This is a genomic window from Bacillus sp. FSL E2-8900, from assembly GCF_037966225.1.
GTDB classification, from domain to species: domain Bacteria; phylum Bacillota; class Bacilli; order Bacillales; family Bacillaceae_G; genus Bacillus_A; species Bacillus_A cereus.
The window spans coordinates 4,066,334-4,124,004 of record NZ_CP150193.1 but is presented as its reverse complement, the minus strand read 5'-3'; the positions used below and the strand labels follow the sequence as shown (position 1 = coordinate 4,124,004).

Genomic DNA, 57,671 nt, shown 5'->3' with positions numbered 1-57,671 from the left:
ACAAGAAGAAGAGTACTCACAGCGAGATGAAAATGCGCTTTATTTAACAAAACTATTTACGAAAGAACCGGAAGAAGAATTTACAAAGTTAAGAATGTATTTCGTGCAAGAAGGGGATACAATTGAATCTATTGCAGACCGTTATGAAACGTCTGTACAAAATTTATACCGTGTCAATCAAACAGAAGATATATTTTTAAATACGGGGCAAATTATTTATATTCCCGTTTCAAGGGTAAAGGCGAAATAAGGAAGTGAGTGTTTTCACTCACTTCCTTTCTTAGAGGCTATGTTTTGAATAGAAAGGGTTATTCGTATGGATATTGAGTTGCGAAATCACTATGAACCTATCGTGAGGCAATATAGATTGGATACGCAGCATATGGAAGAGCACGGAAATGTAATGAAAATTTATACGAATCAAGGTCCATATGCACTCAAGAAAATAGAAGGTAGAAAGTTAGAGCGGAATAACTTTCTGCATCATATTCAATATTTGAAGGAGAAAGGTTTTTCAAATTATGTACCTATATATCATGCGACGGATGGAAGTTATATTTTAAGTGACGGGACGTATAATTATTATTTAATGCCTTGGTTAGAACGTGCAGAAGGAAACGGTGAGGACAATGATCAATACCATAAAATGTTTCAGACACTTGGAACGTTGCATCAAAAAACTGTGAAGGAAGAAACGTATACGGAAGAAGATTTAGAAAAACATTATACAAGTATATCCGATCGTTGGGAAAATGATGGTGAGATGTTAGAAGAGTTTCTCGTAGAATCTGAATCAAAATGGTATATGTCCCCGTTTGAATTGCAATATTGTACGTACTATCATCATGTAATGAGAGCGCGTGAATTTGCAACGAAGCAATTAAATGAGTGGAACGATGCGATGAAAGAAAAAGAGAAAACGCGTATTACTTTTGTGCATGGTAATGTGTCACTGAATCATTTTTTATTTGACTATGAGCGGAATGGCTATTTTATTAGTTTAGAAAAATCGAAGTTTGCAACGCCTGTGCAAGATATAGTAGGTTTTTATTCACGGTCTTTAAACACATATCCAATCGCAAGAAGTGATCGGTTTGAATGGTTTCAAATGTATCAAAAAAATTTCCCTTTTACGAAAGAAGAGCAACTACTTATGTTTGCGTATATGACGTATCCATCACAATTTATTCGGCAAATCCAGTCTTATAAGAAAAGAAGAGATAATCGCAACGAGGAAAATGAACTGCGCGGAGTAAAGAGTTTGCAACAATCGCATTGGCTCGTTAGCAATATAGAATATTTTCTGTCACAATTACAAGCTGCCCAGCAAGGGAACGGATAAAGTAAACATTCCCCGCTGATGATTAGCCTTCACCAATTGGGCGTTTACGGGCAGCAGGGCTCCCATCTAACTTCTTTGCTTCAGCTGAGTTTTGAGGTGGAGGTCTTACTGCCCACAAATAGCGTGGTAAAGAAGATAAGTAGAGGATTCTACTTATCTTCTTTTTGGCACGAAAAGCTGTAGTTTTAAATTTATCTTGACGAATAAGGTTTCGTTTTTTACACTATTGTATATAATAATTAACAATCATATAAATGCCTTGAAGGGGAAGAGTATAACATGAAACGTCTTCAGAGAGGAGAATCATTAGCTGGGAGATTCTCTAGATAGTTATGTTAGAAGGTAGCCCTGGAGCATCTTTTCTGAACAGAATAGTTCTTATTAGGAAAAGACGGATTTGTCCGTTATCAAATTAAGAGTATAAGCAAATTATGAATTTGTTTGTAAATAAAGGTGGTACCGCGATGTCCCTCGTCCTTTTTGGATGAGGGACATTTTTTATTTTAAGGAGGGAAAATAATGTCAAACACGGAAAAGAATTTACCAACTAAATATGATCATATGTCCGTTGAAGAAGGCCTTTATCAATGGTGGCTTGAAGGCAAATATTTTGAAGCAACAGGAGACGAGAAGAAACAACCGTATACAATTGTAATTCCACCTCCGAACGTAACTGGTAAGTTACACTTAGGTCATGCTTGGGATACAACTCTTCAAGATATTTTAACTCGTACGAAGCGTATGCAAGGATACGATGTACTATGGCTTCCAGGAATGGACCATGCTGGTATCGCAACACAAGCGAAAGTAGAAGGAAAACTTCGTGAAGAAGGTATTTCACGTTACGATCTTGGCCGTGAAAAATTCCTTGAAAAAGCTTGGGAGTGGAAAGAAGAGTACGCTTCTCACATTCGTCAACAATGGGGGAAAGTTGGTTTAGGACTAGACTATTCTCGTGAACGTTTCACATTAGACAAAGGTTTATCAGATGCGGTTAATAAAGTATTCGTTCAATTATACGAAAAAGGCTTAATTTACCGTGGTGAATATATCATCAACTGGGATCCAGCTACACGTACAGCTCTTTCTGATATTGAAGTAATTCATAAAGAAGTTCAAGGTGCATTCTACCATATGAACTATCCGTTAACAGATGGTTCTGGTCATATTCGTCTTGCGACAACTCGTCCAGAAACGATGCTTGGTGATACAGCAGTAGCAGTTCATCCAGAAGACGATCGTTACAAACATTTAATCGGAAAAACAGTTACACTTCCAATCGTAGGCCGTGAGATTCCGATTATTGCTGATGAGTACGTAGAAAAAGATTTCGGAACGGGCGTTGTAAAAATTACACCAGCTCATGACCCGAATGACTTTGAAGTAGGTAACCGTCATGACTTACCACGCATTTTAGTAATGAACGAAGATGGAACAATGAATGAAAAAGCTGGTAAGTATAACGGTATGGATCGTTTCGAATGCCGTAAAGAATTAGTAAAAGACTTACAAGAAGCTGGCGTATTAGTAGAAATCGAGCCACATATGCATTCAGTAGGTCATAGTGAGCGTAGCGGTGCAGTTGTTGAGCCTTATTTATCAACGCAGTGGTTCGTAAAAATGGCTCCACTTGCTGAAAAAGCAGTAGCGCTTCAACAAAAAGAAGAAGAAAAAGTAACGTTCGTACCAGAGCGTTTTGAAAACACATATTTACGTTGGATGGAAAATATTCATGACTGGTGTATTTCTCGTCAATTATGGTGGGGACACCGTATTCCAGCTTGGTACCATAAAGAAACTGGTGAAGTATACGTAGGTACAGAAGCACCAGCAGATATTGAAAACTGGAATCAAGATAACGATGTACTTGATACATGGTTCAGTTCAGCGTTATGGCCATTCTCAACACTTGGTTGGCCAAATGAAGATTCAGCAGACTTCAAACGTTACTATTCAACAGATGCACTAGTAACGGGTTATGATATCATCTTCTTCTGGGTATCTCGTATGATTTTCCAAGGTTTAGAGTTTACAGGCGAGCGTCCATTTAAAGATGTATTAATTCACGGTTTAGTTCGTGACGAGCAAGGTCGTAAAATGAGTAAATCTCTTGGTAACGGTATTGACCCAATGGATGTTATCGAGAAGTACGGTGCAGATGCAATGCGTTTCTTCTTATCAACAGGAAGTGCACCAGGTCAAGATTTACGTTTCAGCATGGAAAAAGTAGAATCTACTTGGAACTTCATTAATAAAATTTGGAACGCATCACGTTTCGTATTAATGAACATGGATGATATGAAGTATGAAGAAATCGATTTAACTGGTGAAAAATCAGTTGCGGATAAGTGGATCTTAACTCGCTTAAACGAAACAATCGAAAGCGTAACACGTAACATGGATAAATATGAGTTCGGTGAAGCTGGTCGTTCATTATACAACTTCATTTGGGACGATTTCTGTGATTGGTATATTGAAATGGCGAAACTTCCACTATACGGTGAAGATGAAGCAGCTAAGAAAACAACTCGTTCTATTTTAGCTTACGTATTAGATCAAACAATGCGTCTATTACACCCATTCATGCCATTCGTAACAGAGAAAATTTGGCAACATTTACCGCATGAAGGAGAGTCTATTACAGTAGCTGCTTGGCCAACAGTTCGCGAAGATTTACAAGATACGGAGGCTGCGGCAGAAATGCACCTTCTAGTTGATATCATTCGCTCTGTTCGTAACATCCGTGCAGAAGTAAATACGCCAATGAGCAAAAAAGTTCAAATGCAAATTAAAGCAAAAGATGAGGCTGTACTTGCTCAACTTACGAAAAATAGCTCTTACATTGAGCGTTTCTGTAACCCAAGCGAATTAACAATTCAAACAGACTTACAAGCGCCAGAAAAGGCAATGACTGCAATCGTATCAGGTGCAGAGTTATTCTTACCGTTAGCTGATCTTATCAATCTTGATGAAGAGAGAGCTCGTCTTGAGAAAGAACTTGAGAAGTTCGATAAAGAAGTAGAACGTGTACAGAAGAAACTTTCTAACCAAGGTTTCGTAGCGAAAGCTCCTGCAGCGGTTATTGAAGGAGAGCGTGCGAAAGAGCAAGATTACCTAGAAAAACGCGAAGCAGTTCGTCAACGTCTAGCAGATCTTGAAAAGTAAAAATGTTTTTAGAGACTCACTATATTGGTGAGTCTCTTTTCTTTGCGTATAATAGAACTATGAAAGTTGTCTTTTGAAAGGGGAAAAACATACGTGATACATACATACGAAGAAGCGATAGGGTGGATCCATAGCCGATTGAAATTTGGAATTAAGCCAGGATTAGAAAGAATGAGATGGATGTTAGAAGAACTTGGAAATCCAGAGCGTCATATAAAATGTGTTCATCTTGCTGGTACAAATGGAAAAGGTTCAACGTTAACATATATGCGTTACATGTTAGAAGGCGCGAAATATAAGGTAGGAACGTTTACCTCTCCTTACATCGAATCATTTAATGAACGCATTAGTGTGAATGGAACACCAATTGCAGACGAAGAGATTACTGAACTTGTAAAGCTGGTAAAACCAGTCGTGGAAAAACTAGATGAAACGGATTTAGGGGAAGCGACAGAGTTTGAAATTATTACTGTTATGGCGATTTGCTATTTCGGCAAATTCAATTTCTGTGATGTTGTTTTATTTGAAACAGGGCTTGGTGGACGTTTTGATTCTACCAATGTTATACACCCTGTTCTCACGATTATTACGAATATCGGTCACGATCATATGCATATTTTAGGAAATACACTAGGAGAAATTGCATATGAAAAGGCGGGGATTATTAAGTCTGGCGTGCCGGTAATTACTGGTGTACAAGATGAAGAAGCTGTGCAAGTCATTCAAAATGTTGCAAAGGAAAATCATGCAAACTTATACGAGATGGGCAACCATTTTACAGCATTACATAAACAGTCTAGTGAAGATGGAGAACAGTTCGATTTCACTTGTCCTTTCGCCTCTTTTGAAGATGTGCGAATCACAATGAAAGGCAGCCACCAAGTAGGAAACGCAGCACTTGCGCTTATGGCAGTCATGTATGTAAAAACATACTTATCATTTTTAATTGAGGAAGAAGAAATAAGAACTGGATTACAGGAAGCGTATTGGGTGGGGCGCTTTGAAAAACTGCAAAGTAATCCAGATATTATTATAGATGGTGCTCATAATCCAGAAGGTATCGAAAGCCTTGTGAAAACAGTAGAAGCGCATTACAAAGATAAAAATGTAATAGTGTTATTTACTGCCCTTGGTGATAAACAATTACATAACATGGTAGGCCAATTAGAAACCATTGCAGATGAAATTATTTTTACAACATTCGCCTTTGATCGTGCTATTTCTGCTGATAAGCTTGCATCATATTCACAGAAAGAATCAAAATTAGTTTTTGAAAATTGGAAAGAGGCAATTGATACAAAAGTTGAAATGATAGCAGAAAATGATGTTTTTATCATAACAGGTTCTCTTTATTTCATTTCTGAAGTACGAAAATATATTCGCGAGAAAAACTAGATAGTCTTTGCTATCTAGTTTTTTTGTTCTACAAATGAAGTCAAATGCATACATATAAGATAAATATATAGGGTTATTTGGCGAATTCCTCTGACAAATATCTCGTTTTTTTATGAAATGAATATGATATGATGCGGACAACGATAAGAGGTGAGGTGTGAGTGTATGGACAAGCAATCACGAACGATCTCAGTGAAAGTGAATGGAACAGAAGCGAAGTATGAGGAAAAAAAGAAAGATGAATTTGAATGGATGGTAGTAGAAAGTGAACGACCGAAAAATGTTGTTCCGTTTCAAAAAGCGAAATCAATGTCTGTGGAAAAATACCGAAAGAAGTGGAGTAATACATTAATTGTAATCGTTGCAACTGCAATCATTATCGGTACGGCGTTTGGAATGGGGATGCTTCATTTACTTACTGGACAAGGAACGACAGGAGGAAGTGAAGTGACAGCTTCAAGGCCGACTGGAAATGGAGAATCAAAGGTGGGTGGAACGGCAGAACAAACACCAGCACCGAAAGAAGAAAAACAAAAAGCACAGGCAGGAACGTCATTGGATCCGATGAAATTATTTTTTGTTCAAGGGGGGCTTTATTCTTCTGAAGAAAAGGGACAGGCAGCTCTTGAAGAATGGAAAGGCAATGGGGGCATTGGTGCTTTGAGACCAAGCGGTGATAAGTATGCAATAGTTGTTGGTATTGCTAGCGATGAACAGTCTATAAATCAATTAATGACTAAGTATAAAAATGATGGTGTCCCCGTTTTAAAAAAGAACTGGGATATAACAGATAAAGCATTGCTGAAAGATGATAAAGAAGTAGGAACATTTTTAACAAAAGTGCAGCCATTATACACTCATTTAGCAAAATATGCTTCTAGCGTACAAGTTGGTGGAAAAAGCAGCGCAAAAGATATAGAAGCAATTGAAAAAGAATGGAAAAAGGTTGAAAAAGAAGGGAAAAGTATGAAACAAGAAGAAGCAAAGAAACTGTATATGTATACGTCGGTAGCTGTACAAACAGTAAAAGATGGGAAGATGGATAAGGAATCTTTGGCGAAATTAAATCAAGTTATTATTGATGGTTTACTCTCGTATGAAAAAATTGTTTCGTAGAAAGTGAAATGATAGGATAATAAAATGAGTAAGAAAGAAGTACATGTACTTCTTTCTTTTCTTTTGAATTTAGAGCAAAGTGCTTTCTCTATGACAGGAATATAATCGTATGCAATAAAGAAGTGTTATTTTAGTTAGAGAAATTAATATTTCTTTCATTTGTGGGCAAACTATTCCTTTGATACGATTAATATAAATTGTTCTGCTTCATGTGAGAAAGGAAGGAGAAAATATGAGAAAAATAATTTTAGCTTCAGGGTCACCTCGGAGGAAGGAATTGCTTGAGTTAGCTAGTGTGCCATTTGAAATCGTTGTAAGTGAAGTAGAGGAAACAATTGGTGCATATTCATCGCCTTCTGATATTGTAATGTCGCTTGCCTTGCAAAAAGCATCAGCGGTGGCAGAAAATAATAGTGATCACATTGTGTTAGGTGCAGATACAATTGTTACATATGAGTCGCGTATTCTTGGTAAGCCTTCTAATGAGGATGAGGCGAAAGAAATGTTACAATTACTATCAGGGAAAACACATGAAGTGTATACAGGTGTTGCGATTATAGCAAAAGAAAAAACGGTTACTTTTTATGAGCGTACAGAAGTTACATTTTGGGAGTTAACAGAAGAGGAAATTGATACATACGTCGCGTCGAAAGAACCTCTTGATAAAGCCGGTAGTTATGGGATTCAAGGTAAAGGATCTATTTTCGTTCAAAATATTCAAGGGGACTACTATAGTGTAGTTGGCTTACCAATTGCACGTCTCGTTCGGGAATTAAAACAATTTGATATTGATGTAACCCATGCGTAAAATTGCATGGGGTTTTCTTTGAGAGAACAAATAAAGGGGTGGAGAGATGAACGGTATTCGTGATGTTGTAAGAGAAGAACAGCCACGGGAGCGTTTATTGTTAGAAGGTGCTGGAAGTTTATCAAATCGAGAGCTTCTCGCAGTGTTACTCAGAACAGGTTCTAAAGAAGAAACAGTTTTAAAGTTGTCAGATAAAATTTTACATCAATTTGATGGCTTACGTATGTTGAAAGATGCAACATTAGAAGAGCTAATTAGTATACATGGTATTGGGATTTCAAAGGCATCGCAACTTATGGCAGCCTTTGAACTAGGCAGAAGAATGGTACGTTTAGAATATCAAAATAGATATAGTATTCGAAGTCCAGAAGATTGTGCGAAATACATGATGGAAGAAATGCGTTTTTTACAACAAGAGCATTTTGTTTGTTTATATTTAAATACAAAAAATCAAGTTATACATAGGCAAACGATCTTTATTGGAAGTTTAAACACGTCAATTGTACACCCGAGGGAAGTTTTTAAAGAAGCCTTCCGTCGTGCAGCAGCCTCTATCATATGTCTTCATAACCATCCCTCAGGAGATCCCACGCCGAGCCGTGAAGATATTGCAGTAACAAAACGCTTAGTAGAATGCGGCCAGATTATCGGAATTGAAGTGCTTGATCATATTATAATAGGTGACCATAAATTCGTGAGTTTAAAGGAAAAAGGTCATATTTAAGACTATGCTTTTTACTTATTTTGTTTTATAATGTGATTTATGAGTTTTTTGTAGAAATTTATCTACAAAAAGGATAAAGATATAAAAAACGTACTGTTTTTATAATATAAAGTAAGAAAAAATGAGTCCGTGAAAACAAGAAAGGAAGATAAATAATATGTTTGGATTTGGTGGATTTACTCGCGATCTTGGAATAGACTTAGGAACTGCGAACACGCTTGTATATGTAAAAGGAAAAGGTGTAGTTTTACGTGAACCTTCAGTAGTTGCGTTACAAACTGATACGAAACAAATCGTTGCTGTAGGTAGCGATGCAAAACAAATGATTGGTCGTACACCAGGGAACGTTGTGGCACTTCGCCCGATGAAAGACGGTGTAATTGCTGATTATGAAACAACTGCAACAATGATGAAATATTACATTCAACAAGCTCAAAAATCAAACGGTTTCTTCTCACGTAAGCCGTATGTAATGGTATGTGTACCATCTGGTATTACAGCTGTAGAAAGACGTGCAGTAATCGATGCGACTCGTCAAGCGGGTGCTCGTGATGCTTATCCTATCGAAGAGCCATTTGCAGCAGCAATTGGTGCAAACTTACCTGTTTGGGAACCAACTGGTAGTATGGTTGTTGATATCGGTGGCGGTACAACAGAAGTTGCAATTATTTCTCTAGGTGGTATTGTAACAAGCCAGTCAGTCCGTGTTGCTGGTGATGATATGGACGATTCAATCATTCAGTACATTAAGAAAAGCTATAACTTAATGATCGGTGAAAGAACAGCTGAAGCATTAAAATTAGAAATTGGTTCTGCAGGCGAGCCAGAAGGTATCGAGCCTATGGAAATTCGCGGTCGTGATTTAGTAAGTGGTTTACCAAAAACAGTACTAATTCAGCCAGAAGAAATTGCAGATGCATTAAAAGATACAGTAGATGCGATTGTAGAATCAGTTAAAAATACGTTAGAAAAAACTCCACCTGAATTAGCGGCTGATATTATGGACCGCGGTATCGTATTAACAGGTGGCGGGGCATTACTACGTAATTTAGATAAAGTAATTAGTGAAGAAACGAAAATGCCAGTTCTTGTTGCAGAAGATCCATTAGATTGCGTAGCAATTGGAACAGGTAAAGCATTAGACAATATCGATCTTTTCAAAACTGCTGCTCGATAATATTGCAAAATAAAAATCAGTGAAATTAAGAGGGTGTGAACGTGCCACAGTTTTTCTTAAACAAAAGATTAATTGTTTTGTTGGTTAGTATTATTCTTCTCGTGGCATTGATTGGAATCTCATTGAAAGAACGGAACAGTTTAACATGGCCAGAGCAGTTTGTTAAAGATACTGTCGGTGTTGTAGAACGTGTATTCCAAAAGCCAGCGAAATACGTAGCTGGATTCTTCGAAAATGTAGAGGATGTAAAGCGCACGTATGAAGAGAATAAAGAATTAAAAGCAAAATTAGATAATTATGCAGGTCTATCAGGGAAAGTAAAACAATTAGAAGATGATAACAAGAAGTTACAAGAGCTAACTGGTAAAAAAGAGTTAAATAGCGGGTATACTGAAATTCCAGCTACTGTTGTTTCTCGTAATCCAGATAAATGGTACGATTTAATTGGAATTGATAAAGGGGCACAGCAAGGAATTAAAAAAGATATGGCTGTAGTAACTTCACAAGGGTTAGTTGGAAGAGTGAAAAGTGTATCTCAATTTACATCATCAGTAGAATTACTAAGTTCTATGAGCCGAACAAATCGCGTTTCTGCTATTGTACAAGGGCAAGAGAAAATCTTTGGATTGATTGAAGGTTATGACAAAGAAAAGCAATTACTTCTTTTCACAAAGATTGGCTCTGATGCACCGGTAGAGAAAGATCAACTAGTTGTAACATCTGGACTGGGTGATATTTTCCCGAAAGGTCTTGTAATTGGAAAAATCGTTGAAGTTCAGCCGGATGCATATGGCTTAACAAAAACAGCTTATGTAAAACCTGCCGCTGATTTAAATGACGTAGAGCATATTACGGTTGCTAAACGTGCAACACCTTCAGCGCCATTAGAATAGGAGGAGAAGAAGAGATGATGAAGATATTAAAAAGAGCAGCTCTTCCTCTTTTGCTCCTTTTTGTGTTTCTATTTGAAAATATGTTTGCTACTGTTGTTCCAACGGATGTGTTTTGGAAAGACAGCATAGCAGCACCGCATTTCTTTATAATCGTCTTATGTTTTATTACAGTGTATTATAGTCCGGTCCAAGGGATTTATTACGGACTATTATTTGGCTTCTTATTTGATACCGTATACACAGAACTTGTCGGGATATATATTTTTGCTTATCCGATTTTAGCTTATTTAGTATATAGTGTGATGAAAGTACTACAATTGAATTTATTTATTGTTGTTTCTATCATATTAGCTAGCGTTGTAGCACTAGAGTATTATGTGTATGGATTCTTAACTTTATTAGGACGTACTCATATGCCAGCGTATGTCTTTTTCACAGATCGTCTCCTTTCTACTTTATTGTTAAATGCTATTTTCTTATTGATAGTTTGTTTCCCACTGAGACGATATATAGTGCGTCTTTCAAAAGCGATGGAAGAAAAAGAAAAAAGGATTTTCTAATTTTATGTCGAATTGAATCGGTGGGGTGAACTTTAGTGGAAGAAAAAAAGCAACAAAATGTAACGATAAAAGGGACAAAAGATGGGATAACGCTTCATTTAGATGATTGTTGTTCATTCTCAGAATTATTGATGGAATTAGACGAAAAACTTTCTACACATTACTACGATGGTGATGGGCGCTCTTTAATTGAAGTGCATGTGAAAGTAGGAAATCGTTATTTAACAGAAGTCCAACAAGAAGAGATTCGTACGTTAATTCGTAATAAAAAGAATCTTGTTGTGGATTCAATTGAAAGTGATGTTATCACTAAAGCAGAAGCAATAGCTTGGAAAGAAGAAACAGAAATTGTCCCGATTTCCAAAATTGTTCGCTCTGGACAAGTTTTACATGTAAAAGGAAATTTGTTGTTAATTGGAGATGTTAATCCAGGCGGAACGGTTATCGCTGGGGGGAATATTTTTGTCGTAGGATCATTAAGAGGAATTGCACATGCTGGGTATTATGGGGATTCGGATGCTGTAATCGCTGCATCTGTTATGAACCCGATGCAACTTCGAATTAGTGATGTGGCAATGCGGGCTCCGGAAGAGAAAGAAGACGGAGCGGAGGCGGCAGAATGTGCGTATATTAATGAGAACAATCACATTGTTGTCGATCGCCTGCAACTTCTCACTCATCTTAGACCTAATTTAACAAAGTTAGAAAGGGGAATTGTATAGCTGTGGGAGAGGCAATAGTAATTACATCTGGAAAAGGCGGAGTAGGTAAAACTACTACATCTGCGAACATTGGTACGGCCCTAGCGTTATCTGGAAAGAAAGTGTGCTTAATTGACACAGATATCGGTCTTCGAAATTTAGACGTAGTAATGGGGCTGGAAAATCGTATTGTATTTGATCTTGTTGATGTCGTTGAAGGGCGTTGCCGTTTACCTCAGGCTCTTATTAAAGACAAACGTTTTGATGATCTTTATTTATTACCTGCAGCACAAACGAGTGATAAATCAGCGGTAACACCTGAACAAATGGATGAATTAATACAAGTATTACGTCAAGATTATGATTACATATTAATTGATTGTCCTGCGGGGATTGAGCAGGGATTTAAAAATGCGGTAGCTGGTGCGGATAAAGCAATCGTTGTTACGACTCCAGAAGTATCCTCAATGCGCGATGCGGATCGTATTATTGGGCTTTTAGAAAAAGAGGATATTGAACCACCCAAACTTGTTATTAACCGTGTACGTAGTCATATGCTTCATGAACAGGATATGTTAGATGTTGATGAAATTGTACGTACATTGTCAATCGAGCTTCTTGGTGTTGTCGAAGATGACGATGAAGTTATTCGAGCTACAAATACAGGTGAACCTGTGGCGTTGCAACCAAGCGGAAAAGCAGCGTTGGCTTATCGTAATATTGCAAGACGCTTGTTAGGTGAGAATGTACCATTACAAGCATTTGAACAAGAAAAGGTATCGGTATTTGCAAAGGTGAAAAACTTCTTTGGAATCCGTTAAGAGCACTTCGCACATATGCGAGGTGCTTTCTTTTTTCTTCATACGAATATCTTTCTTTCTTAGCTCATACATATGTACAAACTGTATACAACTGTTTCTAAATGAAATTAGCTTAACGAAAGAAAGGAGACAGTATGAAGAATAGACGCGTAGAAGAAATTAAAAAGCGGATTGCAAAAAGGAAGGCCGAGCAAGAAAGGATGGAGGAAGAGCAGTATTTTAACGGAGGGAATTTTGATAGTGAAGCAGTATTTATTGAAGATGGAGAAAAGGAAATGCATCCCTTATTTCGAAAGGAAGTCTTTTTCTTCAAAGTTTTATTATCAGCAATATTAGTTCTTTCGGTTGCTATTTTATATAAGAATGCTCCTTCTTCATTCAATGGAGCTAAAGCTGTTACAGAAAAAGTGATGAAAGAGGAATTTCAGTTTGCTACTGTAGCGAAATGGTACGAAAAGCAATTTGGAAAACCGCTTGTATTCTATTCGCCGAACGAGAAAAAAGAAGGAAGTATTCAGCAAAAAGATTATGCAATTCCTGCTTCTGGAAAGGTAATGCAAGGGTTTCAAAAAAATGGCCAAGGTGTATTTGTCCAAACAGCTACAAATGCAAAAGTGGAGTCAGTAAATGAAGGGTTAGTTGTTTTTGCAGGCAAGAAAGAGGAACTTGGAAATACAGTTCAAATTCAACATGCAGATGGTACGGAGTCATGGTATGCAAACTTAAACGATATGTCAGTGAAATTATATGATTACGTTTCAAAGAAACAAAAAATTGGAACGGTGAGTAATGATACAAATGATAAAAATGGAAAGTTTTATTTCGCGATAAAAAAGAATGAGAAATTTATTGATCCGATCCAGGTGATATCATTTGATTAAATATAGGGACGTTTTAACGAAAATTTCCGTGCATCCATTATTTTGGGTTATTATTGTCATTGGTATTTTTACTGCGCGTTTTAAAGAGTTACTACTGTTATTTTGTATTGTTCTTATTCATGAACTTGGGCATGCTTTTGCAGCAGCACACTATAATTGGCGTATAAAAAGAATTCAGCTTTTGCCGTTTGGTGGCGTTGCCGAGCTTGAGGAACATGGTAATAAGTCATTGAAAGAGGAACTTGTTGTCGTAATTGCAGGACCGATTCAACATGTTTGGATGATGCTGGTAGGTTATATGTTGTTCAAAGCTGGTTGGCTGAATGCAGATTTATATTATTTCTTCATGTGGAATAATATAATTATTTTAGCATTCAATTTACTTCCTATTTGGCCGTTAGATGGCGGGAAAGTATTGTTTAATGTATTATCATATCGTTTCCCTTATTTACAAGCACATGAAAAGATGATGCAATTGTCATGTGTTTTTTTTAGTGTAATATTAGGATGGCAGTTACTTTGGAATAGTAACAATATTATGATGTGGGTACTACTCATATTTTTAGCAGTGTCATTATATCAAGAGTGGAAACAAAGACGGTATGCATTTATGCGTTTTTTATTAGAACGTTATTATGGAAACAAAAGAGGAATCGAAAAGATTGCACCTATTGAAGTGCAAACGGAAGATCGTTTATATACGATCTTCACAAAATTTCGTAGAGGATATAAGCATTCTATTATCGTCCGTGGAAAATATAAAGAGCATTACACATTGGATGAAAATGAATTGCTCTATGCATATTTTACTGAAAAACGAACAACTTCATCAGTTGAAGAATTAATCGGTTAGTGTTGACGATAGCACTAACCTTTTATTATTGTAAAAGCAAAGAAGATTATAAAGTGAGGAAATAATTTTGAAAACGTTATATGTGAATTACGCTGGTTCGGAAAAGCGCGTTGCAATTGAAGAGAAGAAAAAGATTGTTGAGTTTTTATGGAAACGTAATGAAGAGCAAGAGATTGTTGGGCATATTTATGTTGGACGTATCGTAAGAACAATTGCTGGAATGAACGCAGCTTTTGTAAATATAGGTTTAGAAAAACATGCGTATCTTTCATACGATGATGTACCACCTTCTTATCGTATACATGAAGGGCAAGCGATACTCGTACAGGTTGTGAAAGAGGCAATTGATACGAAAGGGCCTAAATTGACAGCGAATATAGAATTTACCGGGAAATATGTCGTTTATATGCCGTTTGATGAGATGCGAGCTGTTTCTCGGAAAATAAAAAATAATAAAAGAAGACAACAGCTACTTGAAATTGAAGTAGAAGGAACGGGAGGTTACATTTTCCGCTCTGCTTCTGAAAAAGGGGGAATTGAAGAAATACAAGCTGAAATGCAAGGGTTACAACAGTTGTATGAAGAGTTAAAAAGAAAAGAGGATCAAGGAAAGGCGCCGTTATTACTTCATCGACCGGCGACCTTTTTAGATCGTGTATTTCAAGAGAACCCAATTGAAACAATTGAAAAAGTAGTTGTAGATACAAGAAGTATAGTAAAAGAGTTAGAAGACAAAGTTGGAAAAGAAAAAGTATCTTTTTATAATGAAAAGTCTTCGATGTTTAACCATTTTGGAATAGAGCGTGAAATTGAGAAAGCACTCCAAAAAATTGTGTGGCTTCCAAATGGTGCTTATTTAATTGTAGAGCAAATGGAGACGATGACTGTAATTGATGTGAATACGGGCAAGTTTACTGGAAAACAAAATTTACAAGATACAGTACTTCGCACAAATGAGATGGCAGCTGAAGAAATTGCACGCCAATTAAGACTTCGTGATATTGGTGGTATGATATTAATTGATTTTATTAATATGAAAAAAAGAGAAGATAAAGAAAAGGTAAGAGAATGTCTCATAGCTGCTATGAAAGATGATCGTACTTATACAAGAATACTTGGATTTACTGAGTTAGGAATTTTGGAGATGACACGAAAACGTAAAAAACATTCTTTACGTGACGTATTACTAGAAGAGTGTGTATCTTGCAAAGCGACGGGTTATGTGATGTCGCATGAAACAATTGCGTATGAGTTAGAGAGAGAACTAATCACATATGGCAATATAGAAGATGAAGCGGTATTAATCGCTGCGCCTAAAGAACTGCAAAAACAATTTTTGCAAAAAGAATTACAAAAAAATATTCCATTTGAAATTTATTTCAAAGATGATATTATCGAAAAGTACGCTATTATCCGTTTTGGAAGTAAAAAAGAAATTGTAGAACGGAAAAAATAGTTAGTAGAAGATTCATTGACAATACTCAATGAATTATGGTAACATCTTTATGTTATAGTTTATAGCACCTAAACGGCTATATGCTACAACCGCACAAGACAGGTTCCCTAAAGGCATTTATGTCTACCTCGTTTTTGGCGAGTCTTAGTAATTAAGAGGAGGTGCAAGTATGTACGCAATTATCGAAACAGGTGGAAAACAAATTAAAGTTGAAGCTGGTCAAGCAATCTACATTGAAAAATTAGATGTTGAAGCTGGTGAAACTGTTACTTTTGACAAAGTTCTTTTCGTTGGTGGCGAAAACGTTAAAGTTGGTAGCCCAGTTGTAGAAGGTGCAACAGTTACTGCGAAAGTTGAAAAACAAGGTCGCGCTAAGAAAATTATCGTTTTCAAATACAAAGCGAAAAAGAACAATCGTAAGAAACAAGGTCATCGTCAACCTTACACTAAGCTAGTTGTTGAAGCTATCAACGCTTAATTCTGGTTAACATGATTAAAATTACGATAAGTCGCACGAAATTAGGAAGTATCCAATCATTTAAAATGACTGGACATGCCGATTATGCGCCACATGGACAAGACCTTGTCTGTGCTGGAACTACAGCGGTTGTGTTTGGTTCTATAAATGCAGTGGAAGAACTTTGTAATGTGCAAGCAACTATTGAACTCGGAAGTGATGGCGGATTCTTAACGTATGAATTGCCTAATGATTTAGACGTTCATGCAGCAGAAAAAGCACAAACCCTTTTAGAAGGATTAGTTGTTTCGCTTAAGACGATCGAACTTGATTACGGAAAGTATATCCGTTTAATAGAAAAAGTGCAGGAGGTGTAACGTATGTTAAGATTAGATCTTCAGTTTTTCGCATCTAAGAAAGGTGTAGGTAGTACAAAGAACGGTCGTGACTCTCAGTCAAAACGTCTTGGTGCTAAACGCGCAGATGGTCAAACGGTTTCAGGTGGTTCAATTCTTTACCGTCAACGCGGTACAAAAATTTATCCAGGTGTTAACGTTGGTCGTGGTGGCGATGACACTTTATACGCGAAAGTTGACGGCGTAGTACGCTTTGAGCGTCTTGGCCGTGACCGCAAACAAGTGAGCGTATATCCTGTTGCTCAAGAAGCATAAGAACTCACGGAAAACTCTAACCTGAGTGCAGGTTAGAGTTTTTCTATATTAAGGGGTATCTAAATGAATGAAAAATGGACAATTATAGATGCATTGCGCCATTCAAGACATGATTGGCTCAATCGTATGCAGATGGTGAAAGGAAACCTTTCACTTGGAAAAGTGGAAGAAATTCATAGTCTCATCGATCGTTTTGTCCAAGAAGCGAGACAAGAATCCAATCTGATGGGGCTATCAATGCCTTTATTTTCAGAGTGGATTTTAACATATAATTGGAAACAGCAGCCGTGCTTATTGGAGTACGAAGTATTAGGGAAATTACATAACTTATCTCACTTGGATGAGACTGTATGTACATGGACGAATCAATTTTTCTCAATGCTTCAGCATAGTTTAGACGTATATGTTGAAAATTATGTTTGTATCACAATTGAATGTGACGCGGAGAATGCTCGTTTCTTTTTTGATTTTCGTGGTAAGCTAACGAGTGTAGAAGAACTACAGAATTGGCTTGCGACCCAAAACAATAAATGGTATTCCATTTCTTATACAGTGCGAGACGAAGAAGTCTCAGTTATATTACAACCAATTGAAAAAAGTGTGGTGAAATAATGTTTGTAGATCAGGTCAAGATATATGTAAAAGGCGGCGACGGTGGTAACGGTATGGTTGCGTATCGTCGTGAGAAGTATGTTCCTAAAGGTGGCCCAGCAGGTGGCGACGGCGGTAAAGGTGCAGATGTTGTTTTCGTAGTTGAGGAAGGCTTACGTACATTAATGGACTTCCGCTACCAACGTCATTTCAAAGCTGATCGCGGTCAGCACGGAATGAGTAAAGGTCAGCACGGACGTAAATCTGAAGATTTACTTGTAAAGGTTCCGCCAGGAACAGTAGTAAAAGATGAAAAAACTGGTCAAATTCTTGCCGATTTAGTAACGCATGGACAAACTGCTGTAATTGCAAAAGGTGGCCGTGGTGGCCGTGGTAACTCACGTTTCGCAACAGCTACGAACCCAGCGCCAGAAATCGCTGAGAACGGGGAACCAGGTCAAGAGCGTGATGTCATTCTAGAACTTAAAGTACTAGCAGACGTTGGACTTGTTGGATTCCCAAGTGTAGGTAAATCTACATTATTATCTGTTGTATCATCAGCGCGTCCGAAAATTGCAGAGTATCACTTCACAACAATCGTTCCGAATCTTGGTGTTGTTGAAACTGGTGATAACCGCAGCTTCGTTATGGCTGACCTTCCAGGACTAATTGAAGGCGCACATGCTGGCGTTGGACTTGGACACCAATTCTTACGTCATATTGAGCGTACACGTGTAATCGTGCATGTTATTGATATGTCTGGTTTAGAAGGCCGTGATCCATATGAAGATTACGTAACGATCAATAATGAATTGAAAGAATACAATCTTCGCTTAACTGAGCGTCCACAAGTTGTTGTTGCAAACAAAATGGATATGCCAGATGCAGAAGAAAACTTACAAGCATTTAAAGAGAAAGTGGGAGACGAAGTAAAAATCTTCCCAATCTCAGCTGTAACAAGACAAGGTGTTCGTGACTTACTGTTTGAAGTAGCAAACTTAATAGAAACAACACCAGAATTCCCAATACATGAAGTTGCGGATGAGTCTGATACAAGTGTAATGTACAAATTTGATACTGAAGGTGTTAAATTTGAAATTACACGTGAAAGTGATGGCACGTTTGTTATCTCTGGTTACGATATCGAGAAAACATTCAAGATGACAGACTTCTCACGTGATGAATCTATACGTCGTTTCGCTCGTCAAATGCGCGGAATGGGTATTGATGAAGCGCTTCGTGCACGTGGTGCAAAAGACGGAGATATTGTAAAAATTCTTGAATATGAATTTGAATTTATCGATTAAGACTGCCGAAATACGGCAGTCTTTTTTTATATCGTAAAAATCGGATTTATATAGGAAAAAATCCCCACTAATTAAATTTTCAATTTATAATGGAAAAAGGAGTAAATGTAGAAGAATTCTTTTATGGGGAGAAAAAGAACATGTATAAAATATTAATTGTAGAAGACGATGAGAAAATTGCGGGAATATTAGAGGAGCATTTAGAAAGGTATGGCTATCAATCATTTAGAGCAAGTGATTTACGTCATATAAAAGATGAGTTTGTAAAAATAAATCCTCATCTTGTGTTACTTGATATTAATTTACCGTACTTTGATGGTTTTTATTGGTGTCGTCAAATTCGTACTGTATCGAATGCGCCGATTATTTTTGTTTCTGCAAGAACAGGGGAAATGGATCAAGTAATGGCGATTGAAAATGGCGGCGATGATTATATTACGAAGCCATTCCATTTAGATATCGTAATGGCAAAGGTGAAGAGTGCGCTTCGCCGTGGCTATGGAGAGTATGCCTCTGCTGCTGAGAGTGATTGTTTAGGTGTAAATGGACTGTTGTTATTCCCGTCCCAGCATATCGTTGAGTGGCAGGGACAACAAACTGAACTGACAAAAAATGAGTTTTACTTATTAGAGTGTTTAATGAAACAGGTGAATCAATATGTAACGCGTGAAGAACTGTTAGAAGCTCTATGGGATGAAGTAGCATTTGTGGATGATAATACATTAACCGTAAATGTAAAACGTGTAAGGAAGAAACTAGAAGAGCTAGGCATTAAAAATGCAATTGTAACGAAACGTGGATATGGTTATGCGCTTCTTACAGAGTGGGGCGAAGGGCATGAAGGTTAAAAATTACCTCATGGACCGCTTTTCTTTAATACTTTCTTATATTGTTAGCCTTTGTTTATTTGGGCTTGTTTTGCAGTTGCAAAGTCTTTTAGAAAAGAAATCCATTGATTGGAGTACGTGGTTATATGGACTTTTATTAGGAACAGTTGTGTTTACTGTATACCTCATTTACGATTACCGAAAACGGAGTGTGTTTTTAAAGAGGATCGAAAAGTATGTTACTGGTGGAAATACATTACATGACTCTTTACTTATTGATGAATCTTATACATCAGAGCAAGAAATGGTCGTTGAATCTTTTACGTTATTAAGACAGCAATATATGAATGAAGTTCATAAACAGCATGCGAAAGAGCAACAGCAAATGATATTTATGAACCAATGGATTCACCAAATGAAAACACCAGTATCTGTTATTGAATTATTGCTGCAAAAGTTTGGCAAAGAGCATCGTGAGGCAAGAGCAACAGTTGAAAGTATTCGTGAAGAAAATAACCGTATACTAAATGGTTTAGATTTAGCGTTACATATGGCAAGACTAGAGCAGTTTGCGAAAGATTATAAGGTAGAAGTAGTAAATGTTATAGATGTCGTGCGAGGTATTATTAATGAAAATCGAAAATCCTTCATTCAATCGTCTGTATTTCCGAAAGTGATGTTTGAAGAAGATACTTGTATGGTTGCCTCTGATAGAAAATGGCTAAGTATTGCTATAGGTCAAATTGTTGTAAACGCAATTAAGTATACAAAAATTTCAGCGGCAGAGAAAAAAGAAATTCAATTTCAAATTGAAGAGAAAGACCAAAAGGTGTTATTACATATTAAGGACAATGGAATCGGTATTCCAGAGCAAGATGTAAAGCGCATATTTGATCCATTCTTTACGGGGGTAAATGGCCGTAAAACGAGAGAAGCGACTGGAATGGGTTTATATATTACGAAGGAAATTTGCGATAATTTACATCATGGAATGTATGTCCAATCGGCTGGAGGAGAAGGGACAACATTCACGTTCCAATTTGCAAAAGATGAAGAATATCATACATTGATGAGAAAAATGACAAAACTGTAAGATAACAAAACGTTTTGTAAGGGAAATCACTCGTTTCTTTTTCTTATTTTTCTTATAGTAAATGTAAGAAGAAAACACGTAGGGGGATTAGAAATGAGTGTTCTTGAAGTAAAAGGATTAACGAAGGTGTACCAATCAAAAGGTTCAGTAGCGACGACTGCTTTAAACGATATAAATTTTAAAATAGAAGAAGGCGAATTTGTAGGGATTATGGGTCCTTCAGGAAGCGGGAAAACGACGCTTTTAAATTTATTAGCAACAATTGATAAGCAAACTTCAGGTCATGTGCTTGTAAATGGTGAAGAAATTAATCAAATGCGTGCTGCAAAATTAGCGGAGTTTCGCCGTACACATTTAGGGTTCATCTTTCAAGATTTTAATTTACTTGATACGTTATCCATTAAAGAAAATATTATTTTACCACTTGTAATGGCGAAGAAATCTGTAAATGAAATCGATGCGAAAGTACTGGAAATTGCGAAGTTTTTAAACATCGAAGAAATTTTAAATAAAAAAGTATACGAAGTATCTGGGGGACAACAACAACGTGCAGCAGCAGCGAGAGCAATCATTCATGAACCGACGTTAATTTTAGCAGATGAGCCAACTGGAAACTTAGACTCGAAGTCAGCGAAATCGCTAATGGGCGCTCTGCAAGATTTACACGAGCAAAAGAAAGTAACGATTGCAATGGTTACGCACGATCCAGTAGCGGCTAGTTATTGTGAACGTATCCTTTTCATACGCGATGGGGAAATTTTCTCGGAAATACATAAAGGAAGAACGAAACAAGCCTTTTTCCAAGAAATTCTGGACGTACTTGCGATGCTAGGAGGAGAATATCATGAACTTTCGCCAGCTCGCGCTTAATAACGTAAAAGGAAATTGGCGTAACTATAAAGCGTTTCTTATTAGCAGTTGTTTATCGATTGTCGTATTTTTCATGTATGCTTCTTTTATTTATCATCCAGATGTTGTAAGCGGTAATATTAGTATGAGAAAGATGATCACAAAAGGATTAGAATCGATGAATTATATTGTGGTCATCTTCTCGGCACTCTTTATTTTATATGCAAATTCAACGTTTTTACGAGCAAGAAAAAAAGAGTTTGGTCTACTAACATTAATAGGCGGAACGAAATCGCAGCTCGGCCGAATGATTATATTAGAGCAACTGATGTTAGGTAGTATTGCAATTGTAATTGGTGTTGGGATTGGAATGCTTTGTTCAAAATTATTTTTCCAAGCGTTAAGCGTATTATTGAAAATAGATAAGACACTTCCACTTGTTTGGAATAGTAAAGCAGTTCTTATTACAGCTGGCGTATACTTTATCCTATTTTTAATCCTATCATTGTTTAGTGTTTGGACAGTAGGACGCTTGCAAATTATTGATTTATTAAGAGAAGCTAGAAAGCAAAAAGTAGAGCCGTTTGCATTTACATGGTTATGTGTAGTTGGTATAGGATGTATTATTGCTGCATATGTACTTAGCTTCCAAGTAACGTTTCTGAATTTCCTCATCCTCTTTTTACCGGTGGTAGGACTGACAATTGGCGGAACGTATTTATTATTTACACAAGGTAGTACAGTTGTATTAAAAGCATTACAAAAAAGAAAGCAATCTTTCTATACGTATCCAAATATGTTTGTTCTTAGCAATCTTATTTATAAAATGAAAGATAATGCTCGTTTTCTATTTGTAATTTCTATTATTACGGCGGTAGTATCTTCAGCAGTAGGTACACTGTACGTATATTTTGAAAATATGAGTGCGAAAACGGTAGAACTTACACCACATGCTATTTCATATGAGGAAAAGGGGTTAAATACGCATAATCTTATTAATGAAGAAAAGGTACAGGAGCTTGTGAAGAGACACGGGTTTGAAGATGCGCGAAAAGTAACCTACGTTAAACTACCGGCAACACAGAAAATAACGTTGTTTAATAGTGAACATGAAGTACCGATGACGATTATTTCAGAAAAAGAATATAATGCAGAAGTGCGCAAACAAAAGGGAGAGCAACCTACAGAAGTTCATAATGCACCAGGTAGTGCAACGATGGTTATGGTTGATATGTCAAATGAACTGATGAAGATAGATCGTACGAAACCGTATGAATTTACAATTAACGGGCAAAAGCAGTCTGTTCAATTAAATAATCCAACGCAGTATTCTGTTTTTAATGATAGTGAATATCTTATTGTAAATGATCAAGATTTTGAGAAATATGAAAAACTCGTACCAGATGAAGAAAAGACGAAATATTACGGTTATTATATCGAGGATTGGAAAAATACAGAAAATCTTGTATTAGATTTGAAAAATGAAATTGCACCAGAAAAGCAAGGAGAATTGAGAAATTCAGTGTTTGCGTATAAGGATATAAGAGAAGGTGGAGCAATTACAATGTTCATCGGTTTCTTCGTAGCGGTACTGTTCTTCTTCTTCGCTTGTAGTATGACATACTTTAAATGGTTTAACGATAAAGAACAAGATCGTATTCAATTTAAATCGTTAAAGAGAATCGGTATGACAGATAAAGAAATTCGCAAAATTGCGATTCGACAAATGGGAGTTATCTTCTTTATCCCAATTTTAATCGGTTCCATTCATAGTGGAGTTGCTCTTCATACGTTAGGGAAAATGCTTTATATTGATTTATGGAAATCAGGTGCGCTTGTAATTGGAGCATACATTTTAGCTTCTGCCATTTACTTTATGATCGCGCAAAGAGGATATTTAAAACACGTAAAAAGCTAGGGGAACCTCTAGCTTTTTACCTATGTAGTAAGTTACAGGAGGACGATAGATGAACATTTGGCAACTAGCGCTGCAAAATATAAAAGGAAATTGGCGTAATTATAAAGTGTTTTTCTTAAGTAGTTGTTTTGCAATATTTGCTTCTTACGCATATATGTCTGTCATTGTGCATCCGTATATGCAAGAGACGATGTGGTATCAAAACGTACGTTGGGGACTTATCATATGTAATGTTATAATCATTTCTTTTTTCGTCATATTTATTTTGTACTCTACTTCTATTTTCATAGAAGCACGTAAGAAAGAATTAGGGTTATATATGTTAATGGGAGCAACGAAATCTAACGTAATAGGAATGATTATGACCGAACAAATTTTAATCGGGGTCTTCGCGAATATTTTCGGTATTGTGCTCGGTATGATATTTTTAAAACTCTTTTTTATGGTATTTAGTATGTTACTGGGGCTTCCGAAAGAACTCCCTGTGATATTTGACGTAAGGGCGATTGGTGTAACATTTATTACATATATGGTCGTTTTTATTTTGTTATCTTTTATAAGTGCTTTACGTATATGGAATATAAAAATCATTCGGTTATTGAAAGAATTTCGAACAGATAAAAAAGAGAAGAAAACATCAAAGTGGCTTTGTTTATTCGGTTTTGCTTGTTTAGTGGGCGGGTATGCGTTGGCGCTACAAGTGACGATGACTACGATAGCAATATACTTTTTCCCTGTGTCTATACTTGTCTTTTTTGGAACGTACTTTTCTTTTACACATGGAGCTACCCAAGTGTTAGAAATGATAAAGCGAAATAAAAAGATTATGTATACATATCCGTATTTATTTATAGTGAATCAATTGTCACATCGAATGAAGGAAAATGGTCGCTTTTTCTTTCTGATGTCTATGGCAACGACGTTTGTAGTTACAGCAACAGGTACAGTGTTCTTATATTTTTCTAGCATGCAAGATATGTGGCGAACTGGAGGGGTACACTCGTTTTCGTACATAGAAAAAGGTATTTCTACTCATGAAGTCTTTGAAGAAGGTGCGGTTGAAAAATTACTGCATCAATATGAGTATGATGATTTTCAATATATGAGTTTTGTTGGAGTTTATGCATCCTTTCAGTCTAATAAGGGAGAAACAACAATAGTACCGCTTATAAAAGAAAGTGAATATAACCAAGAAGCAAGGAAACAAAGACAGAAAACGTATCGTCCTAAAAAAGGTACAGTGACACTCGTTTATTATAATAAATACAATAATTCGAATGTATATAATCAAAAAGAGATTCAATTGCAAGTAATGAATCAACCATATCAATTCGTATTTAACGGTCAGAAAGAAGGGGTTCAATTTAACCATCACCCTTCGTACATTAATGGTCTGTTCTTCGTTATGAATGATGAAGATTTTGACAGTATAGCAAATCAGGTTCCTGATTCTGAAAAAATGATATATAGAGGCTACACATTATCAAATATCGAAAAGACGAAGAAATTAAATGAAGATTTACGGAGACATATAAAACAAGATAATAATAATGCATTTCGAAGCAATATGGAGTTGTATGTAAATATGAAAGAAGGCGGCGATATTACTCTATTTGTAGGCTCATTTATTAGTATATTATTCTTTCTCACTTCATGTAGTATCGTGTATTTTAAATGGTTCCATAATATTGCATCGGACCGAAAGCAGTATGGTGCACTCTCTAAACTTGGAATGACGAAGGAAGAAGTATGGAAAATTTCTCGTTGGCAATTATGTATGCTATTTTTTGCGCCAATTATAGTAGGGAGTATGCATAGTGCAGTTGCATTATATACGTTTCATAATACGCTTTTTATGGATGGATCATTAAGAAAAGTAGGTTTGTTCATTCTGTTTTATATCGCAGCATGTATCATTTATTTCTTCTTCGCTCAAAGAGAGTATAAGAAACATTTAGACTAGCGAATGCTAGTCTTTTTTAAATATTCGAAATTTACATAGAAGAATATAAAAAAGTATGGTATAACAGTAAGAAAACGAAAAAGAGGGGAAAAGACGATGATTCGAGTAGGATATTTAGGACCAGAAGCAACATTTACAAATATGGCGGTGAGTCGTTTTTTTCCGGAAGCAGAGCATGTACCGTATCGAACGATTCCAGATTGTATAGATGCAGCTGCAAATGAAAATGTAGACTTCGCAGTTGTACCGTTAGAAAATGCAATAGAAGGTTCAGTGAATATAACGGTTGATTACCTTGTACATGAGCAGCCGCTTTCCATTGTAGGAGAAATTACAGTACCAATTCAGCAGCATTTACTTGTACATCCGCAGTATGCAGAAGTGTGGGAAGAAGTATATGCAGTGCATTCTCATCCGCATGCCATTGCACAGTGCCATAAATTTTTAAATGAAGAATTAAAAGGAGTAACTGTTCGAGATATGACATCTACAAGTGCTGCTGCACAATATGTGAAAGAACATCCTGAAGAGAAAATTGCCGCTATTGCAAATGAAGCGGCTGCAGAAAAATACGGATTAACAATTGTGAGACGTAGTATTCATACGCATAAAAATAATCACACACGTTTCTTAGTACTCCATAAGAAAAAGAAAGCAGTACTCCCGAATAACGGAGAGAACCGCGGAGAGAAAACGACGCTTATGATAACGTTACCTGCAGATTATGCAGGTGCCCTATATCAAGTGTTATCAGCTTTCGCATGGAGAAAATTAAACTTATCAAAAATCGAATCGCGTCCGATGAAAACAGGTCTTGGAAATTACTTTTTCTTAATCGATGTCGATAAAGCATACGATGACGTATTATTGCCAGGCGTAACGATGGAACTTGAAGCACTCGGTTTTTCTGTTACTGTGCTGGGGAGTTATTCTTCTTATTGGTTGTAAGATGTAGATGGAATGTTGGTGTTTGTCTAATCGTCAATATCATTTCATTGCCTAATATATTTTTTAATAGATTAATAAAATCCCACCTGCAGAAGGTGGGATTCTTTATTTTAACTTCGCAAGACGATCTTCTAATTGACCACGCCAAATATCAGCTAGTTCTGGAACAGCAAGAATCTTCTCGATGCCATCTTTATCTTTTCTATTATGAAAATAAATTTCGTTAGAGAATAAAACAGAAACATTGCTTGATGGACGTTCTAGTAATGTAATTTTTGAATCTTTACGTACAGTACCTTCTTGAAGAACGCGGCATAGGTAGCCAGTAAATCCAGTTGCTACAATACGCGGCAGTATGCCAGGGATGCCAAGACGTTTTGAAATTGTGCTACAAGGTACGCGAGCTTGCGTTACTTGAATGATTGCTTCGCCTAGTTGATATGTATCTCCGATGCATACGTCATGCTCTAACATATTTGTTACGGTAATGTTTTCACCAAATGTGGAAGCGGGAAGCGTAGTTTGAAATTCCTCTTCCCATAGTGCGTAATGCTCGTGTGGGTACACACAAACAGCGCGATCAGGTCCGCCGTGATGTTTTAAATCCGCTACGTCATCACCACGAAATCCGTCTTTTGAGAGAAAGGCCTCTTCTGTAGGATCTTTACATATACCTGTTATCATTTCTTTATCTTCGCCATATTTCATTTGTTTCGGTTTGCCAATGCTAAAGTGAACGAGTTCAATTCCCATATTTGATCTCCTTTACGATTGATTACAATATTATAGCATTAAAAAAGCACAGAGAATGATAAAAACTCTGTGCTTTACATTAATAAACGAGAAATCCTGCTTTATCTAACGCCTCACAAGCAGCATCTAATTTTTCTTTAGAATCTGCCTCGATTGTATGTAAGTGAATACCATCTGTTAGTTGTGAAAGATAGGAAGCATTTGTGTTTTCGATTTTTTGTAAATATTGCTCTACATCAAAGCGATTGCTTACCATAATGGAGGCTGTTAAGTCACCGTATACAGGATGCTCAACTTTTACGTCTTTAATCGTAACGCCATGGTCAACAAGCATTGTAAGTTCCTGACGTACTTCTGCTGGTTTATGTTGGCATACGATTACGCGTTCAAAAGTTTGTTGCTTCTCTTGTGGCTTTAAATATAAATAACCTTGAGCAGTCGCAATAATTGGTTCGTTTCGTGCTTTAAGCAAGGAAATATCTTGCACGATAACTTGTCTACTTACGTTCGTCTTTTTCGATAGTTCATTCCCCGATAACGGTTCATTTGCAGCAAGAAGCCACTGGAGGATAAGTTGTCGTCTTTCTTCACCTAAAATCTTTTTTTGTTCATTTTGTTTCATTATGATTTAACACCTCTATAAAATTGATTTCCAATTGTGTGTAGTGCATGAATAGTAGTATCAATTTGATCTTTCGTTGTTTGTTGTCCGAAAGAGAAGCGGACATATTGTTTTGCCTCTTCATACGTTTTTCCAATTGCAAGCATAGTTTTCGAAGGTTCTTGTTTACCGACTTGGCAAGCACTTCCGGTGGAAATGGCGATACCATGGCGATTACATTCTAGCATAGTATATTGACCTTCTATTCCTTTTATTGTAACCCCAACAATATGTGGTAAACAAGAAGTAGAATGACCTTCTACTTCAATTTCTAGCGGAAGTGTTTGTATTTGCTCTAAAAAGTAGGATCGTAACTCTTTAAAACGTAAACTTTCTTCCCATTGAGTTTTTAATATATTTTCAGCAGCTGTTAAAAAAGATGCGATGCCGGGAACGTTCACTGTACCTGGGCGAAATCCTTTTTCGTGAGAAGTTCCTGGAAATACTTGTTCCCAGCGAGTTTGCGGATTTATGTAGCAAGCGCCGACACCTTTTGGTCCGTATATTTTATGTGCTGAAACAGAAAGACTATCAATCCCCATCTCAAAAACATGGATAGGCAGTTTACCAAACGTTTGCACACAATCCGTATGAAATAAAACATTATATTTTTTTAAAAGTGCCCCGATTTCTGTAATGTTTTGAACGGTTCCGATTTCAGAGTTTCCATGCTGTATACTTGCTAGCACAGTATCTTCCGTAATAGCTGCCTCTAAATCTACTAAACAAATGAGTCCATTTTTATCAACAGGAATTTCAGTGATCGTATAGCCTTTTGATTTTAGAGATTGAAAATAACTTCGAATGGATGCATGTTCCATAGGTGTCGTAATAATATGCTTCTTATTTCGGGCATTTAGAAGTGATTGAATCGCAAGATAGTTCGATTCCGATCCACCGCTTGTGAAAAATACTCCTTGTTCTTTGCCTCCAATCATTTCCGCAAATGTTTTTCGGCAAACTTGTAATAAAGAAGAAGCCGTTCCTCCAATATCATGTAAACTTTGTTCATTTCCGAAGTATTGCGATGCTGCTTTCATATATGTTTGTAACGCTTCCTCGCTCATAGGTGTAGTAGCTGCATAGTCAAGATATATCATCATGTAAGTTCCTCTCTCTAGTAAGAGTTACATTTCTTTTACTTTTTAAATGGTAGTGAAAATAAGAATTATAAAAAAACTCTTGTCATTATTTTAAAACTATGTAAATATAGGTGTCAAGACAGTTGAAAAGTGTAAAGTAGGAGGCAACAATTATGCCAAGCGCAGATGTCTTAATTATTGGAAGTGGCGTTGCGGCACTTCGTGTTGCAAAAGAGATTTGTCACGAAAAGAATGTGATTATTATCACAAAGGAGACGAAACGTAATAATAATACACATTTAGCTCAAGGTGGAATTGCCGCAGCGGTAGCTACATACGACAATCCTAATGATCATTTTGAAGATACGCTAGTAGCAGGGTGTCATTATAACAATGAAGAAGTGGTCCGTTATTTAGTCGAGGAAGGACCGAAAGAAATTAATAACCTTATTGAAAATGGAATGAAATTTGATGGAGATGAAACAGGTCCTCATCTTGGAAAAGAAGGAGCGCATCGAAAACGTCGTATTTTACATGCAGGTGGCGATGCAACAGGAAAGAATTTATTAGAGCATCTTATTCAAGAAGTAGCTCCATACGTTACGGTAGTGGAACAGGAAATGGTGCTCGATTTTATTATAGAAAAAGATAAATGTGTTGGGGCTTTAACTCGCAACAATAAAGGAGAATTGAAACGTTACAATGCAGATTATACGGTGTTAGCTTCAGGCGGTATTGGCGGTTTATACGCCTTTACTTCTAATGATGAGACGATTACAGGCGATGGACTTGCAATGGTGTACCGTGCAGGCGGAGAGCTTGTAGATTTAGAGTTTATACAATTTCATCCGACGATGTTATACGCGGGTGGGCGTTGTTCTGGTCTTGTGTCCGAAGCTGTTCGCGGAGAAGGAGCTGTCCTTATAAATGGAAAAGGGCAGCGTTTTATGATGGATATACATTCCGAACAGGATTTAGCGCCTCGTGATGTAGTCGCAAGGGCTATTCATGAACAGCTACTTGCGGGTGAAAAAGTGTACTTAAACATCGAAATGATTCAAAACTTTGAACAACGCTTTCCGACCGTGTCATCGATATGTAAAACAAATGGAGTCGATATAAATAAAAAACTTATTCCAGTCGTGCCTGGTACTCATTTTCACATGGGCGGCGTGAAAACGAACTGTGATGGAGAGACGTCTATTCCGAACTTATACGCAGTCGGTGAAGTAGCTTGTAACGGGGTTCATGGTGCAAATAGATTAGCGAGTAATTCATTATTAGAAGGTCTTGTGTTTGGAAAAAGAATCGGACGACACATTTTATCTAGAGAGACAAAAGAAAAGGTGAACATGCTAGCCGAAAAGGAAGCAAAGTTTATCGTTCTGAATCATTTACCGACGAAAGAAGAAATACAAAAATGCATGATGAAATATGTTGGGATTGTGCGAACAGAGCAAAGTTTATCTTATGCGAAGAGATGGCTTAGTAAGTATGGTGTTCGAAATATGATATTACAACATGATGTTCTTACGAATGAAGAGATAACGCTTATTAATATGTTAACGGTTTGTGAGCTTATAGTTGTGTCAGCCTTGCAAAGAGAAGAAAGTATTGGCGGGCATTACCGGAGTGATTATCCAGATAGAAATATAGGAAAGAAAGAGATTGTTCGAGTAAAGAGAAAACGACAACTTGTGTAATGAGGGGAAGAGGGGCTTTATGAACACGATAAAAGTTAAAGAAGCATTAAATCGATTTTTTTTAGAAGATATAGGGGAAAGAGATGTAACATCTCAGCTTATTTTTCCAGATAACTTGCTTTCGAAAGGAACGTTTCTTGCGAAGGATACAGGGGTCTTTGCAGGACGTTTAGTAATTGAATCGGGATTTAAATTAATTGATGAGAGAATTGAAGTAGAGCTTTATAAAAAAGATGGGGACCTTGTAGAAAAAGGCGAAATCATTGCAACTGTGCAAGGTCCAATTGCATCGTTATTAACAGCAGAGCGCGTTATATTAAATGTTATTCAGCGTATGAGCGGAATAGCGACGATGACGCGTAAAGCGGTTCTTGCTTTAGATAGCAGTCATACTCGCATTTGTGATACGCGAAAAACGATGCCAGGACTACGTATGTTTGATAAGCATGCAGTCGTGTGCGGCGGTGGATTTAATCATCGCTTCGGTTTATATGATGGTGTCATGATTAAAGACAATCATATTGCGTTTGCTGGTTCTATTACAAAAGCTGTTACATCAGTGAAAGAGAAGTTAGGACATATGGTGAAAGTAGAAGTAGAAACAGAAACTGAGGAACAGGTGAGAGAGGCTGTTGCTGCTGGTGCTGATATTATTATGTTCGATAATCGCACGCCAGATGAAATCCGGGAGTTTTCAAAAATTGTACCAAGTGCTATCGTTACAGAAGCTTCAGGGGGCATCACAATTGAAGATTTACCGAAATACGGAAAAACAGGGGTGGATTATATTTCACTTGGAGCGTTAACACATTCAGTAAAAGCACTTGATATTAGTTTCAATATTGAAGGATAAGGAAAATGGCTTAGAGGGGAGAAACATATATGAGTATTTTAGAACAAGTACAGCCAATTGAAACGATGTTACCAGAGCGTTATTACACGATGTCAACGGAAGATATGGAAAAGCGTGTTCGTGAAATTAAAGAGAAAATGGGGAAAATGTTATTCATTCCAGGGCATCATTATCAAAAAGATGAAGTGGTACAATTTTCAGATGCAGCAGGGGATTCACTTCAGCTTGCGCAAGTTGCAGCGAGCAATAAAGACGCAAAATATATTGTGTTTTGCGGGGTGCACTTTATGGCGGAAACAGCAGATATGTTAACGACAGATGATCAAGTTGTCATCTTACCAGATATGCGTGCAGGTTGTTCGATGGCGGATATGGCAGATATTGAACAAACAGAAAGAGCATGGAAAGAGCTCACGAAATTATTTGGAGATACGATGATTCCGTTAACATATGTGAACTCTACAGCTGCAATTAAAGCGTTTTGTGGTCGTAACGGAGGAGCAACAGTAACATCTTCTAATGCAAAGCAAATGGTATCTTGGGCGTTTACTCAAAAAGAACGTCTTGTCTTTTTACCAGACCAACATTTAGGGAGAAATACAGCGTACGATTTAGGTATCCCGTTAGATAAAATGGCAGTATGGGACCCACACACAGATTCATTAGAGTACGATGGGGATATAGAAGAAATTCAAGTAATTTTATGGAAAGGGCATTGTTCTGTTCATCAAAATTTTACAGTGAAGAACATTGAGAGCGTACGAAAAAATCATCCTGATATGAATATTATTGTACATCCAGAATGTTGCTATGAAGTTGTAGCTGCTTCAGATTATGCAGGCTCAACGAAATATATTATTGATATGATTGAATCAGCGCCATCTGGTAGCAAATGGGCGATTGGTACAGAAATGAATTTAGTGAACCGAATTATTCAGCAACATCCAGATAAAGAAATTGTTTCACTTAATCCATTTATGTGTCCGTGCTTAACGATGAACCGAATTGATCTGCCTCACTTATTATGGGCACTTGAAACGATAGAAAGAGGAGAAGAAATTAACGTTATTAGCGTAGATAAACAAGTAACGACAGAAGCGGTTTTTGCATTAAATCGTATGTTAGAGCGTGTGTAAAGCAACGGTATTCCCGTTGCTTTTTTTCATACATATAATCATAACGGGAACGAAATGGGCATACATTGTTTTGAAGAAATCATTGTGGTTCTTTATGCTTATTCCGCTTCGAATGATATTGAAAATCGAAGAAGTGATAAAAGTGAAAAGAAGTTAATGTTATTTAGAAAGAGTTACTTCATGAGATTTGTTACTTATAGATAAGTTATACAGGAGGGGGAAAATTTGAAAATTCATATCGTGCAAAAAGGGGATACCCTTTGGAAAATTGCGAAAAAGTACGGAGTGGATTTTGACACGTTGAAAAAAACAAATACACAACTTAGTAATCCAGATTTAATTATGCCAGGTATGAAAATTAAAGTGCCATCCAAGAGTGTTCACATGAAACAACAGGCTGGAGCAGGTTCAGCGCCTCCAAAGCAATACGTAAAAGAAGTGCAGCAAAAAGAATTTGCAGCAACACCAACTCCGCTTGGAATAGAAGATGAAGAAGAAGTTACGTATCAATCAGCACCAATTACACAGCAGCCAGCTATGCAACAAACACAAAAAGAAGTGCAAGTAAAACCGCAGAAGGAGATGCAGGTAAAGCCGCAAAAAGAAGTACAAGTGAAACCACAGAAGGAGATACAGGTAAAGCCGCAAAAAGAGGTACAGGTGAAACCGCAAAAAGAAGTGCAAAAAGAACAGCCAATTCAAAAAGAAAAACCAGTTGAAAAACCGTCTGTTATTCAAAAACCACCTGTGATAGAAAAACAAAAACCGGCGGAAAAAGAAAACACGAAGTTTTCGGTAAATGTATTACCGCAGCCGCCACAACCACCAATAAAACCGAAAAAAGAATATAAAATTTCAGATGTAATAAAAAAAGGAAGCGAGTTAATTGCTCCTCAAATTAGTAAAATGAAACCTAACAATATCATTTCTCCGCAAACGAAAAAAAACAATATAGTATCGCCGCAAGTGAAGAAAGAAAATGTAGGAAATATAGTATCGCCGCAAGTGAAGAAAGAAAATGTAGGAAATATAGTATTGCCGCAAGTGAAGAAAGAAAATGTAGGAAATATAGTATCGCCGCAAGTGAAGAAAGAAAATGTAGGGAATATAATATCGCCACAAGTAAAGAAAGAAAATGTAGGAAATATAGTATCGCCTCAGGTGAAGAAAGAAAATGTAGGGAATATAGTGTCACCACAAGTGAAGAAAGAGAATGTAGGGAATATAGTATCGCCAAATGTATCGAAAGAAAATGTAGTTATTCCACAAGTCATACCGCCAAATATTCAAATGCCAAATATTCAAATGCCAATCATGGATAACAACCAGCCACCGAATATAATGCCAATTATGGATAACAACCAGCCACCGAATATAATGCCAATTATGGATAACAACCAGCCGCCGAATATGATGCCGATTATGGATAACAATCAAATGCCGAATATGATGCCAATCATGGATAACAATCAAATGCCGAATATGATGCCAATCATGGATAACAATCAAATGCTGAATATGATGCCGATTATGGATAACAATCAAATGCCGAATATGATGCCGATTATGGATAACAATCAAATGCCGAATATAATGCCAATTATGGATAACAATCAAATGCCGAATATAATGCCAATTATGGATAACAATCAAATGCCGAATATGATGCCAATCATGGATAACAATCAACCACCCAATATGATGCCCTATCAAATGCCGTATCAACAGCCCATGATGCCGCCGAATCCGTATTATCAACAACCAAATCCATATCAAATGCCATATCAGCAAGGAGCGCCGTTTGGACCGCAATATACGTCTATGCCAAACCCGAATATGATGCCAATGGATAATAATATGCCACCGCTTGTGCAGGGTGAGGAAGATTGTGGATGCGGAGGAGAAAGTAGACTATATAGTCCACAACCAGGCGGTCCGCAATATGCGAATCCTTTATATTATCAACCAACTCAGTCTGCATATGCACCACACCCAGGAACGATGTATTATCAACCAGATCCACCGAATGTATTTGGAGAGCCCGTTTCAGAAGAAGAGGACGAAGAAGAAGTTTAAAAAGGCGGGAGTATTCCCGCCTTTTTTGCATTCCTGTTAATTAAGAAAATGAAGTTTTTTTATGAAGTGCTAGAAAATTCCTAGTGAAATATTAACAGTGTAAAAACCTTCTCGGTTACTCATCATAAGAGGGAGCTTTTCAGTAGAGAAGCTCATTCTAACAGAGGGGGTTTTTGTATTGAATACGAAAGTAAAAGTGATTGCTGCTTCTTTGTTAGTTACCAGTGCATTAGCTGCATGTGGTACACCGAAAGATAACAATGCAATGGATGGACGTAACTACAATTACGAGCGTACATCTTATAATGATACACACCAGTATCGTGATAATGTGACACGTAATGATCGTTATACAGATTATGTAACATATAGAAATGGTCGTAACGATACAGGATACAATTATTATCGAGATGTAAATTACAATGGACAAATTGCTAATCCGCATCCAACTCGTAATATTACAATGAACAATTCATACATTAACAATGATGGTAAAACAGCTGAAAGAATAACAAATCGTGTGAAACGTATGAATAACGTAGACCGTGTGTCTACAGTTGTATATGGAAACGATGTAGCGATTGCGGTAAAACCACGTAACACAGTGACAAATGAAACGGCGATGGCGAACGAAATTCGTCAAGCGGTTTCAAATGAAGTTGGAAACAGAAACGTATATGTTTCTGTAAGAAATGATATGTTTACTCGTGTCGATGCAATGAGTACGCGTCTACGTAACGGTACAGTTACAAACGATTTTAATCGTGACATAGTGAATATGTTCCGAGACATTCGTTACGGTTTAACTGGTACAGTGCGATAACAAAACAAAAGAGGAAGGGATAGCCCTTCCTCTTTATTCATCGTTGTCTTGTAAGCGACGTTTTTTAATAAAATAACTAACGGAATAAGAAACTAAAAAGCATATGAAAAGAATACTACCTGTTAAAATAGCTTCAAACAGTGGTCTTTCTGGACTGAAAATAATATAAATAATAGCCGTAACGATTCCTACAATAAGGGAGTGGAAGACAAGTTTGTAATAAGGAGTTAACTGTATTTCCTTTTCGCCTTCTTCTATATCGATTGAAACACTTAACTGTAAATAAGCAAGTAAAATACTTGTAAACATAAATAATAGCCACAATGGAGATTTCGTAATTTGATCCATTCCTTCAGTGAATCCGATGTAGCTTAAAATTCCAATTATACCAAGTGACTGAAAAAGAAAGGCGATACGCACGTTTTTTAATGTTTGCAGAATGAGACGTTCATCCTTTATTTTTTTCATAATATCCATCTCCTGTTTTATGATGATTTCGCTGTTACATTAATTGTAACATATATGTTGCAATTATCAATTTATAATTTACATATTGTTCGTTTGGATAACAGAGGAAATAAAATATTTTTATAAACATGTTGCACTTATACTTTATTAATGTTATATTAGCAAAGCGATGAGCTAATTTACGTAAGACGAGAGATATGCTTAAGTGCTAAACACGCGAATGTGGTCGCCTGGTCTCTCGCCGTAAACGCATCAAGACGCCTGCTTTGCAGGCGTCTTTCATTTTATATAAAAGTAAATGATACATACAGATGAGGTAAATCCTAATCTGTATTTTTTATTTTTCGAAAGAAATGTAATGTGGATAAAACCCCCATTTCCGGAAAAACTACTAATGAAAGTTTGATTTTGCCTAAAAGAGGTGAACGGAAATGAAATGGATACTGATTGCGATGCAAGCTTTCGTTATGATGTTTTGTTTCGTTTATGAAACGAATGTGAAGGCGGAAGGGCCAGTACCAGAAGTAACGAAAAAAGAACCTGAGGTTACAATTTTATTAGAGCGTATGTATGTTGATGGCGAAGTAAGCGAAGAAATACTTACAGAAAAAGTGACGGATTTAGAAAAGTTTTTACAGCAGTATAAAGAATGGCAGCTCGTTGATCGTGATGATGTACAAATTGTATTGCAAAAGAAAGTTGATGATATTTCTCCGTTATTGAAAACGAGCGGGTATTTTGGTGTTTCAGAGGAAGGGATATTACAAATTTTCAAAGGTGTACCGAAAAGTGATAATGCGATCCATTCTTTCTTTCAAATTGATATGAAAAAGCTTGAGAGCTATGAACGTGCGAAATTGAAACGTGGCATTCGTATTAAATCAAAAGAAGGTTTTGTGAAGACGATTGAAAAAATGAAGCAATACGCAGTTCAAAGTAAGAAAAAAAGCAGCTCATGGTGAGCTGCTTTTTTTTTCTTATTTGTTTTTAGCTAAAATTTCTTTTGCGATTTCATCAATTAGCATATCTTTTCCGATTGGATTGAATGCTTTCGTATTGAAGACTTCATTTGATACTTCATATACGTGATTATTTTTAACTGCTTTATTGTCTTTCCAAACGGCACTGTTTTTGTAGTCTTCGTAAACTTTATCAGCTTCGCCGCCGAAGTTTACAATAAACATTTGGTCAGGCTGGAATGCAACTAAACCTTCTAGTGATACTTGCGCCATCGTTTGTTTTAAATCCGTACCTTTTGTTGCTGGAAGTTTTAAGTCATTAAAGATGATGTCACCGTATCCGAAGCTACCGTATACACGGAAGTTTTGTGGTGTAACTGCAACGAACATAAAGTTCTCATCTTTTGTTTTCTCTTTAATTTTTTTAGATAAAGAGTCTGCTTTCTTATCGTAGTCTGCAATCCATTTGTCTGCTTTCTTCTCTTCGTCAAATAGCTTACCTACTTCTTTAAACTTACCACGCCAGTCTTCTAAGTTTGTTTCTAGAACAACTGTAGGTGCAACCTTTTCTAGTTGATCATAAATTTTTAATTGACGGTTGTTTAAAATAATTAAGTCTGGTTTTAAAGCAGTAACAGCTTCTAAATCAACTTTAGGTGCCCAGTACCAACCTACTGCTTTTACTCCATCTAACTTGTCTGTTAAGTGATTTTGGATTTTATCTTTATATGTATTTGCTGTACCAACAGGTTTGTGTCCAAGAAGTAATAGTTCTTCTGTTGATCCAGATAAGTCAACAATTCTCTTTGGATTTACTGGAATTGTAGCTTCACCTTTAGCATGTTTTACAACTTTTGTTTTCGGTTGTTCTTTTGCCTTCGATTCTTCTTTTTGAGAAGAACAGCCAACGATAGAAAGAACAACGAGCATAATAGTAAATAAAATAAATAGCTTACGTTTCATCCTGATGTAACCCCTTTAATTAGTATTGATAATCATTATCGACTTCTGTATATTAAGGTGCTTTAACCTTTCTGTCAATGGAAAATAACAGAAGTTTCAAGTGGAGAACATTTGTTGGGGTAGTCTCGCTTTTCTATCATTAAATATGTTAAAATGGAATACATGATTTAAGAGGGAGAGATCGTATTTTGTTTGAATATGTTACAGGTTACGTGGAGTATGTAGGGCCGGAATATGTCGTAATTGATCATAATGGAATTGGTTATCAAATTTTCACACCGAATCCGTATGTATTTCAAAGAAGTAAGCAAGAAATCCGTGTCTATACATATCATTATGTAAGAGAAGATATTATGGCACTTTACGGGTTTAAAACACGTGAAGAGCGTTTATTATTTACAAAGTTGTTAGGCGTGTCTGGCATTGGGCCAAAAGGAGCTCTTGCAATTTTAGCTTCTGGTCAAACAGGACAGGTCGTTCAAGCGATTGAGCATGAAGATGAGAAGTTTTTAGTGAAATTCCCAGGCGTCGGAAAGAAAACAGCACGCCAAATGATTTTAGATTTAAAAGGAAAACTAGCAGATGTCGTACCAGATGCATTTGTTGATTTATTCTCAGACACAGAACGTTTTGATGAGAAGAAAGGTTCATCAGCTGAGCTTGATGAGGCACTGGAAGCTCTGCGCGCACTTGGATACGCAGAACGCGAAGTTTCTCGTGTTGTACCAGAGTTATTAAAAGAATCATTAACGACGGATCAGTATATTAAAAAGGCACTTAGTCTTTTACTAAATGGTAAGAGGTGAGTATAATGGACGAACGTCTCCTTTCAGGGGAATCTGCATATGAAGATGCGGATTTAGAATATTCATTACGGCCACAGACGCTCCGTCAGTATATTGGCCAAGATAAAGCAAAACATAATTTAGAAGTATTTATTGAAGCGGCGAAAATGCGTGAAGAAACGTTAGATCACGTGCTTTTATATGGACCACCAGGTCTTGGTAAAACGACGCTTGCGAATATTATTGCCAATGAGATGGGCGTTAATGTTAGAACAACTTCAGGTCCCGCAATTGAAAGACCAGGAGATTTAGCTGCTGTATTAACAGCGCTTCAGCCAGGGGATGTATTATTTATTGATGAAATTCATCGTTTGCATAGATCAATTGAAGAAGTATTGTATCCTGCGATGGAAGACTTTTGCCTTGATATTGTAATTGGAAAAGGGCCTTCAGCACGTTCTGTACGCCTAGATTTACCGCCATTTACATTAGTTGGAGCAACAACACGTGCTGGAGCATTATCGGCACCGCTTCGTGACCGCTTCGGTGTACTTTCAAGGTTAGAGTACTACACAGTAGATCAGCTTTCTGCGATTGTTGAACGTACAGCAGAAGTATTTGAAGTTGAAATCGATTCGTTAGCTGCATTAGAAATTGCAAGACGTGCTCGTGGTACACCTCGTATTGCGAATCGTCTTTTAAGACGTGTACGTGATTTCGCGCAAGTTCGTGGTAACGGAACGGTTACGATGGAAATTACACAAATGGCATTAGAGCTACTGCAAGTAGATAAATTAGGTCTAGATCATATTGATCATAAATTACTGCTTGGTATTATTGAGAAATTCCGTGGCGGTCCAGTTGGATTAGAAACGGTTTCAGCAACAATTGGAGAAGAATCTCATACGATTGAAGATGTGTATGAGCCGTATTTATTACAAATTGGTTTTTTACAACGAACGCCAAGGGGCCGAATTGTAACGCCGCTTGCGTATGAACATTTCGGAATGGAGATACCAAAAGTATGACGGAGATGCCAAAGCTGCTTATTACAGCCGGGATCTTACTCATCGTTGTTGGATTAGCTTGGAAGTTCATTGGAAGGCTTCCAGGCGATATTTTTGTGAAAAAAGGAAACGTTACCTTTTATTTTCCTATCATTACATGTATTGTGTTAAGTATTGTATTATCTTTTATTATGTATATAATAAATCGATTTAAATAAGAAATAGGTGGATATAGCTATGGATATAAATCTGTTTGATTTTCATTTACCAGAAGAACTTATTGCACAAGTCCCGTTAGAAGAGCGTGAAACATCAAGATTAATGGTGTTAGACCGTGAAACAGGTGATATTGAGCATAAACATTTTACGGATATTCTTTCTTACTTACATGAGGGGGATTGCTTAGTTTTAAATGAAACGAAAGTTATGCCTGCTCGTTTGCACGGTGTGAAAGAAGATACAGGCGCGCACATTGAAGTACTTCTTTTAAAACAAGAAGAAGGTGATAAGTGGGAAACGCTTGTAAAGCCAGCGAAACGTGTAAAAGAAGGAACTGTTATCTCTTTTGGCGAAGGGAAATTAAAAGCAACTTGCACAGGAACTGCAGATCAAGGTGGACGTCAGCTTGAATTTTCATATGACGGCATCTTCTATGAAATTTTAGATGAACTTGGGGAAATGCCACTTCCTCCATATATTAAAGAGACGCTAGAAGATCGCGATCGCTATCAAACAGTATATGCGAAAGAAATCGGTTCAGCAGCAGCGCCGACTGCGGGACTTCACTTTACAGAAGAGTTACTTGAGAAGTTAAAGCAAAAAGGCGTTCAGTTAGCATTCATTACACTTCACGTAGGACTTGGAACATTTAGACCAGTTTCTGCAGACACGATTGAAGAACACCATATGCACGCAGAATATTATCATATGTCTGAAGAGACAGCGGCATTATTAAATCGTGTGAAAGAGAATGGTGGACGTATTATTACTGTAGGTACGACATCAACTCGTACGTTAGAAACAATTGCAACAGATCATGAAGGTAAGCTTTGCGCCGCTTCTGGATGGACAGATATTTTCATGTATCCGGGATATGAATTTAAAGCAATTGATGGTTTAATTACAAACTTCCATTTACCGAAATCAACATTAATTATGCTTGTAAGTGCATTTGCAAATAGAGATAATGTACTTCATGCTTATAATGAAGCAGTAAAAGAAAAATATCGTTTCTTTAGCTTCGGTGATGCAATGTTCGTTGCATCTCACGCTAAAATGAGAAACAAATAAAAGGAGTAAGTTATGACAGCAATTCGTTATGAATTTATTAAGACATGTAAACAAACGGGTGCCCGTTTAGGTCGTGTGCATACGCCGCACGGTTCATTTGATACACCAACATTTATGCCAGTTGGTACACTTGCAACAGTTAAGACAATGTCACCAGAAGAATTAAAAGCAATGGATTCTGGCATTATTTTAAGTAATACGTATCATTTATGGCTACGTCCAGGTCATGAAATTATTCGTGAAGCAGGCGGCTTGCATAAATTTATGAACTGGGATCGTGCAATCTTAACAGACTCTGGTGGTTTCCAAGTATTCAGTTTAAGTGACTTCCGTCGTATTGAAGAGGAAGGCGTTCACTTCCGTAATCACTTAAATGGAGATAAATTATTCTTATCACCAGAAAAAGCGATGGAAATCCAAAATGCATTAGGTTCAGATATTATGATGGCATTTGATGAGTGTCCACCATTCCCGGCTACTTTTGAATATATGAAGAAATCTGTAGAGCGTACGAGCCGCTGGGCAGAACGCTGCTTAAAAGCGCATGAACGTCCGCAAGATCAAGGTTTATTCGGTATTGTACAGGGCGGGGAGTACGAAGAACTTCGTCGTCAAAGTGCGAAAGATCTTGTTTCAATGGACTTCCCTGGTTACGCTGTAGGTGGTTTATCTGTTGGTGAACCGAAAGATATTATGAACCGTGTTCTTGAGTTTACAACACCACTTCTTCCAGATAATAAGCCTCGTTACTTAATGGGTGTAGGTTCTCCTGACTCGTTAATCGATGGCGCAATTCGTGGTATTGATATGTTTGACTGTGTACTTCCAACTCGTATCGCTCGAAATGGTACATGTATGACAAGTGAAGGTCGCCTTGTTGTAAAAAATGCGAAATTCGCAAGAGACTTCGGTCCGCTTGATCCAAACTGTGATTGCTACACATGTAAAAACTACTCACGTGCGTACATTCGTCACTTAATGAAATGTGATGAAACGTTCGGAATTCGTTTAACGTCTTATCACAACCTTCATTTTCTGTTAAACTTAATGGAGCAGGTGAGACAAGCTATTCGTGAAGACCGTCTTGGCGATTTCCGCGAAGAGTTCTTTGAACAGTATGGCTTTAATAAACCGAATGCTAAAAACTTCTAATACATAATTTAAAAGGAGGAACAAAAGATGAATGCAGGTATGATGAATATCGTTATGATCGTTGCGATGTTTGCGATTTTCTATTTCTTATTAATTCGCCCGCAACAAAAACGTCAAAAAGCAGTTGCTCAAATGCAAAGTGAGTTAGCAAAAGGTGATGCTATCGTAACAATCGGTGGTTTACACGGTACAATCGAATCAGTAGATGAGACAAAAATCGTTATTAAATCTGGTGGTTCACACTTAACTTTCGATCGCAATGCGATTCGTGAAGTTGTGAAAAACTAATGTGGAAGGCCCTGCATGAAATGTGCAGGGCCTTTTTTAGTTACTTTGCTTTGACATATTTACACCGAAAATACCACCGAGTGTACTCGCCCCCATTAATGCTAATTGATAAAGTAATTGTGAGTTCGATAAAGTTTGAGAAAAGCCTAAATAGTTAACTAAAAAAACGAGTATAGTGAACGTGAGACCTGTTGTGAGACCTACTAGCCAACCTTTTCCTTGAGCCTTTTTGCCGGCAGTAAATCCAGACATAAGCATAGATAAAAGAGCGAGTATAAAAATAGTAACGGTTAATGTCCCTTCGTTTATATTCGTAAACTTTAATAAAAGAGCCATAATCATGCTAGTAATAGATGCGAGAATTAGTAGTGTAACAATACCGAAGCCAATTGCAGTTGATAATTTTTTCGTTCCATCCATTTATGCATTCCCCCTTTTTAATACAAGCATATTTTCCTTTTGTCTAAGTTAGACTAGTTTCTTTTTTATAGGGGAGTCTATACGTAAAAAAGGAGATGTAGAAATGGAATGGATATCAATAATTGGACGGACAATGCTTTTGTATATCATCATCTTAATTATTTTTCGTCTTATGGGTAAACGTGAGATAGGAGAGCTAAGTGTATTAGATTTAGTCGTATTTATTATGCTTGGAGAAATGGCTGTAGTGGCAATTGAAAATACCGATAAATCACTTTGGCATCAATTAGTTCCGATGACTTTTCTTATGTGCATCCAAATTATTTTGTCAGTCATTTCCCTAAAGTATCAACGCTTTCGGCATTTAATAGAAGGTGAGCCGGCTATTCTTGTAAACGCGGGAAAGATTGATGAAAAGAAGATGAGAAAGCAACGTTATAATATAGATGATTTAATGATGCAATTAAGGGAACAAGGAGTTGGAGATATTCGGGATGTAGAATATGCTATTTTGGAACCGTCTGGGAAGTTATCTGTCTTTCAAAAACAAAAAAATAAACAAGATACATTGCAGTTTACGCTTCCTCTTATTATTGATGGAGAAATTCAATCTAGTCATTTACAAATGATTGAACATACAGATGCATGGCTTATTGAGAAATTAAAAAACTTAGGTTATAACGATGTAACACAAATTTTATACTGTAGTTTTCAAAACGGAAAATTTTTTGTTGATGTAAAAGAAGATTAGAGATTTATCCTTTGAAAGAGTAAGAATGATTAGTTTAACTAATAATCAGTGGAGATTACCCCACTGATTAAAGTTTCATCTTATTTCAAAAATGAAAGTTTACGAATGATAGGGAGACGACTTAACTCTTCTTTTCGAATGAGTTTGAAAGTGAAGAGAAGTACGATATAAACAATTGTTGTTAAAGTGATTTCCCATAATGTTTGTATGCCAAGGGAATGAGAGAAAATAATATATTTATGAAGATAAAAACCGAAGGCGCCTGCGATACCGATGGCAAGTCCGCCGAAAATATAGTCTTTTGCGTAAATGGTAAATGTAATCTTTTTTAAAACAGTAGCGTAGTGAAGAAATGTTACTGTTACAATATTTGCGGCGATAGCAAGTGCAACCCCCATCATTTGAAATTCTGGCCTTGATGCTAGTACAAAAATAACGATTAATTTCACGATGGCACCAATAAATGTATTCATCATTGCAGCCCTTGCTAAGTTTAAAGCTTGCAAAACAGAGGTAAGTGGACTTTGGAAATAATGAAATAAAAAGCAAGGCGCAAGAAGTTGAATGAATGCTGTTGCGCTGTCTGATCCATACATAAGAGTTAAAACAGGAGAAGCGAATACGTATAATATAACGACAGACCATCCGCCGGTAATTAATGAAATTCGAAGTGCTTGTTGTAAACGGTGCTCCACTAATTTATGTTGTCTTTTTGCCATTGCTTCACTAATAGAAGGGATGAGCGCTGTAGAAAGAGCGTATGTAATAAAGGCGGGTAGTGATAGAAGCGGGAATGCATAACCGTTTAATATACCGTATTGCTGGGTTGCAACAGAAGCAGCGACACCAGCGATTGCTAAGCTTTGCATAACGACAATAGGTTCAAAAAAATATGAAACGGAGCCGATTAAACGACTTCCTGTAGTTGGAAGGGCAATATCCATCAGAGAATAAAATGTCCCTTTGCTTTCCTTTACAGTAGTGAAAAATCCAGAGCGTATTGATAAATGTTTTTCTCGCTGAAATAACGTGAGTAAAAATAATAAGGATGCAACTTCACCGAGAACAGCTGATAACATAGCGCCGGCTGCAGCGTATTCTATGCCGTAAGGTAAAAATAACTGGATGCATATAGCGATAATGGTAATGCGGACGACTTGTTCTAGAACTTGCGCATAAGCGCTAGGTTTCATGTTTTGTTTCCCTTGAAAGTAACCACGCAAAACAGAAGAAACAGCAATAACCGGGACAACGGGCAAAATGGCCATTAATGGATAGTACGTTCTTTCGTCGGTTAATAATGTTTTTGCTAAAATAGGCGTGAGGAACATAATTCCGATTGTTAAAATGATACTAATAACGGATGTAACAGCTAGTGATACGGTTAATATTTTTTTAACTCTTTGTTTATCGTTTACAGCTTCCGCTTCTGCTACAAACTTTGCGATTGCGACAGGAAGACCAATTTGTGTCAATGTAATTGCTAAAATGAATGTAGGAACGGCCATCATATAAAGACCAACGCCTTCTTCTCCTAAAATACGTGCCATTACTATGCGGTTGATAAAGCCAAGTATTTTTGTAATAAAGCCGGCTATCATTAAAATAAATGCGCCTTTTAAAAAGCTTTGTCTCGTCATGTTCTTCTCCTACCTTCTCAAAATCAATGGAATGATTTACAATAATTTATATGCACGTACGAGACAAGAATGACAAGCATTTAAGAGAGTGAAGTATGATAGTGCTCTTGAAAGTAGTTATTGCTGTCCATTAGAGCGGGATTAAAGCGACTTTTTCGTGCTGAAATAAGAAGGAGATGTTATAAATGTTAGATAGAGAGGCTTTGGTAGAATCATACCGCGGACAGTTACAAGTCGTTTTAGAAAGTAAAGTAGAAGAGTTTCAAATGTTCGGTTACGACCGAGTGACAGATGATGACATTTGGAAGTTTCTCAAAGTGAAAAAGTGGAAGAAGATAGACAGCGATGTTAGATTGTATGAATTAGTTAATGACGTATTAACAGTAAGTACTAATGAATATATGACATATTTAACTGTTGAAGCATATCAAGCGCCACTTTGGTCATTTGATGAATATGAAAATAAATAACTGACTGCAATTGGTTTGTTCTTCCTTTTGCAGTATAATGATAGGTATTGATAATCAGGAAATAATTATGTCTAAGATCATATATAAAGGAGGTAGTGAAGAGAGAAAACAAATAATGAAAGTGCAGGTATCGTGAAAACGTACCGGCACAGCTAGTGATGAGCTAGCAAAATTATAGAAAGGAAGTCTACTAACTAGACGTATGCACACGTGTAAAAGTGAATCGTAAGAGATTTATTTAAAGTGTTAGTAGCGGAAAGAGGGTACATATGGCAAAGCGTGGTACGAGAATTGCCGCCTTTTTCCTCATCGTTTTATTAATCGGTGGAGTAATTGGTGCGGCAGGAAAAGACATAGCAAAAGGAATTAGTCTAGGACTAGACCTTCGCGGTGGTTTTGAAATTCTGTATGAAGTAAAACCAGCCAAAAAAGGTGACAAAATCGATCGAGACGTACTTGTAAGTACAGTAGGTGCTCTTGAGAATCGTGTCAATGTTCTCGGTGTAAGTGAGCCGAACATTCAAATCGAAGGGCAAGATCGAATTCGTGTACAGCTTGCTGGTGTACAAGATCAGCAAAAAGCACGTGAAATGTTATCAACACAAGCGAAATTAACATTCCGTGATGTAGATGATAATCTTCTTATGGACGGAACGGATTTAAAAGGCGGCGGAGCGAAGCAAACATTTGATGAGCAAGGCCGTGCGAGCGTAGGTCTTACACTAAAGAGCGCTGAAAAATTCCGTGAAGTAACTGAAAAAATTTCAAAAATGCCACCACCAACGAATTTAATGGTAATTTGGCTTGACTTTGAAGAAGGAAAAGATTCGTATAAAGCAGAATCTGCAAAACCGAATCCGAAGTTCTTATCAGCGGCAACAGTAAGTCAAGTATTTAACCAAGCTGAAGTATCTATCGTAGGTGGAAACTTTACAGTTGAAAGTGCGAAACAACTTTCATCTTTATTAAATGCAGGTGCACTTCCTGTTGATTTAAAAGAAATGTATTCAACATCTGTTGGAGCGAAATTTGGTCAGCAAGCGTTAGAGCAAACGATTTTCGCTAGTGCGATTGGTATCGCTCTTATTTTCTTATTTATGCTTGTATTCTACCGTTTACCAGGACTTGTAGCGGTTATTATGTTAGGTTTATACATTTTCGTTACATTACTTGTCTTTAACTGGATGCATGCAGTTCTGACATTACCAGGTATTGCAGCGTTAGTACTCGGAGTAGGTATAGCAGTTGATGCGAATATTATTACGTACGAGAGACTGAAAGAAGAGCTGAAAATCGGTAAGTCCATGATGTCGGCATTCCGTGCTGGTAACCATCGTTCATTAGCAACAATTTTAGATGCGAACGTTACGACCCTTGCAGCTGCTGGTGTGTTATTCGTTTATGGTAATAGCTCTGTAAAAGGATTCGCAACAAGTTTAATCGTAAGTATTTTGGTTGGTTTTATTACGAACGTATTCGGTACTCGTTTCTTACTAGGTCTACTTGTAAAGAGCCGTTACTTTGATAAAAAACCAGGATATTTTGGTGTGAAACAAAAGGATATTATTCCATTAACAAAAGGTGTAGTACATCCGCCAACGAGATTTGATCGTATTAATTTCGTAAATATCGGTCATAAATTCCTTATCTTCTCGATTGTAGTTGTAATTGCGGGTGCAATTATCTTACCAATTTTCAAATTGAATCTTGGTATTGACTTTGCGAGTGGTACACGTATCGACTTGCAATCAAAACAAGCCGTTACTGTGTCTGATGTTCATAAAGATTTTAAAGAATTGAACATTGATGTGAAGGAAGAAAATATTGTACCGACTGGAGATGACAATAAAGGTTTCGCAGTTCGTACATTAGGTGTTTTATCAAAAGATGAAATTGCGAAAACAAAAACATTCTTCCACGATAAATATGGTACAGATCCAAACGTAAGTACAGTTTCACCGACAATCGGTAAAGAAATTGCACGAAATGCATTTATCGCTGTACTGATTGCTTCTGCGGTTATCATTTTATACGTAAGTATTCGTTTCCGATTTACGTATGCGCTATCTGCAGTACTTGCATTATTACATGACGCATTCGTTATGATTGTTATGTTTAGTATTTTCCAATTAGAGGTAGACTTAACGTTTATCGCTGCAGTACTAACAATCATCGGTTATTCTATTAATGACTCGATTGTTACATTTGATAGAAACCGTGAATTATACAAACAGAAAAAACGAGTGCGCGATATAAAAGATCTAGAAGAAATCGTAAATGCAAGTATTCGCCAAACGCTTGGTCGCTCGATTAACACCGTATTAACAGTGTTATTCCCAGTAATTGCACTGCTTATCTTCGGTAGTGAGTCACTACGTAACTTCTCGTTTGCGTTACTTGTTGGATTAATAGTAGGTACGTACTCTTCTGTTTTCGTTGCCTCTCAAATTTGGTTAATGCTTGAAAACCGTCGTTTGAAAAAGGGGAAAAACAAGAAGAAGGTTGAGAAAGTAGAATCTGAACCGCAAGTATAGAAAAGATGATGCCTTATTATGAGGCATCTCTTTTTTCGTTTGTGGATACAATAAGATAGCAACTTTTTGATGGGAAGAAGATGGAAGAAAGTGGTGGTGTTATTGCTGTTTTTGTTAAAATAAAAAGATAGGTTAAGAAAAGAAGGGATTTTAATTATGGAAAAAGATGAACGTTTTAAACAGGCCGAGTTTGGTGCTATTGTCGGGATCGTTGGTAATATTATATTAGCAATTGTAAAGGCGGTAATTGGTTATATTGGGAACAGTAAAGCACTGCTAGCAGATGCGGTGCATTCTGCATCAGATGTAATTGGTTCGCTAGCTGTACTTTTTGGATTGCGAGCGGCAAAGCAGCCACCTGATGAAGATCATCCGTATGGTCATGGTAAAGCGGAATCGATTTCAGCGATTATTGTTGCGGTATTATTATTTATTGTGGGACTTGAAATCGCGATTTCATCTATAAAAGCTTTTTCGCAAGAACTAGAACCGCCGAAAGGAATTACGATTTTTGCTGTTGTTCTTTCAATCGTCGTGAAAGAAGGAATGTTTCAATATAAATTCCGATTAGGGAAAAGGGTAAATAGTGATGCAATTATTGCAAATGCATATGAGCACCGTTCGGATGTATTTTCTTCAATTGCAGCTTTAATCGGTATTTGTGCAGCTATACTCGGTGGTAAGCTTGGTATAGACTGGCTTGTATATGCTGATCCGATTGCAGGATTAGTTGTTTCGCTTCTTGTTGTAAAAATGGCATGGAGCATTGGAGCGGAAGCAATTCATGCAACGCTTGACCATGTTCTTCATGAGGAGGATGTTATTCCGCTTAGAGAAGCAGTCCTTCAAGTAGATGGTGTGAAAAAAATTGGTTCTTTATATGCACGGGAGCATGGTCATTATGTTATTGTCGATATTAAAGTGTCTGTAGATCCATACATTACTGTAGAAGAAGGACACCGTATTGGAAAACATGTGAAAGAAATACTTATGAAACAAGATAATGTACAAAATGTATTCGTACATATAAATCCGTATTCTCCAAATTAAACATCATTAACATTTTAGTATATAGATATTGCATCGTAGTTTGCATTATATTGTCACCCCTTAATCTGTCTTGTATAATGAACAGGTTAAGGGGTGATTTCGTGTTACAACCGAAGACGCGTTGGAAAGAAAAAGAATATAATGACGAACGAGTGAGTGAATTAGCAAGTAAATTACAGTTATCGCCACTTGTCGTTTCATTATTCCTCGGTAGAGGACTAGATACAGAAGATAAGATTTTAGATTTTTTAAATACAGAAAATCAAGAATTTCATGATCCATTTTTATTAGAAGGAATGGATAGAACGGTAGAACGTGTAAATAAGGCGATTCAAAATGGAGAACAAATATTAATATTTGGTGATTACGATGCAGACGGAGTAAGTAGTACAACTGTGTTATATCTTGCTCTTCAAGAATTAGGTGCAGAAGTAGAATTTTATATTCCAAATCGTTTTACAGAAGGGTATGGACCGACCGAAGAAGCATTTCGTTGGGCGCATAGCGCAGGGTTCTCGCTAATTATTACTGTCGATACTGGTATTGCAGCGGTACATGAAGCGAATGTAGCGAAAGAGCTTGGAATAGATCTAATTATTACAGATCACCATGAGCCACCGCCAGAATTGCCAGAAGCACTTGCGATTATACATCCGAAATTAGATGGCGGTGTATATCCGTTTCACTATTTAGCTGGTGTAGGTGTTGCGTTTAAAGTTGCGCATGCGCTATTAGGCCGTGTACCAGAACATTTATTAGAGATCGCAGTAATCGGTACAGTAGCCGATTTAGTATCACTTCATGGTGAAAATAGGTTGCTAGTGAAACGCGGTTTAAAACATATGCGTATGACGAGAAATATTGGTTTGAAGGCATTGTTTAAAGTTGCTAACGTTTCGCAAAGTGAAATTACCGAAGAGAGTATTGGCTTCTCAATTGCACCTCGTATTAATGCGGTCGGGCGTTTAGAAGATGCTGCGCCGGCTGTACACCTTTTATTATCAGATGATCCAGAGGAAGCGAAAGAGCTAGCTGAAGAAATTGATGAGCTGAACAAACTGCGAAAAGATATTGTAAAGCAAATTACAGAAGAAGCTATCGCTGAAGTGGAAAATAACTTCCCACCAGAAGAAAATAAAGTATTAGTACTTGCAAAAGAAGGTTGGAATCCGGGTGTAATTGGGATTGTCGCTTCTAAATTAGTTGAACGTTTTTATCGTCCGACTATTGTATTATGCATTGATCCTATAAAAGAAACAGCAAAAGGCTCAGCGCGTAGTATTGCAGGATTTGATTTGTTTGCAAATTTATCAGATTGTAGAGAGTTATTGCCACACTTTGGAGGGCATCCGATGGCAGCGGGAATGACGCTACATATGAATGATGTAGATGAATTACGTCGCCGCTTAAATGAACAAGCAGATGCAATTTTAACAGAAGAAGATTTTATTCCAATTACAGCAGTTGATGTTTTTTGTAAAGTAGAGGATGTAACACTAGCGGCAATTGAAGATATGCAAAAACTAGCCCCGTTTGGTGTTGGAAATCCGAAACCACGTATTGCAGTGAAAGATGCAGAGTTAGAAAGTATTCGCGCGATCGGATCAGATGGCTCTCATTTAAAAATGGCTCTTCGTGATGGACAAGCAACACTGGATACAATTGGATTTGGTTTTGGTGCATATGCGAAAGAAATCTCTCCAGTTGCAAAAGTATCTGTAATAGGAGAAGCATCCATCAATGAATGGAATAATTTTAAGAAGCCACAATTAATGGTACAAGATATTGCTGTAGAGGCGTGGCAATTATTTGATTGGCGTAGTATGCGTAATGCAGAAGCAAATTTAGCAGAACTTCCGAAAGAAAAAATAACAATGGTGTATTTTTCTGAAGAGGTATTGAATAAATTTTCTTTAGAGAGCTATAAAGAAAAGCTCATGCATGCTTCAGAAGTAACGCATTTAGATGATCAATATATCGTGTTACTTGATTTACCAAAAGGAACAGATGAATTAAGTGAGCTATTTAAAGTAGGATTCCCAGCGCGAATTTATACGCTATTTTATCAAGAGAATAACCACTTATTTAGTACAGTTCCGACGAGAGAACACTTTAAATGGTACTATTCTTTCTTAAGCCAAAAAACACCATTTTCTTTAAGACAATATGGAGAACAACTATGTCGTCATAAAGGTTGGTCAAAAGATACAGTAAATTTCATGACACAGGTGTTTTTTGAGTTAGAATTTGTTACAATAAAAGATGGCGTCATTTTTATGGCAGACAAAAAACAAAAGCGTGATTTAATTGAATCGAACACATATCGTGAGAAAATGAACCACTTACAATTAGAAAAAGAATTGGTTTATAGCACATATCAGCAACTATATACATGGTTTGAAACGATTCGTAATCATAAAGAAGTAGAACAGTTAGGGTAAAGGATTTGTATTTACAAACCTTTTAGATCTGAGGAGGATTCAGAAATATGGATTTCAAGCAACATATCGCAATTGTACCGGATTATCCGAAAGAAGGTATTGTGTTTAAAGACATTACACCTTTAATGAATGACGGTAAAGCATACAAAGCAGCAACAGATGCAATCGTTGAATACGCAAAAGAAAGAGATATCGATGTTGTAGTAGGACCAGAAGCTCGTGGTTTCATTATCGGTTGCCCAGTTTCTTATGCGTTAGAAGTAGGATTTGCACCAGTTCGTAAATTAGGAAAATTACCACGTGAAGTAATTACTGTTGACTACGGTAAAGAATATGGTAAAGATGTTTTAACAATCCATAAAGATGCAATTAAGCCAGGTCAACGCGTATTAATTACAGATGATCTATTAGCTACAGGTGGAACAATCGAAGCGACAATTAAGTTAGTTGAAGAGCTAGGCGGAGTTGTAGCAGGGATTGCATTCTTAGTAGAGCTTACTTACTTAGATGGTCGTAAAATGTTAGATGGTTACGATGTATTAGTATTAGAAAAATACTAATCACTATATAGGTAAAACTACGGTGATAAAAAGTACCCGTGAATCTCTTGGAGAGGAGCGGGTACTTTTGTATAATTGAACAAAAAATCATGGTGAAATGTCAGTAAAATCTTTTCCTTTTCACAATTCACAATCATTGGGTTATAATGATAGAATATAATTTATTCTATTAAATAAAGATAAAGTCAATTTTCAATAAAAGGTGATTCGATGGCAAATGAGCAGGTACTAACAGCTGAACAGGTACTCGAGAAAGCAAGTCAATATTTAGCGGATGAAGATATTGAGCTAGTGGCACGTGCCTATGAATATGCACGTGATGCGCATAGCGAACAATATAGAAAATCGGGTGAACCGTATATTATTCATCCGATTCAAGTTGCAGGTATTTTAGTTGATTTACACATGGATCCAGCTACGGTATCAGCAGGTTTCTTACATGATGTAGTGGAAGATACAGAGATTACGTTAGAAGATATTGAACGGGAATTTAACAAAGAAATTGCTATGCTTGTTGATGGTGTTACAAAGCTTGGGAAGATTAAATATAAATCTCACGAACAACAACAAGCAGAAAACCATCGCAAAATGTTTATTGCAATGGCTCAAGACATTCGAGTTATTTTAATTAAACTAGCTGATCGTCTTCATAACATGCGTACATTGAAACATTTGCCTCAAGAGAAGCAGCGTCGCATAGCGAATGAAACGTTAGAAATCTTTGCACCTTTAGCACATAGACTCGGAATTAGTACTATTAAATGGGAGCTAGAGGATACGTCACTTCGCTATTTAAATCCCCAACAATATTATCGTATTGTAAATTTAATGAAGCGTAAACGTGCAGAACGTGAAGAATACTTAGACGAAGTAATGACTGGTATTCGTGAGAAATTAAAAGAAGTTGCAATTCAACCTGAGATTTCTGGAAGACCGAAACATATTTACAGTATTTATCGTAAAATGGCACTGCAAAATAAGCAGTTCAATGAAATTTACGATTTATTAGCTGTACGTGTCGTTGTAAATAGTATTAAAGATTGTTATGCGGTGCTTGGAATTATTCATACGTGCTGGAAGCCGATGCCAGGTCGTTTTAAAGATTATATTGCAATGCCAAAAGCAAATCTATATCAATCTCTTCATACGACTGTAATTGGACCGAAAGGTGATCCACTTGAAGTGCAAATTCGTACGAAAGAAATGCACGAAATTGCAGAATTCGGGATCGCGGCACACTGGGCGTACAAAGAAGGAAAAACAGCAGAAACAACAGGTACATTAGAGAAGAAACTCACATGGTTCCGTCAAATACTAGAATGGCAAAATGAAGCTTCTAATGCAGAAGAATTTATGGAGTCATTAAAAATTGATTTATTTTCTGACATGGTATTCGTCTTTACACCGAAAGGCGATGTAATGGAATTACCACTTGGATCGGTTCCGATTGATTTCGCGTATCGTGTCCATTCGGAAATTGGGAATAAAACAATTGGTGCAAAAGTAAACGGTAAAATGGTGACGTTGGATTATAAATTAAAAACAGGCGACATCATTGAAATTTTAACGTCGAAACATTCTTATGGCCCAAGTCAAGATTGGGTAAAACTTGCTCAAACATCTCATGCAAAAAATAAAATTCGTCAATTCTTTAAGAAACAACGTAGAGACGAAAATATTGAAAAAGGCCGTGAACTTGTTGAAAAGGAAGTACGTGGTCTAGAGTATGAGATGAAAGAAGTATTAGCGCCTGATAACTTAAAACGCGTCGCTGAGAAATTTAACTTTGCAAATGAAGAAGATATGTTTGCAGCAGTTGGATATAGCGGAATTACAGCTTCGCAAATTGTTACGCGACTAACGGACAAGTTCCGCAAACAACGCGAAGAAGAAGAAATTGTTGAAGTTAAAGAAGTTCGTAAACCGATGAAAATTCGAAAATGGGATTCTGGTGTAAAGGTAAGCGGTGCTGATAATTTATTAATCCGTTTATCGAAATGCTGTAACCCAGTTCCAGGCGACGATATCGTTGGATATATTACGAAAGGCCGAGGTGTATCGATTCACCGCCGTGATTGTGTAAACGTTCATACAGAAGAAGCTGTAGAACGTTTATTAGAAGTAGAGTGGGAAGGTAGCCCTGAAAAAGAAATTGAGTATAACGTTGATATTGAAATTTCGGGTTACGATCGCCGTGGTTTATTAAATGAAGTACTGCAAGCTGTTACAGAGACGAAAACGTACATTTCAGCTGTTTCTGGTAGAAGTGACCGTAATAAAATGGCAACAATTAATATGTCAATCTCGATTCGTAACTTACAACACTTGAAAAAAGTAGTAGAACGCATTAAACGCGTTCCAGAAATTTATGCAGTACGACGCATGATGCATTAATAGGGAGTGTAGAAAGATGAGAGTTGTTTTACAACGATCAAAGAAAGCGTCTGTCGCAGTAGACGGTGAGATCGTAGGACAAATTCCGTTCGGTTTAACATTACTAGTTGGCATTACGCACGAAGATACAGAAAAAGATGCAACTTACATTGCGGAAAAAATTGCAAACTTACGTATTTTTGAAGATGAGAGCGGAAAGATGAATCATTCTGTACTTGATGTAGAAGGACAAGTTCTATCTATTTCGCAATTCACATTATACGGAGATTGCCGCAAGGGCAGACGTCCAAACTTTATGGATGCTGCGAAACCTGACTATGCAGAGCGTTTATACGATTTCTTTAATGAAGAAGTTCGTAAACAAGGATTACATGTGGAAACAGGAAAGTTTGGAGCAATGATGGACGTTTCTTTGATCAATGATGGTCCGGTGACCTTAATTGTAGAAAGTAAATAGTGTTGATAAAAAAGAGAGGGTTATATAATCCTCTCTTTTTTATACATTGTTGTATGTTTTGTTCATTTATTTGGAATCAATAGCAGTTTCGGTTATGTATAACTCTCTCATCAATATGGAACAATAAAAAGTAAAACATCCATATTGAATGTGAGGGATATACGTATGCGTATGAATGAAAAAGGGCATTCTGTTACAAATGGTGCAAATCAACTGTTTAACGTGAATTTTCATGATTTTATTTCAAAAGAGCAAAACAATACTTCAATGGAGCTTGCTTCGGAGTTTGGGATTTCTCTTCAAGATGTAAAGCGTTTAAAGAAGCAGATTGAACGTTCTTAGAGCACTTGACAATCCTACTTAACAAACGTATAGTAATTTTATATTTACATATGAATATAACCGTTGATAGAGAAGAGTAAATGAGACACACATGGAAAGAGAAGGAATGTCTTAGGCTGAAAACATTTCTGCATGATGACTGATTGAATGACACTCTAGAGGTTTCAACTTGAACGGCATATATGCTTAGTAGGGATGAACGCATATTTAAGCGTTATTAAAAAAGTGGAAGCATACGTGCTTCAATTAGGGTGGCACCACGGGTATAATACTCTCGTCCCTACTGTTTAAACAGTAGAGGCGGGAGTTTTTTTATTTTTATTAAGATTAAAACAATTTGAGGAGGAACTGAATATGTCTATTCAAATCCCACGCGGAACGCAAGATATTCTTCCAGGCACTGTTGAGTTATGGCAGTATATCGAAGGGCAAGCACGCGAAATTTGCCGTCGTTACAATTATAAAGAAATTCGTACACCAATCTTTGAACACACTGAGCTATTTTTACGCGGTGTTGGTGATACGACAGATATCGTACAAAAAGAAATGTACTCATTCCAAGATCGTGGAGAGCGTAGCTTAACATTACGTCCAGAAGGTACTGCACCTGTTGTACGTTCTTACGTTGAAAATAAAATGTTTGGTGATGCGACACAACCAACGAAATTATACTATATCGGTCAAATGTTCCGTTATGAAAGACCACAAGCAGGTCGCTATCGTCAATTCGTACAATTCGGTATCGAAGCAATCGGCAGTAATGACCCTGCAATTGATGCAGAAGTAATTGCACTTGCTGTTGAATTTTACCGCGGCATGGGCTTAAAAAATATTAAAGTTGTATTAAACAGTTTAGGTGACGCAGCGAGCCGTCAAGCACACCGTGATGCATTAATCGCACACTTTGAGCCACGTATCGGCGAATTCTGTTCTGACTGTCAATCTCGCTTAGAAAAGAACCCACTTCGAATTTTAGACTGTAAGAAGGACCGTAACCATGAATTAATGGGAACAGCACCATCTATTACAGAATACTTAAACGAAGATTCAGCAGTATACTATGACAAAGTTCAAGAACTATTAACGATGATGGATGTTCCATTTGAAAAAGATCCGAACTTAGTGCGTGGTTTAGACTACTATCAACACACTGTTTTTGAAATTATGAGTGAGGCAGAAGGTTTCGGTGCGATCACTACATTAAGCGGTGGTGGCCGTTATAACGGACTTGTACAAGAAATCGGTGGACCAGAAATGCCAGGTATCGGTTTTGCAATGAGTATTGAACGTTTAATTATGGCGCTAAAAGCTGAAAACATTGAATTACCACTTGAACATAGCATTGATTGTTACGTTGTAGCGCTTGGCGAAAAAGCGAAAGACCATGCTGCAAAAGTTGCGTTCGATCTTCGTAAAGCTGGATTGTCAGTTGAAAAAGATTATTTAGATCGCAAAATGAAAGCACAATTTAAATCAGCAGATCGTCTAAAGGCGAAATTTGTAGCTGTATTAGGAGAAGATGAGCTAGATAAAGGCATCATTAACTTAAAAGATATGGCAACAGGTGAACAAGAAGAAGTAGCGTTAGATGTATTTGCTTCATACGTAGCAGAGAAATTAATATAGGGGGAACTTACAGTGGCTGAAAGAACACATGCATGTGGAAAAGTAACAGTAGAAGCTGTTGGACAAACAGTTCAATTAAAAGGTTGGGTACAAAAACGCCGTGACTTAGGTGGATTAATCTTTATCGATTTACGTGACCGTACAGGTATCGTACAAGTTGTATTTAACCCAGAAACATCAAAAGAAGCGTTAGAAGTAGCAGAAACAATTCGTAGCGAATACGTATTACACGTAGAAGGTACAGTTGTTGAACGTGGTGAAGGCGCAATTAATGACAATATGGCAACTGGTCGTATTGAAGTACAAGCAACAAAAGTAAATGTACTAAATGCAGCGAAAACAACGCCAATTATCATTGCTGATGATACAGATGCATCAGAAGATGTGCGTTTAAAATATCGTTATTTAGACTTACGTCGTCCTGTAATGTTCAACACATTCAAAATGCGTCACGACGTAACAAAAACAATT

56 protein-coding genes and 3 other annotated features (2 of these 59 running past the window's edge) are annotated in these 57,671 nt (G+C 37.0%); of the genes, 49 read left to right on the top strand and 7 right to left on the bottom strand.

Annotation, left to right across the window (positions count from 1 at the left end):
- From spoVID to pheA, 26 genes are all read left to right on the top strand, one after another.
- Positions 1–250, top strand: the end of a protein-coding gene (gene spoVID / locus NST90_RS21105) for a stage VI sporulation protein D (protein WP_002024850.1). Its footprint begins 761 nt before the window's first position; the window shows 250 of its 1,011 coding nt (coding positions 762–1,011); the start codon falls outside the window, past its left edge; the stop codon is at positions 248–250.
- Positions 251–316: 66 nt separating this feature from the next.
- Positions 317–1,342 (top strand): spore coat protein YsxE, encoded by a 1,026-nt coding sequence (gene ysxE / locus NST90_RS21100; protein WP_000350658.1) that lies wholly within the window; start codon positions 317–319, stop codon positions 1,340–1,342.
- A 250-nt stretch (positions 1,343–1,592) separates the two neighbouring features.
- Positions 1,593–1,824 (top strand) — a binding site (T-box leader).
- Positions 1,825–1,861: 37 nt separating this feature from the next.
- Complete coding sequence (locus NST90_RS21095) at positions 1,862–4,507, top strand: valine--tRNA ligase (RefSeq protein ID WP_000072250.1); 2,646 nt, start codon at positions 1,862–1,864, stop codon at positions 4,505–4,507.
- A 93-nt stretch (positions 4,508–4,600) separates the two neighbouring features.
- Entirely contained in the window at positions 4,601–5,902 is a 1,302-nt protein-coding gene (folC, locus tag NST90_RS21090; RefSeq protein ID WP_046393009.1) for a bifunctional tetrahydrofolate synthase/dihydrofolate synthase, read from the top strand.
- Between the two features lie 165 nt (positions 5,903–6,067).
- Positions 6,068–7,018, top strand: a complete 951-nt coding sequence (locus NST90_RS21085; RefSeq protein ID WP_044306540.1) for a hypothetical protein — start codon at positions 6,068–6,070, stop codon at positions 7,016–7,018.
- A 232-nt stretch (positions 7,019–7,250) separates the two neighbouring features.
- On the top strand, positions 7,251–7,826 hold the full coding sequence (locus NST90_RS21080; RefSeq protein WP_001226291.1) for a Maf family protein: 576 nt from the start codon (positions 7,251–7,253) through the stop codon (positions 7,824–7,826).
- A gap of 46 nt (positions 7,827–7,872) precedes the next feature.
- Positions 7,873–8,550 (top strand): DNA repair protein RadC, encoded by a 678-nt coding sequence (gene radC, locus NST90_RS21075; protein WP_001013390.1) that lies wholly within the window; start codon positions 7,873–7,875, stop codon positions 8,548–8,550.
- Positions 8,551–8,707: 157 nt separating this feature from the next.
- On the top strand, positions 8,708–9,727 hold the full coding sequence (gene mreB, locus NST90_RS21070; protein WP_000466736.1) for a cell shape-determining protein MreB: 1,020 nt from the start codon (positions 8,708–8,710) through the stop codon (positions 9,725–9,727).
- Between the two features lie 41 nt (positions 9,728–9,768).
- Positions 9,769–10,620 carry a rod shape-determining protein MreC gene (gene mreC / locus NST90_RS21065; RefSeq protein ID WP_001135488.1) on the top strand — a complete coding sequence of 284 codons (852 nt, stop codon included), beginning with the start codon at positions 9,769–9,771 and terminating at the stop codon, positions 10,618–10,620.
- Positions 10,621–10,634: 14 nt separating this feature from the next.
- Positions 10,635–11,180, top strand: coding sequence for a rod shape-determining protein MreD (gene mreD / locus NST90_RS21060; RefSeq protein ID WP_000975766.1), 546 nt, complete (start codon positions 10,635–10,637; stop codon positions 11,178–11,180).
- Positions 11,181–11,215: 35 nt separating this feature from the next.
- Positions 11,216–11,902, top strand: a complete 687-nt coding sequence (gene minC, locus NST90_RS21055) for a septum site-determining protein MinC (RefSeq protein WP_000391521.1) — start codon at positions 11,216–11,218, stop codon at positions 11,900–11,902.
- Between the two features lie 2 nt (positions 11,903–11,904).
- Positions 11,905–12,702 carry a septum site-determining protein MinD gene (gene minD, locus NST90_RS21050; RefSeq protein WP_000503309.1) on the top strand — a complete coding sequence of 266 codons (798 nt, stop codon included), beginning with the start codon at positions 11,905–11,907 and terminating at the stop codon, positions 12,700–12,702.
- A gap of 134 nt (positions 12,703–12,836) precedes the next feature.
- Entirely contained in the window at positions 12,837–13,583 is a 747-nt protein-coding gene (gene spoIVFA, locus NST90_RS21045; protein WP_000797471.1) for a stage IV sporulation protein SpoIVFA, read from the top strand.
- On the top strand, positions 13,576–14,436 hold the full coding sequence (gene spoIVFB / locus NST90_RS21040) for a stage IV sporulation intramembrane metalloprotease SpoIVFB (RefSeq protein WP_000599058.1): 861 nt from the start codon (positions 13,576–13,578) through the stop codon (positions 14,434–14,436). Before spoIVFA ends, spoIVFB begins: the two co-directional genes overlap by 8 nt.
- Before the next feature lie 67 nt (positions 14,437–14,503).
- A complete protein-coding gene (locus tag NST90_RS21035) occupies positions 14,504–15,892 on the top strand; it encodes an Rne/Rng family ribonuclease (protein WP_000855481.1) in 1,389 nt (462 codons plus the stop codon).
- A 77-nt stretch (positions 15,893–15,969) separates the two neighbouring features.
- Positions 15,970–16,047 (top strand) — a sequence feature (ribosomal protein L21 leader region).
- Positions 16,048–16,061: 14 nt separating this feature from the next.
- On the top strand, positions 16,062–16,370 hold the full coding sequence (rplU, locus tag NST90_RS21030; RefSeq protein ID WP_000270907.1) for a 50S ribosomal protein L21: 309 nt from the start codon (positions 16,062–16,064) through the stop codon (positions 16,368–16,370).
- A gap of 11 nt (positions 16,371–16,381) precedes the next feature.
- Positions 16,382–16,726, top strand: a complete 345-nt coding sequence (locus tag NST90_RS21025; protein ID WP_001973720.1) for a ribosomal-processing cysteine protease Prp — start codon at positions 16,382–16,384, stop codon at positions 16,724–16,726.
- A 3-nt stretch (positions 16,727–16,729) separates the two neighbouring features.
- Positions 16,730–17,020, top strand: a complete 291-nt coding sequence (gene rpmA, locus NST90_RS21020; protein WP_000944957.1) for a 50S ribosomal protein L27 — start codon at positions 16,730–16,732, stop codon at positions 17,018–17,020.
- A gap of 63 nt (positions 17,021–17,083) precedes the next feature.
- A complete protein-coding gene (locus NST90_RS21015) occupies positions 17,084–17,632 on the top strand; it encodes a sporulation initiation phosphotransferase B (protein WP_001003587.1) in 549 nt (182 codons plus the stop codon).
- Complete coding sequence (gene obgE / locus NST90_RS21010) at positions 17,632–18,918, top strand: GTPase ObgE (protein WP_000497127.1); 1,287 nt, start codon at positions 17,632–17,634, stop codon at positions 18,916–18,918. Before NST90_RS21015 ends, obgE begins: the two co-directional genes overlap by 1 nt.
- Positions 18,919–19,058: 140 nt before the next feature.
- Positions 19,059–19,766 carry a response regulator transcription factor gene (locus tag NST90_RS21005; RefSeq protein WP_002082113.1) on the top strand — a complete coding sequence of 236 codons (708 nt, stop codon included), beginning with the start codon at positions 19,059–19,061 and terminating at the stop codon, positions 19,764–19,766.
- Complete coding sequence (locus NST90_RS21000) at positions 19,756–20,838, top strand: HAMP domain-containing histidine kinase (protein ID WP_025710189.1); 1,083 nt, start codon at positions 19,756–19,758, stop codon at positions 20,836–20,838. Before NST90_RS21005 ends, NST90_RS21000 begins: the two co-directional genes overlap by 11 nt.
- A 93-nt stretch (positions 20,839–20,931) precedes the next feature.
- The gene (locus NST90_RS20995) at positions 20,932–21,708 is read left to right on the top strand and encodes an ABC transporter ATP-binding protein (protein ID WP_000114529.1); all 777 of its coding nucleotides are present in this window, start codon (positions 20,932–20,934) and stop codon (positions 21,706–21,708) included.
- The gene (locus NST90_RS20990; protein WP_001011415.1) at positions 21,683–23,605 is read left to right on the top strand and encodes an ABC transporter permease; all 1,923 of its coding nucleotides are present in this window, start codon (positions 21,683–21,685) and stop codon (positions 23,603–23,605) included. Before NST90_RS20995 ends, NST90_RS20990 begins: the two co-directional genes overlap by 26 nt.
- Positions 23,606–23,654: 49 nt before the next feature.
- Positions 23,655–25,568, top strand: coding sequence for an ABC transporter permease (locus NST90_RS20985; protein WP_016123402.1), 1,914 nt, complete (start codon positions 23,655–23,657; stop codon positions 25,566–25,568).
- A gap of 96 nt (positions 25,569–25,664) precedes the next feature.
- Entirely contained in the window at positions 25,665–26,516 is an 852-nt protein-coding gene (pheA, locus tag NST90_RS20980) for a prephenate dehydratase (RefSeq protein ID WP_000621705.1), read from the top strand.
- A gap of 105 nt (positions 26,517–26,621) precedes the next feature.
- Here the strand turns inward: pheA and NST90_RS20975 are convergent, their stop codons facing one another.
- The 3 genes from NST90_RS20975 to NST90_RS20965 form a co-directional block, all read right to left on the bottom strand.
- Positions 26,622–27,269, bottom strand: a complete 648-nt coding sequence (locus NST90_RS20975) for an MOSC domain-containing protein (RefSeq protein ID WP_000510666.1) — start codon at positions 27,267–27,269, stop codon at positions 26,622–26,624.
- A gap of 79 nt (positions 27,270–27,348) precedes the next feature.
- Positions 27,349–27,891 (bottom strand): transcription repressor NadR, encoded by a 543-nt coding sequence (locus NST90_RS20970; protein ID WP_000812275.1) that lies wholly within the window; start codon positions 27,889–27,891, stop codon positions 27,349–27,351.
- Entirely contained in the window at positions 27,891–29,033 is a 1,143-nt protein-coding gene (locus NST90_RS20965) for an IscS subfamily cysteine desulfurase (RefSeq protein ID WP_000973777.1), read from the bottom strand. The genes NST90_RS20970 and NST90_RS20965 overlap by 1 nt, the downstream gene beginning before the upstream one ends.
- A gap of 152 nt (positions 29,034–29,185) precedes the next feature.
- Here NST90_RS20965 and nadB point away from each other — a divergent pair, with 152 nt between their 5' ends.
- The 5 genes from nadB to NST90_RS20940 all read left to right on the top strand — a co-directional run bounded on the left by nadB (position 29,186) and on the right by NST90_RS20940 (position 35,603).
- Positions 29,186–30,715, top strand: a complete 1,530-nt coding sequence (gene nadB / locus NST90_RS20960) for an L-aspartate oxidase (protein ID WP_001138531.1) — start codon at positions 29,186–29,188, stop codon at positions 30,713–30,715.
- A gap of 19 nt (positions 30,716–30,734) precedes the next feature.
- Positions 30,735–31,568: a carboxylating nicotinate-nucleotide diphosphorylase gene (gene nadC, locus NST90_RS20955; RefSeq protein WP_025710187.1), complete on the top strand. Its 834-nt coding sequence runs from the start codon at positions 30,735–30,737 to the stop codon at positions 31,566–31,568.
- A gap of 29 nt (positions 31,569–31,597) precedes the next feature.
- Entirely contained in the window at positions 31,598–32,704 is a 1,107-nt protein-coding gene (nadA, locus tag NST90_RS20950; RefSeq protein WP_006927543.1) for a quinolinate synthase NadA, read from the top strand.
- A 225-nt stretch (positions 32,705–32,929) separates the two neighbouring features.
- Complete coding sequence (gene exsA / locus NST90_RS20945) at positions 32,930–34,780, top strand: spore coat assembly protein ExsA (RefSeq protein WP_339200569.1); 1,851 nt, start codon at positions 32,930–32,932, stop codon at positions 34,778–34,780.
- 178 nt (positions 34,781–34,958) lie between these two features.
- Positions 34,959–35,603, top strand: coding sequence for a YhcN/YlaJ family sporulation lipoprotein (locus NST90_RS20940; protein ID WP_001093537.1), 645 nt, complete (start codon positions 34,959–34,961; stop codon positions 35,601–35,603).
- A gap of 33 nt (positions 35,604–35,636) precedes the next feature.
- Here NST90_RS20940 and NST90_RS20935 read toward each other — a convergent pair whose 3' ends face one another.
- Entirely contained in the window at positions 35,637–36,071 is a 435-nt protein-coding gene (locus NST90_RS20935; RefSeq protein WP_025710400.1) for a branched-chain amino acid ABC transporter substrate-binding protein, read from the bottom strand.
- A 431-nt stretch (positions 36,072–36,502) separates the two neighbouring features.
- Here NST90_RS20935 and NST90_RS20930 point away from each other — a divergent pair, with 431 nt between their 5' ends.
- On the top strand, positions 36,503–37,033 hold the full coding sequence (locus tag NST90_RS20930) for a BofC C-terminal domain-containing protein (protein WP_000871175.1): 531 nt from the start codon (positions 36,503–36,505) through the stop codon (positions 37,031–37,033).
- 15 nt (positions 37,034–37,048) lie between these two features.
- Here the strand turns inward: NST90_RS20930 and NST90_RS20925 are convergent, their stop codons facing one another.
- Complete coding sequence (locus NST90_RS20925) at positions 37,049–37,993, bottom strand: iron-hydroxamate ABC transporter substrate-binding protein (protein ID WP_000823606.1); 945 nt, start codon at positions 37,991–37,993, stop codon at positions 37,049–37,051.
- A gap of 188 nt (positions 37,994–38,181) precedes the next feature.
- Here NST90_RS20925 and ruvA point away from each other — a divergent pair, with 188 nt between their 5' ends.
- From ruvA to yajC, 6 genes are read left to right on the top strand one after another with little or no spacing between them, the layout of a single operon-like run.
- The gene (ruvA, locus tag NST90_RS20920; protein WP_000464511.1) at positions 38,182–38,799 is read left to right on the top strand and encodes a Holliday junction DNA helicase RuvA; all 618 of its coding nucleotides are present in this window, start codon (positions 38,182–38,184) and stop codon (positions 38,797–38,799) included.
- 5 nt (positions 38,800–38,804) lie between these two features.
- Positions 38,805–39,806 (top strand): Holliday junction branch migration DNA helicase RuvB, encoded by a 1,002-nt coding sequence (gene ruvB, locus NST90_RS20915; RefSeq protein WP_000344449.1) that lies wholly within the window; start codon positions 38,805–38,807, stop codon positions 39,804–39,806.
- Complete coding sequence (locus NST90_RS20910) at positions 39,803–40,003, top strand: DUF2905 domain-containing protein (protein ID WP_000138162.1); 201 nt, start codon at positions 39,803–39,805, stop codon at positions 40,001–40,003. The genes ruvB and NST90_RS20910 overlap by 4 nt, the downstream gene beginning before the upstream one ends.
- Before the next feature lie 19 nt (positions 40,004–40,022).
- Complete coding sequence (gene queA / locus NST90_RS20905) at positions 40,023–41,075, top strand: tRNA preQ1(34) S-adenosylmethionine ribosyltransferase-isomerase QueA (RefSeq protein ID WP_000354034.1); 1,053 nt, start codon at positions 40,023–40,025, stop codon at positions 41,073–41,075.
- 12 nt (positions 41,076–41,087) lie between these two features.
- A complete protein-coding gene (gene tgt / locus NST90_RS20900) occupies positions 41,088–42,227 on the top strand; it encodes a tRNA guanosine(34) transglycosylase Tgt (RefSeq protein ID WP_000125365.1) in 1,140 nt (379 codons plus the stop codon).
- Positions 42,228–42,254: 27 nt separating this feature from the next.
- Positions 42,255–42,515, top strand: coding sequence for a preprotein translocase subunit YajC (gene yajC, locus NST90_RS20895; RefSeq protein WP_000991115.1), 261 nt, complete (start codon positions 42,255–42,257; stop codon positions 42,513–42,515).
- A 36-nt stretch (positions 42,516–42,551) separates the two neighbouring features.
- Here the strand turns inward: yajC and NST90_RS20890 are convergent, their stop codons facing one another.
- Complete coding sequence (locus NST90_RS20890) at positions 42,552–42,935, bottom strand: TIGR04086 family membrane protein (RefSeq protein ID WP_000349150.1); 384 nt, start codon at positions 42,933–42,935, stop codon at positions 42,552–42,554.
- Positions 42,936–43,038: 103 nt separating this feature from the next.
- On the opposite strand from NST90_RS20890, the gene NST90_RS20885 reads away from it, so the two are divergent.
- Complete coding sequence (locus tag NST90_RS20885) at positions 43,039–43,686, top strand: DUF421 domain-containing protein (protein ID WP_000454817.1); 648 nt, start codon at positions 43,039–43,041, stop codon at positions 43,684–43,686.
- A gap of 80 nt (positions 43,687–43,766) precedes the next feature.
- Here NST90_RS20885 and spoVB read toward each other — a convergent pair whose 3' ends face one another.
- Complete coding sequence (gene spoVB / locus NST90_RS20880) at positions 43,767–45,326, bottom strand: stage V sporulation protein B (protein ID WP_006926732.1); 1,560 nt, start codon at positions 45,324–45,326, stop codon at positions 43,767–43,769.
- 185 nt (positions 45,327–45,511) lie between these two features.
- On the opposite strand from spoVB, the gene NST90_RS20875 reads away from it, so the two are divergent.
- The 10 genes from NST90_RS20875 to aspS all read left to right on the top strand — a co-directional run.
- Positions 45,512–45,796: a post-transcriptional regulator gene (locus NST90_RS20875; protein WP_000886979.1), complete on the top strand. Its 285-nt coding sequence runs from the start codon at positions 45,512–45,514 to the stop codon at positions 45,794–45,796.
- Between the two features lie 269 nt (positions 45,797–46,065).
- The gene (gene secDF, locus NST90_RS20870) at positions 46,066–48,330 is read left to right on the top strand and encodes a protein translocase subunit SecDF (protein ID WP_001119081.1); all 2,265 of its coding nucleotides are present in this window, start codon (positions 46,066–46,068) and stop codon (positions 48,328–48,330) included.
- Positions 48,331–48,486: 156 nt separating this feature from the next.
- Positions 48,487–49,380, top strand: a complete 894-nt coding sequence (locus NST90_RS20865; protein ID WP_000409746.1) for a cation diffusion facilitator family transporter — start codon at positions 48,487–48,489, stop codon at positions 49,378–49,380.
- A gap of 101 nt (positions 49,381–49,481) precedes the next feature.
- Positions 49,482–51,821 carry a single-stranded-DNA-specific exonuclease RecJ gene (gene recJ / locus NST90_RS20860; RefSeq protein ID WP_283748091.1) on the top strand — a complete coding sequence of 780 codons (2,340 nt, stop codon included), beginning with the start codon at positions 49,482–49,484 and terminating at the stop codon, positions 51,819–51,821.
- Between the two features lie 47 nt (positions 51,822–51,868).
- Positions 51,869–52,381 (top strand): adenine phosphoribosyltransferase, encoded by a 513-nt coding sequence (locus NST90_RS20855; protein WP_000346215.1) that lies wholly within the window; start codon positions 51,869–51,871, stop codon positions 52,379–52,381.
- Between the two features lie 210 nt (positions 52,382–52,591).
- Positions 52,592–54,775, top strand: coding sequence for a GTP diphosphokinase (gene relA, locus NST90_RS20850; protein WP_001262795.1), 2,184 nt, complete (start codon positions 52,592–52,594; stop codon positions 54,773–54,775).
- A 16-nt stretch (positions 54,776–54,791) separates the two neighbouring features.
- Positions 54,792–55,232: a D-tyrosyl-tRNA(Tyr) deacylase gene (locus NST90_RS20845; protein WP_001266961.1), complete on the top strand. Its 441-nt coding sequence runs from the start codon at positions 54,792–54,794 to the stop codon at positions 55,230–55,232.
- A 165-nt stretch (positions 55,233–55,397) separates the two neighbouring features.
- On the top strand, positions 55,398–55,574 hold the full coding sequence (locus tag NST90_RS20840; protein WP_001242605.1) for a hypothetical protein: 177 nt from the start codon (positions 55,398–55,400) through the stop codon (positions 55,572–55,574).
- Between the two features lie 54 nt (positions 55,575–55,628).
- Positions 55,629–55,859 (top strand) — a binding site (T-box leader).
- 69 nt (positions 55,860–55,928) lie between these two features.
- A complete protein-coding gene (gene hisS / locus NST90_RS20835) occupies positions 55,929–57,200 on the top strand; it encodes a histidine--tRNA ligase (protein WP_000027084.1) in 1,272 nt (423 codons plus the stop codon).
- A 12-nt stretch (positions 57,201–57,212) separates the two neighbouring features.
- Positions 57,213–57,671 carry the 5' portion of an aspartate--tRNA ligase gene (gene aspS, locus NST90_RS20830; RefSeq protein ID WP_000840898.1) on the top strand. The gene runs 1,317 nt beyond the window's last position, so 459 of the gene's 1,776 nt are visible here — the first part of the coding sequence; the start codon lies at positions 57,213–57,215; its stop codon lies off the right edge, out of view.

Bases quoted from the DNA above. Each gene is read 5' to 3' on its own strand.
- NST90_RS20995 (WP_000114529.1), top strand. From the start codon at position 20,932: ATGAGTGTTCTTGAAGTAAAAGGATTAACGAAGGTGTACCAATCAAAA.
- yajC (WP_000991115.1), top strand. From the start codon at position 42,255: ATGAATGCAGGTATGATGAATATCGTTATGATCGTTGCGATGTTTGCG.
- NST90_RS21005 (WP_002082113.1), top strand. From the start codon at position 19,059: ATGTATAAAATATTAATTGTAGAAGACGATGAGAAAATTGCGGGAATA.
- relA (WP_001262795.1), top strand. From the start codon at position 52,592: ATGGCAAATGAGCAGGTACTAACAGCTGAACAGGTACTCGAGAAAGCA.
- NST90_RS21085 (WP_044306540.1), top strand. From the start codon at position 6,068: ATGGACAAGCAATCACGAACGATCTCAGTGAAAGTGAATGGAACAGAA.
- NST90_RS20845 (WP_001266961.1), top strand. From the start codon at position 54,792: ATGAGAGTTGTTTTACAACGATCAAAGAAAGCGTCTGTCGCAGTAGAC.
- secDF (WP_001119081.1), top strand. From the start codon at position 46,066: ATGGCAAAGCGTGGTACGAGAATTGCCGCCTTTTTCCTCATCGTTTTA.
- radC (WP_001013390.1), top strand. From the start codon at position 7,873: ATGAACGGTATTCGTGATGTTGTAAGAGAAGAACAGCCACGGGAGCGT.
- nadB (WP_001138531.1), top strand. From the start codon at position 29,186: ATGCCAAGCGCAGATGTCTTAATTATTGGAAGTGGCGTTGCGGCACTT.
- ysxE (WP_000350658.1), top strand. From the start codon at position 317: ATGGATATTGAGTTGCGAAATCACTATGAACCTATCGTGAGGCAATAT.
- NST90_RS21095 (WP_000072250.1), top strand. From the start codon at position 1,862: ATGTCAAACACGGAAAAGAATTTACCAACTAAATATGATCATATGTCC.
- NST90_RS20910 (WP_000138162.1), top strand. From the start codon at position 39,803: ATGACGGAGATGCCAAAGCTGCTTATTACAGCCGGGATCTTACTCATC.
- pheA (WP_000621705.1), top strand. From the start codon at position 25,665: ATGATTCGAGTAGGATATTTAGGACCAGAAGCAACATTTACAAATATG.
- ruvB (WP_000344449.1), top strand. From the start codon at position 38,805: ATGGACGAACGTCTCCTTTCAGGGGAATCTGCATATGAAGATGCGGAT.
- NST90_RS20970 (WP_000812275.1), bottom strand. From the start codon at position 27,891: ATGAAACAAAATGAACAAAAAAAGATTTTAGGTGAAGAAAGACGACAA.
- NST90_RS20975 (WP_000510666.1), bottom strand. From the start codon at position 27,269: ATGGGAATTGAACTCGTTCACTTTAGCATTGGCAAACCGAAACAAATG.
- NST90_RS20990 (WP_001011415.1), top strand. From the start codon at position 21,683: ATGAACTTTCGCCAGCTCGCGCTTAATAACGTAAAAGGAAATTGGCGT.
- NST90_RS20985 (WP_016123402.1), top strand. From the start codon at position 23,655: ATGAACATTTGGCAACTAGCGCTGCAAAATATAAAAGGAAATTGGCGT.
- NST90_RS21025 (WP_001973720.1), top strand. From the start codon at position 16,382: ATGATTAAAATTACGATAAGTCGCACGAAATTAGGAAGTATCCAATCA.
- mreB (WP_000466736.1), top strand. From the start codon at position 8,708: ATGTTTGGATTTGGTGGATTTACTCGCGATCTTGGAATAGACTTAGGA.
- NST90_RS21000 (WP_025710189.1), top strand. From the start codon at position 19,756: ATGAAGGTTAAAAATTACCTCATGGACCGCTTTTCTTTAATACTTTCT.
- NST90_RS21080 (WP_001226291.1), top strand. From the start codon at position 7,251: ATGAGAAAAATAATTTTAGCTTCAGGGTCACCTCGGAGGAAGGAATTG.
- tgt (WP_000125365.1), top strand. From the start codon at position 41,088: ATGACAGCAATTCGTTATGAATTTATTAAGACATGTAAACAAACGGGT.
- NST90_RS21015 (WP_001003587.1), top strand. From the start codon at position 17,084: ATGAATGAAAAATGGACAATTATAGATGCATTGCGCCATTCAAGACAT.
- NST90_RS20925 (WP_000823606.1), bottom strand. From the start codon at position 37,993: ATGAAACGTAAGCTATTTATTTTATTTACTATTATGCTCGTTGTTCTT.
- rplU (WP_000270907.1), top strand. From the start codon at position 16,062: ATGTACGCAATTATCGAAACAGGTGGAAAACAAATTAAAGTTGAAGCT.
- NST90_RS20885 (WP_000454817.1), top strand. From the start codon at position 43,039: ATGGAATGGATATCAATAATTGGACGGACAATGCTTTTGTATATCATC.
- NST90_RS20840 (WP_001242605.1), top strand. From the start codon at position 55,398: ATGCGTATGAATGAAAAAGGGCATTCTGTTACAAATGGTGCAAATCAA.
- NST90_RS20875 (WP_000886979.1), top strand. From the start codon at position 45,512: ATGTTAGATAGAGAGGCTTTGGTAGAATCATACCGCGGACAGTTACAA.
- nadC (WP_025710187.1), top strand. From the start codon at position 30,735: ATGAACACGATAAAAGTTAAAGAAGCATTAAATCGATTTTTTTTAGAA.
- NST90_RS20965 (WP_000973777.1), bottom strand. From the start codon at position 29,033: ATGATGATATATCTTGACTATGCAGCTACTACACCTATGAGCGAGGAA.
- obgE (WP_000497127.1), top strand. From the start codon at position 17,632: ATGTTTGTAGATCAGGTCAAGATATATGTAAAAGGCGGCGACGGTGGT.
- NST90_RS20865 (WP_000409746.1), top strand. From the start codon at position 48,487: ATGGAAAAAGATGAACGTTTTAAACAGGCCGAGTTTGGTGCTATTGTC.
- rpmA (WP_000944957.1), top strand. From the start codon at position 16,730: ATGTTAAGATTAGATCTTCAGTTTTTCGCATCTAAGAAAGGTGTAGGT.
- NST90_RS20930 (WP_000871175.1), top strand. From the start codon at position 36,503: ATGAAATGGATACTGATTGCGATGCAAGCTTTCGTTATGATGTTTTGT.
- hisS (WP_000027084.1), top strand. From the start codon at position 55,929: ATGTCTATTCAAATCCCACGCGGAACGCAAGATATTCTTCCAGGCACT.
- nadA (WP_006927543.1), top strand. From the start codon at position 31,598: ATGAGTATTTTAGAACAAGTACAGCCAATTGAAACGATGTTACCAGAG.
- NST90_RS20890 (WP_000349150.1), bottom strand. From the start codon at position 42,935: ATGGATGGAACGAAAAAATTATCAACTGCAATTGGCTTCGGTATTGTT.
- spoVB (WP_006926732.1), bottom strand. From the start codon at position 45,326: ATGACGAGACAAAGCTTTTTAAAAGGCGCATTTATTTTAATGATAGCC.
- NST90_RS20935 (WP_025710400.1), bottom strand. From the start codon at position 36,071: ATGAAAAAAATAAAGGATGAACGTCTCATTCTGCAAACATTAAAAAAC.
- NST90_RS20855 (WP_000346215.1), top strand. From the start codon at position 51,869: ATGGATTTCAAGCAACATATCGCAATTGTACCGGATTATCCGAAAGAA.
- mreD (WP_000975766.1), top strand. From the start codon at position 10,635: ATGATGAAGATATTAAAAAGAGCAGCTCTTCCTCTTTTGCTCCTTTTT.
- spoIVFA (WP_000797471.1), top strand. From the start codon at position 12,837: ATGAAGAATAGACGCGTAGAAGAAATTAAAAAGCGGATTGCAAAAAGG.
- queA (WP_000354034.1), top strand. From the start codon at position 40,023: ATGGATATAAATCTGTTTGATTTTCATTTACCAGAAGAACTTATTGCA.